66 protein-coding genes are annotated in these 50,468 nt (G+C 67.2%); 18 read left to right on the top strand and 48 right to left on the bottom strand.

Going from position 1 to position 50,468, the window contains the following annotated elements:
- The 20 genes from IBL26_RS18985 to IBL26_RS18890 all read right to left on the bottom strand — a co-directional run.
- Positions 1-1,866, bottom strand: a 1,866-nt coding sequence (locus IBL26_RS18985) for a phage tail tip lysozyme (RefSeq protein ID WP_187786088.1), incomplete at its 3' end; no start/stop codon positions are given.
- A 121-nt stretch (positions 1,867-1,987) separates the two neighbouring features.
- Entirely contained in the window at positions 1,988-2,305 is a 318-nt protein-coding gene (locus IBL26_RS18980; protein ID WP_187786087.1) for a phage tail assembly protein, read from the bottom strand.
- Entirely contained in the window at positions 2,302-2,670 is a 369-nt protein-coding gene (locus IBL26_RS18975) for a phage tail tube protein (RefSeq protein ID WP_187786086.1), read from the bottom strand. Before IBL26_RS18975 ends, IBL26_RS18980 begins: the two co-directional genes overlap by 4 nt.
- A 3-nt stretch (positions 2,671-2,673) precedes the next feature.
- Positions 2,674-4,149: a phage tail sheath subtilisin-like domain-containing protein gene (locus IBL26_RS18970; protein ID WP_187786085.1), complete on the bottom strand. Its 1,476-nt coding sequence runs from the start codon at positions 4,147-4,149 to the stop codon at positions 2,674-2,676.
- A complete protein-coding gene (locus IBL26_RS18965) occupies positions 4,149-4,379 on the bottom strand; it encodes a DUF2635 domain-containing protein (protein ID WP_241749549.1) in 231 nt (76 codons plus the stop codon). Before IBL26_RS18965 ends, IBL26_RS18970 begins: the two co-directional genes overlap by 1 nt.
- 30 nt (positions 4,380-4,409) lie before the next feature.
- On the bottom strand, positions 4,410-4,925 hold the full coding sequence (locus tag IBL26_RS18960; RefSeq protein WP_187786084.1) for a hypothetical protein: 516 nt from the start codon (positions 4,923-4,925) through the stop codon (positions 4,410-4,412).
- On the bottom strand, positions 4,922-5,260 hold the full coding sequence (locus tag IBL26_RS18955; RefSeq protein WP_187786083.1) for a head-tail joining protein: 339 nt from the start codon (positions 5,258-5,260) through the stop codon (positions 4,922-4,924). Before IBL26_RS18955 ends, IBL26_RS18960 begins: the two co-directional genes overlap by 4 nt.
- A gap of 10 nt (positions 5,261-5,270) precedes the next feature.
- On the bottom strand, positions 5,271-6,296 hold the full coding sequence (locus IBL26_RS18950) for a major capsid protein (RefSeq protein WP_187786089.1): 1,026 nt from the start codon (positions 6,294-6,296) through the stop codon (positions 5,271-5,273).
- A gap of 97 nt (positions 6,297-6,393) precedes the next feature.
- Positions 6,394-6,780, bottom strand: coding sequence for a head decoration protein (locus tag IBL26_RS18945; RefSeq protein WP_187786082.1), 387 nt, complete (start codon positions 6,778-6,780; stop codon positions 6,394-6,396).
- Positions 6,781-6,792: 12 nt separating this feature from the next.
- On the bottom strand, positions 6,793-7,527 hold the full coding sequence (locus IBL26_RS18940) for a hypothetical protein (protein ID WP_187786081.1): 735 nt from the start codon (positions 7,525-7,527) through the stop codon (positions 6,793-6,795).
- A gap of 46 nt (positions 7,528-7,573) precedes the next feature.
- A complete protein-coding gene (locus IBL26_RS18935) occupies positions 7,574-8,461 on the bottom strand; it encodes a S49 family peptidase (RefSeq protein WP_187786080.1) in 888 nt (295 codons plus the stop codon).
- The gene (locus IBL26_RS18930; protein WP_187786079.1) at positions 8,458-8,667 is read right to left on the bottom strand and encodes a hypothetical protein; all 210 of its coding nucleotides are present in this window, start codon (positions 8,665-8,667) and stop codon (positions 8,458-8,460) included. The genes IBL26_RS18935 and IBL26_RS18930 overlap by 4 nt, the downstream gene beginning before the upstream one ends.
- A gap of 11 nt (positions 8,668-8,678) precedes the next feature.
- The gene (locus tag IBL26_RS18925; RefSeq protein WP_187786078.1) at positions 8,679-10,358 is read right to left on the bottom strand and encodes a phage portal protein; all 1,680 of its coding nucleotides are present in this window, start codon (positions 10,356-10,358) and stop codon (positions 8,679-8,681) included.
- Complete coding sequence (gpW, locus tag IBL26_RS18920; protein WP_187786077.1) at positions 10,355-10,612, bottom strand: gpW family head-tail joining protein; 258 nt, start codon at positions 10,610-10,612, stop codon at positions 10,355-10,357. Before gpW ends, IBL26_RS18925 begins: the two co-directional genes overlap by 4 nt.
- Positions 10,613-10,619: 7 nt before the next feature.
- Entirely contained in the window at positions 10,620-12,752 is a 2,133-nt protein-coding gene (locus tag IBL26_RS18915; RefSeq protein WP_187786076.1) for a phage terminase large subunit family protein, read from the bottom strand.
- Positions 12,667-13,416 (bottom strand): hypothetical protein, encoded by a 750-nt coding sequence (locus IBL26_RS18910; RefSeq protein WP_187786075.1) that lies wholly within the window; start codon positions 13,414-13,416, stop codon positions 12,667-12,669. Before IBL26_RS18910 ends, IBL26_RS18915 begins: the two co-directional genes overlap by 86 nt.
- Before the next feature lie 119 nt (positions 13,417-13,535).
- The gene (locus IBL26_RS18905) at positions 13,536-13,766 is read right to left on the bottom strand and encodes a hypothetical protein (protein ID WP_187786074.1); all 231 of its coding nucleotides are present in this window, start codon (positions 13,764-13,766) and stop codon (positions 13,536-13,538) included.
- A gap of 2 nt (positions 13,767-13,768) precedes the next feature.
- Complete coding sequence (locus IBL26_RS18900) at positions 13,769-14,362, bottom strand: hypothetical protein (protein WP_187786073.1); 594 nt, start codon at positions 14,360-14,362, stop codon at positions 13,769-13,771.
- A gap of 6 nt (positions 14,363-14,368) precedes the next feature.
- Entirely contained in the window at positions 14,369-14,719 is a 351-nt protein-coding gene (locus IBL26_RS18895) for a hypothetical protein (RefSeq protein WP_187786072.1), read from the bottom strand.
- Complete coding sequence (locus tag IBL26_RS18890) at positions 14,719-15,435, bottom strand: recombinase family protein (protein ID WP_187786071.1); 717 nt, start codon at positions 15,433-15,435, stop codon at positions 14,719-14,721. The genes IBL26_RS18895 and IBL26_RS18890 overlap by 1 nt, the downstream gene beginning before the upstream one ends.
- A gap of 106 nt (positions 15,436-15,541) precedes the next feature.
- Here IBL26_RS18890 and IBL26_RS18885 point away from each other — a divergent pair, with 106 nt between their 5' ends.
- Complete coding sequence (locus tag IBL26_RS18885; RefSeq protein ID WP_187786070.1) at positions 15,542-15,754, top strand: hypothetical protein; 213 nt, start codon at positions 15,542-15,544, stop codon at positions 15,752-15,754.
- Positions 15,755-15,773: 19 nt separating this feature from the next.
- Here the strand turns inward: IBL26_RS18885 and IBL26_RS18880 are convergent, their stop codons facing one another.
- The 4 genes from IBL26_RS18880 to IBL26_RS18865 form a co-directional block, all read right to left on the bottom strand.
- Entirely contained in the window at positions 15,774-16,211 is a 438-nt protein-coding gene (locus IBL26_RS18880; protein ID WP_187786069.1) for a hypothetical protein, read from the bottom strand.
- 135 nt (positions 16,212-16,346) lie between these two features.
- Complete coding sequence (locus IBL26_RS18875) at positions 16,347-16,868, bottom strand: DUF6362 family protein (protein WP_187786068.1); 522 nt, start codon at positions 16,866-16,868, stop codon at positions 16,347-16,349.
- A 307-nt stretch (positions 16,869-17,175) separates the two neighbouring features.
- The gene (locus IBL26_RS18870; protein ID WP_187786067.1) at positions 17,176-18,195 is read right to left on the bottom strand and encodes a helix-turn-helix domain-containing protein; all 1,020 of its coding nucleotides are present in this window, start codon (positions 18,193-18,195) and stop codon (positions 17,176-17,178) included.
- A 320-nt stretch (positions 18,196-18,515) separates the two neighbouring features.
- Complete coding sequence (locus IBL26_RS18865; RefSeq protein ID WP_187786066.1) at positions 18,516-19,280, bottom strand: phage regulatory CII family protein; 765 nt, start codon at positions 19,278-19,280, stop codon at positions 18,516-18,518.
- Between the two features lie 168 nt (positions 19,281-19,448).
- On the opposite strand from IBL26_RS18865, the gene IBL26_RS18860 reads away from it, so the two are divergent.
- Entirely contained in the window at positions 19,449-19,973 is a 525-nt protein-coding gene (locus tag IBL26_RS18860) for a WYL domain-containing protein (RefSeq protein WP_187786065.1), read from the top strand.
- Between the two features lie 62 nt (positions 19,974-20,035).
- Here the strand turns inward: IBL26_RS18860 and IBL26_RS26145 are convergent, their stop codons facing one another.
- Complete coding sequence (locus tag IBL26_RS26145; RefSeq protein WP_187786064.1) at positions 20,036-20,242, bottom strand: helix-turn-helix domain-containing protein; 207 nt, start codon at positions 20,240-20,242, stop codon at positions 20,036-20,038.
- Between IBL26_RS26145 and IBL26_RS25975 the strand changes: the two genes are divergently transcribed.
- The 7 genes from IBL26_RS25975 (at position 20,241) to IBL26_RS18820 (ending at position 22,963) form a co-directional block, all read left to right on the top strand.
- Positions 20,241-20,696 (top strand): helix-turn-helix domain-containing protein, encoded by a 456-nt coding sequence (locus IBL26_RS25975; RefSeq protein WP_367615464.1) that lies wholly within the window; start codon positions 20,241-20,243, stop codon positions 20,694-20,696. The genes IBL26_RS26145 and IBL26_RS25975 overlap by 2 nt on opposite strands.
- An 86-nt stretch (positions 20,697-20,782) precedes the next feature.
- Positions 20,783-21,169 (top strand): hypothetical protein, encoded by a 387-nt coding sequence (locus tag IBL26_RS18845; RefSeq protein ID WP_187786062.1) that lies wholly within the window; start codon positions 20,783-20,785, stop codon positions 21,167-21,169.
- Positions 21,169-21,546, top strand: a complete 378-nt coding sequence (locus tag IBL26_RS18840) for a hypothetical protein (RefSeq protein WP_187786061.1) — start codon at positions 21,169-21,171, stop codon at positions 21,544-21,546. Before IBL26_RS18845 ends, IBL26_RS18840 begins: the two co-directional genes overlap by 1 nt.
- Positions 21,546-22,157 (top strand): hypothetical protein, encoded by a 612-nt coding sequence (locus IBL26_RS18835; RefSeq protein ID WP_187786060.1) that lies wholly within the window; start codon positions 21,546-21,548, stop codon positions 22,155-22,157. Before IBL26_RS18840 ends, IBL26_RS18835 begins: the two co-directional genes overlap by 1 nt.
- Positions 22,150-22,584, top strand: coding sequence for a hypothetical protein (locus tag IBL26_RS18830; RefSeq protein ID WP_187786059.1), 435 nt, complete (start codon positions 22,150-22,152; stop codon positions 22,582-22,584). Before IBL26_RS18835 ends, IBL26_RS18830 begins: the two co-directional genes overlap by 8 nt.
- A complete protein-coding gene (locus tag IBL26_RS18825; protein ID WP_187786058.1) occupies positions 22,581-22,760 on the top strand; it encodes a hypothetical protein in 180 nt (59 codons plus the stop codon). The genes IBL26_RS18830 and IBL26_RS18825 overlap by 4 nt, the downstream gene beginning before the upstream one ends.
- A gap of 2 nt (positions 22,761-22,762) precedes the next feature.
- On the top strand, positions 22,763-22,963 hold the full coding sequence (locus IBL26_RS18820) for a hypothetical protein (RefSeq protein ID WP_187786057.1): 201 nt from the start codon (positions 22,763-22,765) through the stop codon (positions 22,961-22,963).
- A gap of 159 nt (positions 22,964-23,122) precedes the next feature.
- Here IBL26_RS18820 and IBL26_RS18815 read toward each other — a convergent pair whose 3' ends face one another.
- The 4 genes from IBL26_RS18815 to IBL26_RS18800 all read right to left on the bottom strand — a co-directional run bounded on the left by IBL26_RS18815 (position 23,123) and on the right by IBL26_RS18800 (position 27,618).
- Positions 23,123-24,376 carry a three-Cys-motif partner protein TcmP gene (locus tag IBL26_RS18815; RefSeq protein ID WP_187786056.1) on the bottom strand — a complete coding sequence of 418 codons (1,254 nt, stop codon included), beginning with the start codon at positions 24,374-24,376 and terminating at the stop codon, positions 23,123-23,125.
- 29 nt (positions 24,377-24,405) lie between these two features.
- Positions 24,406-25,188 (bottom strand): DUF5131 family protein, encoded by a 783-nt coding sequence (locus IBL26_RS18810; protein WP_187786055.1) that lies wholly within the window; start codon positions 25,186-25,188, stop codon positions 24,406-24,408.
- 140 nt (positions 25,189-25,328) lie between these two features.
- Positions 25,329-26,384 carry a site-specific integrase gene (locus IBL26_RS18805; RefSeq protein ID WP_187786054.1) on the bottom strand — a complete coding sequence of 352 codons (1,056 nt, stop codon included), beginning with the start codon at positions 26,382-26,384 and terminating at the stop codon, positions 25,329-25,331.
- Positions 26,385-27,402: 1,018 nt separating this feature from the next.
- Positions 27,403-27,618 (bottom strand): hypothetical protein, encoded by a 216-nt coding sequence (locus tag IBL26_RS18800; RefSeq protein WP_187786053.1) that lies wholly within the window; start codon positions 27,616-27,618, stop codon positions 27,403-27,405.
- 143 nt (positions 27,619-27,761) lie between these two features.
- Between IBL26_RS18800 and IBL26_RS18795 the strand changes: the two genes are divergently transcribed.
- Entirely contained in the window at positions 27,762-28,130 is a 369-nt protein-coding gene (locus IBL26_RS18795; protein ID WP_187786052.1) for a response regulator, read from the top strand.
- A gap of 322 nt (positions 28,131-28,452) precedes the next feature.
- On the opposite strand, the gene IBL26_RS18790 is transcribed toward IBL26_RS18795, so the two are convergent.
- Positions 28,453-29,472 carry a PIN domain-containing protein gene (locus tag IBL26_RS18790; RefSeq protein ID WP_206684263.1) on the bottom strand — a complete coding sequence of 340 codons (1,020 nt, stop codon included), beginning with the start codon at positions 29,470-29,472 and terminating at the stop codon, positions 28,453-28,455.
- Positions 29,473-30,373: 901 nt separating this feature from the next.
- Positions 30,374-31,072, bottom strand: coding sequence for a ParA family protein (locus IBL26_RS18785; protein WP_187786050.1), 699 nt, complete (start codon positions 31,070-31,072; stop codon positions 30,374-30,376).
- Between the two features lie 437 nt (positions 31,073-31,509).
- Between IBL26_RS18785 and IBL26_RS18780 the strand changes: the two genes are divergently transcribed.
- A complete protein-coding gene (locus IBL26_RS18780) occupies positions 31,510-31,989 on the top strand; it encodes a helix-turn-helix domain-containing protein (RefSeq protein ID WP_187786049.1) in 480 nt (159 codons plus the stop codon).
- Between the two features lie 255 nt (positions 31,990-32,244).
- Positions 32,245-32,724 carry a hypothetical protein gene (locus IBL26_RS18775; protein WP_187786048.1) on the top strand — a complete coding sequence of 160 codons (480 nt, stop codon included), beginning with the start codon at positions 32,245-32,247 and terminating at the stop codon, positions 32,722-32,724.
- Positions 32,725-32,738: 14 nt separating this feature from the next.
- Here IBL26_RS18775 and IBL26_RS18770 read toward each other — a convergent pair whose 3' ends face one another.
- Both IBL26_RS18770 and IBL26_RS18765 read right to left on the bottom strand, forming a co-directional pair.
- Complete coding sequence (locus IBL26_RS18770) at positions 32,739-32,945, bottom strand: hypothetical protein (RefSeq protein WP_187786047.1); 207 nt, start codon at positions 32,943-32,945, stop codon at positions 32,739-32,741.
- Between the two features lie 738 nt (positions 32,946-33,683).
- Entirely contained in the window at positions 33,684-34,487 is an 804-nt protein-coding gene (locus IBL26_RS18765; protein ID WP_367615463.1) for a DNA adenine methylase, read from the bottom strand.
- Positions 34,488-34,740: 253 nt separating this feature from the next.
- Between IBL26_RS18765 and IBL26_RS18760 the strand changes: the two genes are divergently transcribed.
- From IBL26_RS18760 to IBL26_RS25970, 5 genes are all read left to right on the top strand, one after another.
- Positions 34,741-35,106 carry a hypothetical protein gene (locus tag IBL26_RS18760; RefSeq protein ID WP_187786045.1) on the top strand — a complete coding sequence of 122 codons (366 nt, stop codon included), beginning with the start codon at positions 34,741-34,743 and terminating at the stop codon, positions 35,104-35,106.
- The gene (locus IBL26_RS18755; protein WP_187786044.1) at positions 35,103-35,360 is read left to right on the top strand and encodes a hypothetical protein; all 258 of its coding nucleotides are present in this window, start codon (positions 35,103-35,105) and stop codon (positions 35,358-35,360) included. Before IBL26_RS18760 ends, IBL26_RS18755 begins: the two co-directional genes overlap by 4 nt.
- Before the next feature lie 2 nt (positions 35,361-35,362).
- On the top strand, positions 35,363-35,770 hold the full coding sequence (locus tag IBL26_RS18750) for a LexA family protein (RefSeq protein ID WP_187786043.1): 408 nt from the start codon (positions 35,363-35,365) through the stop codon (positions 35,768-35,770).
- Position 35,771: 1 nt separating this feature from the next.
- Positions 35,772-37,031: a Y-family DNA polymerase gene (locus IBL26_RS18745; RefSeq protein ID WP_187786042.1), complete on the top strand. Its 1,260-nt coding sequence runs from the start codon at positions 35,772-35,774 to the stop codon at positions 37,029-37,031.
- A 62-nt stretch (positions 37,032-37,093) separates the two neighbouring features.
- Entirely contained in the window at positions 37,094-37,225 is a 132-nt protein-coding gene (locus tag IBL26_RS25970; protein WP_277817338.1) for a hypothetical protein, read from the top strand.
- Positions 37,226-37,590: 365 nt separating this feature from the next.
- On the opposite strand, the gene IBL26_RS18740 is transcribed toward IBL26_RS25970, so the two are convergent.
- From IBL26_RS18740 to IBL26_RS18680, 13 genes are all read right to left on the bottom strand, one after another.
- Positions 37,591-37,824, bottom strand: coding sequence for a hypothetical protein (locus tag IBL26_RS18740; RefSeq protein WP_187786041.1), 234 nt, complete (start codon positions 37,822-37,824; stop codon positions 37,591-37,593).
- Positions 37,821-38,474 carry a structural protein gene (locus IBL26_RS18735; RefSeq protein WP_187786040.1) on the bottom strand — a complete coding sequence of 218 codons (654 nt, stop codon included), beginning with the start codon at positions 38,472-38,474 and terminating at the stop codon, positions 37,821-37,823. Before IBL26_RS18735 ends, IBL26_RS18740 begins: the two co-directional genes overlap by 4 nt.
- A gap of 544 nt (positions 38,475-39,018) precedes the next feature.
- Positions 39,019-39,330, bottom strand: coding sequence for a phage holin family protein (locus IBL26_RS18730; RefSeq protein ID WP_187786039.1), 312 nt, complete (start codon positions 39,328-39,330; stop codon positions 39,019-39,021).
- Between the two features lie 69 nt (positions 39,331-39,399).
- Positions 39,400-40,758 carry a fibronectin type III domain-containing protein gene (locus IBL26_RS18725; RefSeq protein ID WP_187786038.1) on the bottom strand — a complete coding sequence of 453 codons (1,359 nt, stop codon included), beginning with the start codon at positions 40,756-40,758 and terminating at the stop codon, positions 39,400-39,402.
- 11 nt (positions 40,759-40,769) lie between these two features.
- Positions 40,770-42,923 (bottom strand): SGNH/GDSL hydrolase family protein, encoded by a 2,154-nt coding sequence (locus IBL26_RS18720; RefSeq protein WP_187786037.1) that lies wholly within the window; start codon positions 42,921-42,923, stop codon positions 40,770-40,772.
- A gap of 12 nt (positions 42,924-42,935) precedes the next feature.
- Positions 42,936-43,280: a hypothetical protein gene (locus tag IBL26_RS18715; protein WP_187786036.1), complete on the bottom strand. Its 345-nt coding sequence runs from the start codon at positions 43,278-43,280 to the stop codon at positions 42,936-42,938.
- Between the two features lie 75 nt (positions 43,281-43,355).
- Complete coding sequence (locus tag IBL26_RS18710; RefSeq protein ID WP_187786035.1) at positions 43,356-43,799, bottom strand: hypothetical protein; 444 nt, start codon at positions 43,797-43,799, stop codon at positions 43,356-43,358.
- Between the two features lie 2 nt (positions 43,800-43,801).
- Complete coding sequence (locus IBL26_RS18705) at positions 43,802-44,461, bottom strand: gp53-like domain-containing protein (protein WP_187786034.1); 660 nt, start codon at positions 44,459-44,461, stop codon at positions 43,802-43,804.
- A 3-nt stretch (positions 44,462-44,464) separates the two neighbouring features.
- Positions 44,465-45,067: a YmfQ family protein gene (locus tag IBL26_RS18700; RefSeq protein WP_187786033.1), complete on the bottom strand. Its 603-nt coding sequence runs from the start codon at positions 45,065-45,067 to the stop codon at positions 44,465-44,467.
- Between the two features lie 3 nt (positions 45,068-45,070).
- Positions 45,071-46,183: a baseplate J/gp47 family protein gene (locus IBL26_RS18695; protein ID WP_187786032.1), complete on the bottom strand. Its 1,113-nt coding sequence runs from the start codon at positions 46,181-46,183 to the stop codon at positions 45,071-45,073.
- A gap of 3 nt (positions 46,184-46,186) precedes the next feature.
- Positions 46,187-46,636, bottom strand: a complete 450-nt coding sequence (locus IBL26_RS18690; protein WP_187786031.1) for a phage GP46 family protein — start codon at positions 46,634-46,636, stop codon at positions 46,187-46,189.
- Positions 46,633-47,142, bottom strand: coding sequence for a phage baseplate assembly protein domain-containing protein (locus IBL26_RS18685; protein WP_187786030.1), 510 nt, complete (start codon positions 47,140-47,142; stop codon positions 46,633-46,635). The genes IBL26_RS18690 and IBL26_RS18685 overlap by 4 nt, the downstream gene beginning before the upstream one ends.
- Positions 47,139-48,290, bottom strand: coding sequence for a phage baseplate assembly protein (locus IBL26_RS18680; RefSeq protein WP_187786029.1), 1,152 nt, complete (start codon positions 48,288-48,290; stop codon positions 47,139-47,141). Before IBL26_RS18680 ends, IBL26_RS18685 begins: the two co-directional genes overlap by 4 nt.
- A gap of 100 nt (positions 48,291-48,390) precedes the next feature.
- Here IBL26_RS18680 and IBL26_RS18675 point away from each other — a divergent pair, with 100 nt between their 5' ends.
- Entirely contained in the window at positions 48,391-48,876 is a 486-nt protein-coding gene (locus IBL26_RS18675; RefSeq protein WP_187786028.1) for a hypothetical protein, read from the top strand.
- 100 nt (positions 48,877-48,976) lie between these two features.
- Here the strand turns inward: IBL26_RS18675 and IBL26_RS18670 are convergent, their stop codons facing one another.
- Together IBL26_RS18670 and IBL26_RS18665 are read right to left on the bottom strand one after the other, a co-directional pair.
- Positions 48,977-49,537, bottom strand: coding sequence for a hypothetical protein (locus IBL26_RS18670; protein ID WP_187786027.1), 561 nt, complete (start codon positions 49,535-49,537; stop codon positions 48,977-48,979).
- Positions 49,534-50,295 (bottom strand): DNA circularization N-terminal domain-containing protein, encoded by a 762-nt coding sequence (locus IBL26_RS18665; RefSeq protein WP_187786026.1) that lies wholly within the window; start codon positions 50,293-50,295, stop codon positions 49,534-49,536. Before IBL26_RS18665 ends, IBL26_RS18670 begins: the two co-directional genes overlap by 4 nt.
- Positions 50,296-50,468: the final 173 nt, after the last annotated feature.

The raw sequence follows: 50,468 nt of genomic DNA, 5'->3' as shown, positions 1-50,468 counted from the left end.
GGCCGGCGTACCGGAGGCGACGGCCGTGCCGGCCGGCGCGGCCAGGCGCGGCAGCATCGATGTCGCGGTCTGCGCCCGGGCGGCGGCTTCGCCCTCCCGGTTCGCCGGCCGCTCGTACTGGCGCGACACCACGCCGGCGGCCTCGGCCGGGGTCCGCGCATTGCGCAGGGCGGCGCCGGCGGCGCGCTCCTGCCCCTGGGTCAGCTCGAACTGCACAAAGGCCAGCTGCTCTTCCAGAGTGCTCTCCTGGATCGGCTTGCCGGCCCAGAGGCGGAAATTGCGCTGCCGGTCAGGGTGCCACTGCGCGATGCCGTAGGCCTTGCCGCCGTCGCCGCGCGCCTGGTGGTCCAGGCCGGCGCCGCTCTCGTGCCGCAGGTTGGCCACCAGACCGCTGGCCTGCGCCGCGCTCCAACCCTGCGAGCGGAAGTAGTCGAAGGCCTGGCGCTGCCGTGCGGTGGCTTCCTCGCCCGTATAGGAGCGGGGCTGCCCCTGCCGGCCGCCGCCCGGGGTCATCTGACTGCGCAGATAGGCGCCCAGGCCGGCCCACTGGCGGCCAGGATCAACGCTGCGATCGGCCGCCGGGTCGTAGTAGCCCTCGGCCTGACCACGCTGGCCCATCCGCCGGCGGCGCTCCGCCTGACCCTCGGGGGTATTGGCGCCGCTCTCGGCCCGCATCTCGCCGAGGCGCTGGACGCCCAGGAATCCTGCGACGGCGGCCGCGCCCACGCCGGCACCGGTCACGCCCAGCAGCCGCAGCATCCAGGCTGCCGGCCGGAAGAGTGCGATGGTGGTCAAGGCGCCGACAATGCCGGTCAGCGGCGCCAGCAGTTGCAGGGCCAGCACGCCGCCCAGCGCGATCGCCGCATTCTCCCAGCCGCCCATCCAGCGGATCACGGCTTGGATGCCGCTCACCATGGCTTCGATCCGGCTGCCGATTTCCTGCAGGCCGCCATTCTGGATGAAGCGTTCCACGGCGCCGGCCAGGCGCGTGACGATCTCTTCCACCCGCTGGCCGATCAGCTCGCGGTTGGCGGCGATCCAGTTGGTCAGCCGGTTCAGCAGCGGCGTCATCACCGGGGCCAGGCGCTGGGCGATGGTGTTGACCAGCCCTTCGCCGGCCATCTGCAGCCGGGTCTGTGCCAGGTTGAATTTCTGCGCCGCCTCGGCGCCTTCCTCGGTGATCAGGCCAAAGCGGCGGGCATCGGCCTCCCACTCGCGCAGGCCGGCGGAGCCTTTCTTCAGGAAGGGCAGCATCGAGGCCGGCAGCCGCAGCGCCGACATGACCCGCGCCTGCAGGCGGGGATCGGCGATGCGGGCGATGCCATCGGCCACCTGCGGCAGCGCCTCGGCCGCCGTGCGGGCATTGCCCCTTGCATCGCGCATGGCGACGCCAAGCATGGTGAAGTACTGCAGGGCGGTGCTGTCGCGGCCGCCCACGGCGTCGGACAGGGCATCGCCCAGCCCCTCCATGCCGGCGGAGAGATCCTCGGCCGACACGCCGGCCAGCCGCGCCGCGCCCTGCAGGGTGAGCAGGCTGGCGACGCTGGTCTGCACCCGGTAGGCGGTGTGCCCCAGCTGCACGCCGAAACTGGCCCAGCGCGCGGCCAGATGCACGACGCCGGCGACCGAGCCGGCCGCCGTCAGCGCGCCCAGCGGCGGAATGATCTGCGCCATCGAGCGCGCCACATTGCGCGCGCCGGCGGCCAACGCATTCATGCCACTGACCCGGCCGACATTCTGCCCCAGCCGACCAAAACTGTTCTGCACGCGCAGGACGTTCTGATTGATCCGCTCCAAGGGCTTGGTGATGCCATCGACGGCGCTCAGCGTCAGGCTGAGCGCGCCGCCCTTCACCGATGCTGACATCAGGCGTCTCCTCGCGGCCGGGACAGTCGCCGCATTTCATCCGCCCACCACAGCAGCTTGCTGATCGGCAGGCTTTCCGCGTCGCGCGGCCCCCACCCAAAGAAGCGCGTGACCTCGGCGATCAGGCCGCGCCAGCGCTCTCCGGGGAGGGCGGCGTAAAAGGCGAGAAGTATTCCGCCGCGCGTTCCAGCACCCGCTGCGGCAGCTTGCGCACCACGATCACCGGCAGGCCGGTAACGTGCTGGATCAGCGTCACCGCCTGCTCCAGCGGCTGCTTCTTCTCGCCCGCCTTGATCAGATCCTCGGCGGTCGGTTCACGCAGCACCAGGGTGTCGTAGTCGGTGCCGTTGTAGGGGATCGCCTTAAAGCGCAGCCGCAGCGGCGCGATGTCGGAGATCACCTCCTCGGCGATCGAGGAGTCGTCGTTCAGATCGCTCATCGGTCGGTCACGTCCTCACCCTCGAAGCGCACCGAGAAGGTGCCTTCGGTGGAATCCACCTCGACCGTGTCGACGCAGACCATGTTGCTGCCGGACACCCGCTTGCCGTTGGCCAGCTGCAGGCTGACGGAAACGTCGGTCATGGCGTCGAACTCGGAGATCGAGATCCCGGCACTGTCGCGCAGGGTGGCGGCGACGAAGCCCGGGATGGGCTCCTCGCTGTATCCGTGGATGCCATCCATGCCCTTCAGCGTGGTCTTTTTCGTCGTCGCCACGCCCCAGGTCGGCTGCGAGACAAGATCGAACTGGATGCCGTCGATCCAGATCCAGGCGCGGCCGCCAACGCGGCCCATGCTGCCCGACATGGCTTACTCCTCACCCGCGTTGCGGGGCTGGACCACCGCGGCGAGCTGCCGCAGCTGGTCGATGGGGATGATGGGCAGATGCGCGTCGACGCGGCAGCGGTTGGTGCCATTGCGCTCGACCACCAGGCTGGCGGCGAACTGCTCGTATTCCTGGACGTAGCCATTGCGTTCCAGGAACCGGTAGCGGCCCAGGATGGCGTCGCGGATCACGCCCGGCGTCACCGTGCGGCTGCCGGCGCGCGGTGTGGTGCCGTCGCTGGCCAGCTTCACCCGGCCAAAGCGGCTGGTGATGAACTGCTTCAGATCGCGGATCACATAGGCGATCGTGTAGAGCCGCTCGACATACAGGTAGCTGTCGTCGGGCTGCCCCAGCGCGTTCTTCTGGTAGGTGGTGACGATGGTCTCGGTGGTGACCGTGCCATCATCGGCGACCGCGAAGGTGCTGAGCCCGTCCCAGAGCAGCACGTTGCGCTCGGCCGCCGCGAACCGGCTCTCGATCGGCGGCGCCAGCACATCGAGCGGCAGGCCGTGCAGCGGCAGGCCGGGATCGGCGCGCAGGCTCTGGGCGTAGGCGCCGGCGGTGTTCGCGGCCCAGAGCACGGCCGGCGTCGGGCTGCCGTTGAACGGCATGACGCTGACATGCGCATCGTTGCGGGCCAGGCCGAAAGTCGTGGCCGCGCCCAGCGTGCCGCGCAGCGCCGCGAAGGCGCCGCCATACAGCATGCGCTCCCAGCTCCAGCGCGCGGCCAGGAACGCCTTCATCGCGTCCAGGCTGGCCGTGTCGGTGTAGGGCAGCACGATGAAGTCGAACTCCTTGTCGCCCAGCGCCGCCAGGGCGGTGTCGAGCGTGGGGTTCGCCGTGCCGCCGGTCATCGCCGAGATCGCCAGCACCAGCCCGGAAGGGGTTGCCTCGCCGCCGGCGGCGCCGAGGAAATTCAGCTGCAGGTCGATATCGTTGCCGCAGGCGCCCTTGTTCTTGGCGGTCAGGGTGACCGTGCTGGTGGTGACGGTGGCCGTCACCGGCAGGCTGGCCATGGCGTTGATCGCCGCGGCGATCGCCGTTGCCGTCTGCGCCGTGGTCTGCGCGGCGGAGACCAGGACCTGCACCCGCTGCCCGCCGATATAGAGGTTCAGCGTGCCGGGCGCCGTGGCGGCCGTGGTGACGGCGATGGTGGCCGTGGCGGCGACGGCGGCGGCGGCATCGGCCAGCGGCAGCAGGTACACCTCGCCGAAGGAATCGCGCTTGCGGTACCACTCCGCCATCAGCGCCAGCTGCGAGCCGAGGCCGGCCTGGGCCTGCACCCAGGCGATGCCCTGCAGCAGCACGGCCTTGCCGGCCACCAGCGCGCCGCCGGCGGCCTGCTGGCCGATGATCAGCGTGCGCTGGTTCTGCTGGCCGCTATTGGCGCGGCTGTTGTCCAGCTCGGCGTAGAACAGCGGCAGGCGCAGGTTCTGGGGGATCTGGGCGAAATCGACCATCAGGCTTCGGCCTCCGGCTGCGGCGCGTCGGCCGGCGTGGCATCAGGCTCGGCCACGGCGCCGTCCTGCGGCGCTACGGCTGGCGGAGCGGACATCTCGACCACGTCGCCATCGGCGAGGCGGCGGAGCCAGTATTCGGAGCGCTCGACCGGCCGGCCCTCGGCCGGCAACAGGTCGCGCAGCACCGGGTCGCGCACGGACAGGCCCGGCGCGGGCTTTACGGACATCATGTGTGGGGGGCTCCTACGGGGCCCGGGCCGTCAGGCCGGCGGGATGACCCGGAAATGGAAGGTCGTTTCGGCGCAGGGGATCTCGTCTGGCAGCTGGTAGGTCTCGGACCAGCACAGATCGAAGGCCACCACGGCCTGGCCCAGGGCCTTCTCGCCGCTCTTGGCATCGATGTTCAGCGTGGTTTTCACGCTGTCGATGCGCTCGATGGCGCCAGCCTTGCCGAGCAGCTCGGGCGCGGTGATGACGGCCAGACAGATGGCCTGGCACAGTTGCTCCAGCTCGCGCTCGACGGCTTCGGTGTGGCGCGCCGCTCGCTGGGTCACGGCCTGCACGGACATGATGCAGGAGACGGCGTAGACCACGTCGCCGCCATGCACCTCGGGGCCGGTCTTGGTCTCCTGGTAGCCGTAGACCAGCAGCGCGGGCACCTGATGCTCATGCAGCGGCCACTCGCGCGCCCGGTAGACCCGACCTTGCAATTCCGGCAGGCGCTGCTCCAGCACGCGGGCGACGATGTCGCGCACGCCGAGGCGGAACTCGGTCATGGTCCGGCGCTCCCCACCAGGCCCAGCGGCAGCGACACCCAGCCCAGCCCGTCCGGCTGCACATCGGTGATGTCGAAGGTCTTGTTGAGGATCTGCACCCGGTCGCCGGACTTCAGGACGAAGCCCGGCGGCAGGTCGGCCTCGCGCACGCCGAGCACCGTTCGCTTGATCGAGAACGGTGCCCCGTCCTCTCCCATCGCCTCGATCTGGAAGCGGTCGAACACGCCGTCGATCTCGGCGATCGGCTCGCCATTGCGCTTGAACCGCACCCGGCCTGGAACGGCGAACGCCGCCAGAACGGCGGCGCTCGTCATCGCGTCGAAATCGACGGCCATGCTCGTCGGCTCAGCTGCCGGCGCGGCCGCTCTGGAGCATCTCCGGCCGCGTGCAGATGTGCAGCGGGTAGGAGTACAGCTCCTGCTTCCAGAAGGCGTTGCGGTCGCGATCGATGATCGGCACCACGTAGGCATCCTTGCCGGGGGTGTTCACCCACTCGAAGGACTCGCCCGGCGCCTGCGCCCGCTCGAACACACCCGGCGCGCCCACCGGGAAGAACTTCACCTTGGAGGTCGGCACCGCGATCTCGGTGTTGTCGTTGCTGCCCTGGTAGTTGCTCCAGTCGATGCCGCCGAAGGTCATCGAGGAGAACGCGCCATCCTGGCGCAGCTCCTTGGCCGCCTCCCAGTTGAAGTAGGTCTTCAGCACGTCCGGGTGGCTGATCAGCGCATCCCAGAACTCGTCGCCGCAGATCGCCTGGATGCGCGTATTGGGGGTCCAGGCGCCCTGGGCGGCGCGCTTCATCTTGCGCACGACCTCCATGCACTTCTTACGCAGGTCGCCATCCTTCGGCGAGACCGCGTTCAGGTTGAAGGCGATCTCGGTCGGCTGGGCGATACCAAAGGCGTCGAACCAGTTGTACAGCACCGAGCCATCGGCATCGAGCAGGACGCCCTGCACGGCGCCGAGCCGGTGCAGCTCCAGCGTGTATTCGAGGTTGCTCATCAGCCCCGTGGGGCCGGCCAGGCGGCGGGCCACCTCGGTCTGCAGCTGCATCAGCACGGTCTCCTGACCGAACTCGCGCACGCCCTGCAGCTCGGACGCCATGATGGTGTCCTCATGCGCCAGGCGCGGCACCTCGAAGTAGCGCATCGTGCGCTTCTCGGTGGTGCGCTGCTTCAGCGGCGCGCCGCGATCGCTGGTCGGGATGATGACCAGCTTGCCGGCCCGCTCCTCGACGGCCAGCGCCGTGGTGCGGATCGGCTTGGGGTTGAAGATGTTCAGCTCGCCCAGGCCGGTCGGCAGGAAGGGCGTGCGTTCCACGAAGGACGTCAGCTCGATCGCCGAGAAGGCGTCCTGACGGAAGATGTTCATGATGGACAAGGAGGCGGATCTCCATCGACCGGTCGGGCGCCAGCTGGCGCGACACAGGCGGGTGGGAAGGGGAGCGCCCGCGCCGGCGGGCGCGGGATCAGCGGGCGACGATGCCCTTGGTCAGCAGGTCGGCCAGTCCGGCGGCCTTGCCGGCGGCGTCGACGCCTGCGGCCCAGATCAGCTCGGAGGCATTCACCTCGGCGTCGCGGCTGACGATGGTGACGCGCTTCTGCCCGCCGGCCGGCACGATCACCTGCCCGTAGAGGATGCAGGAGGCGACCTCGCTGCCATCGGTGCCCGCGTTGTCGTAGGGCACCACGCTGCCATCGGCGGTCAGCGTGGCGAGCACCAGGCCGCCATCCAGCACCAGGTCGGTGCCGCCGGCGTTCTTCATCACCACGGTGTCGCGGGAGCGAGTGCCGTTGGCCTCGGAGACCAGGAAGGCGCCGTTGTAGAAGCGTTCGTTGAGAACGGGAGTGGCCATCAGGGCGGTCCTTTAGCGCTTACGGATGCCGGCGCGCGCGGCGGCCGCATCCCAGGAATTGGTGACCGCCTGGCGGCCACTCGGCTGCGGCGGAGCGGAGGCGGCGGGGCGGTGCCCGCCATAGCCCTGCATCCGGGCGCCCAGATCCCCGCCCTCGGCGCTCTCGCCGCCCGGCAGGGTCTTCAGCAGGCCGATGGCGGCGCCGGCCGACATGCTGGTGCCGAAGGCGAGGTGCGCAGCGGCGGCCGCGCGGCCCTTGGCGTGCTTGGAGCCGACGATGGCCTGGCAGCGCTCACGCTCGCGGCGACGCGCGGCCCGGGTTTTCGGGTTGGCGTCGTCCTCGTCGTCCTTCCGCTCGTCGTCCTCGCTGCGCTCCTCGTCGTCGTCGTCATCCTCCTCGGCGGCGGTGCGGCCGCCCTTCGGATCACGCTCGTCGTCGTCGTCATCCTCCTCCTGGCGCGCGCGCCGGCTGGAAGGCTTGTCGTCGCGCTCGTCATCATCGGCGGCGCGGGACTTGGCGCGGCGGGACTTGGTGCGGCCCTGCGGCTTCTCCTCGTCCTTGTCCTTGTCGTCGTCGGCGCGGCGGGCGCGGCGGCTGCCGGGCTTGTCGTCGCGGTCGTCGTTGTTGTCGTCTTCGTTCTCGGCGCGGCCCTTGGCCTTGTCGTCCTGCTCATCCTCTTCCGAGGCGCGGATGGCGGGGCCGACCAGGTGGGCGAGCTTCAGCGCCCGCGTGCTGTTTCGACGCATGGTGGGTTAACCTCGTGGATCTGGGGGGTGGCGCCGGCAGGGCGCCTCAGAGCGAGCGGTACAGCTCGCCCATGGCGGCATCGGGTGCGCGCACGGCGTCCGCGAAGCCGATGGTGACGCCGGCGGCGCCGAGGAAGGTCTCGGCCTTCGTGCCGCGCACGACCGACGCTTTCAGGTTGCGGTTGCGCGCCACGGTCTCGATGAACAGCTCGCCCATCGTGTCGATGTCGGCCTGCATGCGTGCATGCGCGCCTTCGGTCAGGGGCTCGAACTCGTTGCCCTCGGCCTTGTGCTCGCCGTAGCGGATCATCGTCACCGTGATGCCGCCTTTGCCGAGGGCCGCCGACATGTCGACATGCATGCCGATGACGCCGACGCTGCCGGTACCGCCGGTGCGCGGCACCGTGATGCGGTCGCAGGCGCTGGCGATCGCGTAGGCGGCCGAATAGGCGCTCTCGTCCAGGATGGCGTGCAGCGGCTTCTCGCCGCGCATACGGTAGATCATGTCGACCAGGTCGAAGCAGCCGGCGACCTCGCCGCCCGGGCTGTCGATATCCAGGGCGATGGCCTTCACGCCGGGATCTTCCAGCGCCGCCAGCAGCGCCGTGCGGATGCCGTCATAGCCGGTCATGCCGCTATACGGGCGCAGGGTGCCCAGCTTCTGCACCAGCGTGCCGGTGACCGGGATGACGGCCATCCCTTCCACCAGGTCGAAGCCGGGATCTCGCTCCGAGCGGCCGGGCCGGCTGAAGACACCGCCGATCTCGTCATCCTCCATCGCCATCGGCGACAGGGCCAGCAGCTCGCCACCCCGGAACATGTGGCTGATGCCGAGGCGATCGGCCAGCGCGGCCATCACCACCTCGGCCTTGTGCGGGTGGATGGCGACCGGGGTGTTGAACAGCCGCTGGGCGAGGTGGGGGAAGTTGGTCATCGCTTCAGCCCCTCCACCACCAGGACCGTGCCGCCGATGGTGATGCTGAGGGCGATCAGGAAGCCGATCAGCGCGGCGACGCCGGCGCCCACCAGCAGGCCCAGCACCAGGAAGAAGGCGATGGCCACCACCAGGAGGGGAATCACCACCAGGGCGCGCAGCAGCTTGCAGAGGCCCGTCAGCAGGGCGACCAGAGCAGTCTTCATGTGTCGGTCTTTCAGATGCCGTCGCGATCGGGCTTCGGCTGGTTCTGCGGGGCCTGCTGGTTCTGGTAGAGTGGCGAGCCCATGGCCCAGGTCGGCAGGGGAAGGCCGCGATCCAGCATCATCCTCACCTCCAGCTGACGCTGGTCGAGGACCTCCTCGTAGTCGCGGCCCTGCTCGGCGCACTCGTCTTCCAGCGTGCCAAAGCCAGCCTCCATGCCCAGCACCGCGCCCTGCCGCTCGGCCACCGGGTCGACCCAGCCGCGCGCCGGCCCGATCCACCGGCAGGTCATGTAGGCTGTTCGCATGGATGCGAACGGGGGCGCCTTGCGGGGCAGCGGGACGCGCTTCAGCGCGATCGCCTCTTCCAGCCAGGCGCCATAGATGGGGTTGGCGAAGCCCACCGCGAAGTTGTCGCGCCGCCGCTTCAGCGTCTTCCAGGCTTCCAGCATCGCCGCGCGGGCGCTGCTGTAGTTGGTCTTGCTGTAGTCCCAGGAGAGCTGCTCGGCCGACTGGCCGGTCGCCGCGGCAAAACGCCGTAGCACCGCGCCCTGGAAGGCCTCAAAGCCGCTGTTCGGCCGGGTGGCCGTCACCGACTTGACCTCATCGCCAGGCGCTAGCACCGGAATCCGCGCCCCGTTCAGGCTCAGCGGATTGCCCTCGTGGAACTCGCTGCGCAGCTTCTGGTACTCGCTCAATCCGCCGTCTTCGTTCAGCACGCTCTGCACGTCAGAGGGATCGAAGGGCGACTGGATGAAGGTCGCAAAGATCGTCTGCAGCAGCGCCTGCTGCAGCTCCGCCTGGTCGTAGCGCGACAGCATGCGCATGGCGCCCAGCACCGGCGTCACCACGCTGGTGCCGCGATGCTGGCCGCGCCGATCCGGCTCGTAGTCATGCACCACCACCGGGCGGCCCCAGGGGGTCTCCCGCTCGAAATAGTCCCAGCGCATGCTTTCCTGGGCGAGATAGAGATCGCCCTGGTGCGCCTCGCGGATATGGTAGCCCACCGTGACGCCGAGACTGTCCAGCTGGCAGCCACCGCGCAGATCCTTGGTGTCCTGCTGCTGATACGGGTTTGACAGCCGGTCGGGGTCGATCAGCTGCACCGTGGTGGCATAGCGGGCGCTGCCTTCGCCGATCCGCTCCGGCAGCCACAGCAGCGGTGCCAGCGCGTCGCCGTCCACCACCTTGTGGCGCAGGGCCAGCCAGAACATCTGCGTCATGTTCAACTGCCGGGCGGCGTCGCAGTGCTTGCCGGCGTCATTCGCCCACATGCGCCACTCGGCCTCGGCGGCCCGGCCGAACTCGTCGGCCCAGCTGCTGTCAAAGGCGCCGCCGCTGGCCAGGGCCAGGGCCCGGTAGTCGGGCTTGGCCACCAGCCGGAACTGGCTGCCGACCGCGCTGTCGACGATGCGGGTGATGCCGCCAGCGGCCCAGCCATCGTTGCGCACCACATCGCGCGAGCGCGCGACCATGCGGTCACGGTCGTTGTTGATCTCGCCATCGGCTGAGCGGAGCCAGGGGTTCCACTCCCCCATCTCCGACCCGAACATATTGGCGGCATCGTAGGCGAAGGCGCCGGCCATGCCGCCCGGCCCGGCCCGTGTCGCCGGGATCATCGCCTTGCCGCCCGCCGGCGCCGCACTGACGCTGGCCGCGGCCTTCCGCTCTGCGCGGCGCTCCTTCTTGCTCACCGAAAGGAGACGCCGATGGCGGTCTGGCGCTGGCCGAGCAGGTTGTTCAGCTGGCGGATCAGGCCACGCAGGCGGTTTTCATCCGCCGGCGTGTAGGTGACCGACCGCGAGCCGGTGCCCTGGGCATAGGCCACATTCACCACCTTCTCACCGGCCGCCAGCCCCAGCAGTGCTTCCTGCAGGCGACCGCGCCAAGCCGTCAGCTGGTCGCGCGACATGCCGGCGAAGGTGCCGCTCTGTATGGTTCCCGACATGGCATCCTCATGAGGCCCAGCGCGACGTGCGCGGCGGGCGAGCGGCCGGCGGAGGCGGTGCCGCCGGCGGCGGCCCGCTCTCGGCGACCTGGTCTTCAGGGAGGCGGCGCGCATCCGGCGCCGCCTGATAGGGTTGCGCGGCATCGTCGGCCCTGCGGTTCAGGCCGAGGCCGAAATGCAGCAGGCCGCACAGCGCGGCATAGGCGTAGACCCGGCAGTCGAGCGCCTCGTTGCGCCGGCCCGGCAACTGCACCCAGACCCGGTACTTGCGGCCGCTGGCCTCGCGCAGGTCGAGGCGCTCCGCCAGCAGCTGGGCGTACCAGTTGATGTCGCGATCATGCGGCACATGCATGTAGCCGGCGCCGGGGCCCTCGATCGCCAGCCGCGCCCGCACCACGTCCTTCGCCGCATTCACGCCGATCACCACCGGCCGGTAGCTGGCCTTGGTGCGCGACATCGGCCGCTTGGTCGGCCATACCGGGTTACGCACGCCGTTCTGCGCGCTCTCGCCCTTGATGCCCCAGATCTTGCGCGACAGCCGCGCCTTGCAGAACTCGTAGACCTTCTGCGTGTTCTGGCCGCCGGTATCGATGCAGGTGGCCGAGATCACGAAAGGCCGGCCATCGTCGCGGTAGAAGGTCCGCTTCAGATAGGCGTCGACCTTGTCCCACACCGCGCCGGTGTTGGCGTCGCCCTCGATCACCTCGTAGTCGATCGACCAGCTTTCCTCGTTGCGGCCCCAGCCGACCGCCTCCAGCTCGACGCGGTCGGGCTGGACGTCGATGCCCACCGTGATGATGGCGACGCCGTGCGGCACCTGCCCGGCCCAGATCTCGCCGCGCTCCGCCAGCTTCTCCAACACCAGCGCCTTGCCGCCATTGGCGCGGTAAGGCAGGCCCGCCTGGGTATTCCACCAGGACATGAGCAGATCTTCGTTGCCCTGCGCCGCCAGCCACTTGGCCGCGATGTCGGCGGGCTTGTCCTTCTGCCAGGGTGAGAACAGCTTGCCGGCCTGGAAGCCGGCATGCTTGTTCGATACCGCCCAGGCACCGCAGTGTCGGCATCGGGCGCGATAGACCGCGTGGCGAGGCCCGAACCACCAGTCCCACACCGCGGCGACCGGGTCAGGCTGCTCGGCGCCAGGCTCGACGGCCTCGCAGCTGCGCCAGGTGCGGTCATACGCCTCCAGCGGCATCTGTAGCTCGCCGCAGCATTTGAACGGCCGCGTCTGATGATGCCGGGTGGTGGCCAGCGCCCGCAGGCGCTCGCCCTCCGACCAGCCACAGCCGCAGGCCTCGCAGTAAATCTTCGCCGTCTCCGGCTTATGGGCGCCGTCCGCTTTGTCCCACTCGACGTGCTTGAAGAAATCCAGGAACTGCCGGTGCTGGCAGTGCGGGCATTCCACCGAGGCGCGCCGCTGGTCGCTGTCGGCATAGCTGGCCGCGATGCGGCTTTCGTCCTCGACGGTCGGCGAGCACACCCGCAGCGATAGCCAGTTGACGCCGAAGGTCGCCGTGCGCTCCTCGGCCAGCGTGATCGGGTCGCCCTCGCGGGTGACCGGGTACTTGTCGACCTCGTCGCAGAGCAGCACCCGGATCGGCCGGCGCGCCAGGTTGTCCGGGCTGCCGGCGCCGGCCAGTGCCAGGAAGCCGCCCGGGAAGCTCTTGAACAGCAGCGTCTCGTCGGCTTTGCGGGTCTTCGCCGTGCCGATCAGGCCCTTCAGTTTGGGCGTGGCCCGCACCATCGGCGTGATGCGCTCCTTCGAGAACTGCTCGGCCGCGGCCTCCTTCGGCTGCAGCAGCAGCATCGGGCAGGGATCGAGATGGGCGAAGTAGCCGAACACGTTCTCCAGCAGCGCCGTCTTCAGCAGCTGCGTGGAGACCATCGCGGTGATGATGTGCACGCCGGGCTCGGTCACGGCCATCATCGGCCCGCGCGCCACCTCGACGGTGCCGGTGCGCCATTTGCCAGAGGTGCTGCCGGCTTCCTTGGCCAGATAGCGGTTGTCGTCGGCCCATTGCGGGACGCTGATGCGCGGCGGCGGCGTCCAGCCTTTACGCGCTGACGTCCTGAGCCGGTTTATCTTCCTCGAAAGCGCCGGGCTGGGGCTCTCCGAGATCTTCGAGCTGCTGCTGGACATACTTTGTCAGGGCCTCGACGACTGTGGCCGCCTCCAGGCCCAGGTCGGCCGCCAAGAGCGGGCCGATCTTCGCCGGCCAGTTGATCCAGGCATCGCGCGCCTGGCGCGCCACCTCGAACAGCACGCCTTCCGCCAGGGCCAGCTCGATCAGGGCGCCGGCTTTCTTCTGCGCATCGAGCGCCTGCTTCAGCGCCAGGGCGGCCGCCTTCACGCGCTCGGAGGTGGCGAGCGCCGGGAAGTCACCGCCCAGCACCCGGCGGGCAAACTCATCGAAGTCGATGCTCTCGCCGTCCTCGCCCTCGTCGCTGGCGGCGGCCCGCCGGCGCTTCAGGGCGCCGCCCCGCGGCTGCGGCTCCAGGTCCTCGGCGACCGCCGCGGCGGGTGCGGACACCGGCGCCGCCGCGCTGCGGACAGTGCGGACACCAGGTGCGGACATGTCCGCACTGTCCGCAGGGGTGTCCGCACCCGTGTCCGCATGCCGGTTGGCCTTGCGCCAGCCGCTGCCGACCCAGGCCGGCGACAACTTCCCGTCGGGCAAAGGTGTGAGATATCCGGCGCTTATGGCGCGGCGGATGATCTTATCACTGATCCCTTCGCGCCGCGCGAACTCGCGGATCGAGATCCCTTCCGCAGCCGGTGCGGACACTGCGGACACTGCGGACACGATTTCATATCCCTTAGCTGGGGCTGACCCGCGGGGCGAATTGTCCCGTGCCCCTACCCCCCCTGGGGAAGGACCCAAGAAGGGGGGTGGGGGTGGGTGGGCTCCCCTCCCCCTCGGGCCTAGGCCTCGGGCTCGGGCTCGGGGACGGGCTCAGGGCCCCGGTAGGCGGGCGCTGGGGCGGCCTTCTCGCGTGGCAGGTCCCATGTGAGGGTCACGCCGTAGGAGCCGCCCAGCAGCCCCACCTTCGCGGGCTCTGGCATGGTGCGGAGCGCGGAGGCGTAGTGCGTCCGCAGCGCCTCCACCACCTCAGCCGGCGTGAAGGCCGCCCGCACCGACTTGTCGATTTCCATGGTCACTTCCTGGCTGTGGAGAGCGCCTTCGCCAGTCTCTGGCGGAAGGCAGAGGGCCAGACGGCCTTCGCCGTCTTCAGGGTCCGCTGCTTGAAGCCGAAGCGCGGCTTGTATGTCGCCTTGTCCGCATAGAAGGCCAGCAGCTTCGCGGCGCCGCGCTTCATGCGCTGGTACAGGCCCGGCACACCGTCGATCTTGCCGCTGAAGGTGCTGGGCTTCGCCCGCGCCGCGGCGACGGCACCCTTCGGCATGTTGCCGTACTGGTTCCGCCGGATGCCGCGCGGCAGCAGGAAAGCCCGCTTCTTCGGCGTCTTCGTGCCGCCGGTCTCCTGCACCTCGAGGTATTCCGCCTGCCGGTCCTTCACGAACACCCGGGCTTCGAGCTTGCCCTTGCTGGCGCGCTCGACGCCGATGGCATTCAGGGTGAAGGGCGTCGGCCGGTCGAAGATGCTGGGCAGCTCGCGCTTCACGCGGATCTGCGCCGCCTGCGCCGTATCGTTCAGGGCGCCGGCGGCTGCGAACGGGATCTGCTTCTTGGCCAGGTCATCCAGCGCCCGCGTCATCGGCCTGAAGTCGGCCCGGAAGTCTGGGCGCATGCTGGATCAGCGCACCTCGAGCGTGGTGTAGCCCGGCCGGCCCTTCTTGCCCGGCATGTGCTGCCCGACCATCGAGCGGGTGATCTTCTCCCCCACCGTATCGGGCGTGCCGATCACCTCGGCCCGGGTCAGCACATGCTTGCCGGCGTAGGCCATCGGAGCGTCGCCCATCGCTTGCAGCAGCACCGGCTTCAGCTCCTTCAGCCGCTTCTCCAGCCGGTTCTTCTCCGGCGCGCCCTTGGCGTACTCACCGGCCATCGCGATCAGCGCCGGGTCGGTGATGACGGGATGGTTGGTGCTGGGCGGGGCGGCAGTTGCCTCGGCCTTCTGGGTACGGGTCTTCGGGGCTGTAGCCATCAGGCTGGTGTCCTTTTGAGGATGCGGGCGACCTGTTCGCGGTGCCAAACGTCACCGCCGGCAGGCGTGCGGATGCCGCGCGCGGTCAGCGCTTCGGCGATCTGCGTGTTGTTGGTGCAGCCGGCTCTCTGTGCCGCCAGGATGGCGGGCATCACATCGCGGGCGTGCTGCGCCGCCTTGGCGATGCGGATCTCGGTGGCCTGTCCGACCGCGCCTATGTCGCCCGCCTTGATGCGCGGGTTGCCGAGCCGGACGCCGCGCGCTTTCGCCGCCTGCAGGGCGGCCTTGGTGCGCGCGGAGATCATCTCGCGCTCATGCTCGGCCACGGCGGCCAGGATGTGGATGGTCAGGCGACTAGCATGCGGGTTGTCGCAGGCGACAAACTCGATGCCGGCTTCCATCAGGTTGGAGACGAAGGCGACGTTGCGCGCCAGGCGGTCCAGCTTGGCGATGACCAGCGTGGCGCGGCGTGATCGGCAGGCGGCGATGGCCGCAAGGATCTGCGGGCGATCGTTCTTCTTCCCACTTTCGACCTCCCGGAACACATCCAGGATGCGGCCGCCGGCGGCGCGCACATGGCGCTCAACCGCCTCTTGCTGGGCCTCTAATCCGAGGCCGCTGGCGCCCTGCTTGTCGGTCGACACGCGGTAGTAAGCGACGAACCCTGGAACGCCGTCCCCGCCCCCCAGCCTCTTCAGCGGGGTTTTGCGGGCCATTCTGGTTCCCGGTTATGGGTCGAAGAGGGCGCACATTTCGAAACGGACGTTTGACGAAATGTGCGGTCTGCTGCTTGCCTTCCTTCGGATCAGAAAGGCGTCGAACATGGCTCTCTCGGATGAGGAAAAGCGCGACATCAACGACCAGATCCGGGCGATTATCCGCCGGTCCAGCGTGCGCGGACCGAATGATAGCCCCGAGACTGTGGCCACCCTCATGGTTCTGGCGGTGTGCCGGGAACTCGGATTGGCGCATGAGGATGTGCCGGCCGCTCTGCTCCGCGGGCTTACCCAGTGGGGCGACACCGAGCCGCAGTAAGCGTGCCTTTCAGCCGATGCTACGGCGCCGGCGCCCAGCTGTATGTGACCGGACCGATCACATGGCCGGCGAATTTCCCGTCGATGAACAGGCCGAATGTCGGCGTGGCGACGATGCCGATCTGCTGCAATGGCCAGGCCAGGCGCTCCATGGCTTCGCGCCACAAGCGGCGGTCACCATGCTCGCGCTCCGGCGGCACCATCTGTCGCTCCCCCCAGGTCCGCAGCACGCGGGCATGGGCGAGATCGATGCGCCGCTGGCGGTACAGGCGATCGAGACAGCGAACCACATCGTCCGGCTCGCAGGGGCGCGCGACCGCATCGAGGCTGGTGACGGGACCGGCGCCATCGCGGCGTGCCATCAGCACGCCCATGGTCCAGATCCACGCATCATCAGCGGAGGCGAAGGGTCGCGCGCCCTCGGACGCACCAGCCGGTGCGTCTGTGGAAAGGGTCATGCGGATTGTCCGATGGGGGGCCGCCCGAGGGCCCAGAAACGGAAAACGCCCGGGGCCTGGAAGGGCCTCGGGCGCTGATCGGGTCAGAATAGTGGTTTCTATGCCCAAAACTGGGGCGAATGGGCAAGCGGTATTTTACAGCTCGCCCGGAAGGTCCCGATCGAACCGCCAGTTGACCGCCCAGTCGGCGCCGGCGAGCTGCTGGCCGTAAAGCGCCTGGCAGATCCAATCGATGCCCTGGTCATGCCAGCGCTGCACCGCCTTGTGGTCGCACCCCAGGGCCTTGCCGATCTTGCGCAGGCTCCAGATGTGCCGCTCGTTGCGCGGATTCACCAGCGCCCGCATCAGCACAATGCGGCGGATGACGCGCTTGTCCGGGCTGATCAAAGCGACCCAGCGCATAGCCTCATCCATGCGGCCGATGGCGCGCGAGGAGGGAGCCGGCGGCCGGATCATCTCATCGGAGCCATAGCCCCAGACCTCCGCGGCGACTTCGGCACCCTGCGGCCAAAAGGCGCGGTAGCCGGACGGCAGACAGCCCGCGTTCGGCAAGGAGAGCAGCGTGCGGCCGGCCTCCTCCATCCGATAGACCACGGTCTCGTGGTCATAGATCGGCTTCGCCCACTGCTGCCCAGCGGGCGGGAGCGGCTTCGACATCATGTTCATAGAGTAGCCCCTCGCCCGAGCGACATAGTGAGAGCGGCAGCGTCCGGCTGGGCGCAACGGTGCTGGCTCGATGCCCCGCAGGACGGGGCGGCAAATTGGGAATGGCGCCGCTGAACGGCAAAGCGCCCGGCGGCCTGATGCCGTCCGAGCGCACTACGCCTTAGCGTAGAAAATTCAGTGCCATATTCTGGGGCATTTGGGCCAGCAGAATGGTGACGATGCGACAAAAACAGCCATGCCGACACGAAATCCTCGAACGCCGGAGCCCCCTTCGGCGTCGGAAAACATTACAGATTGCTCACGGGCGTGTGAAGATAATTCCGCGCTGCGGTTGAGACGGGCGGAAGAATTCTGCGCCTTTCGCCGGGGTTTGAGACAGGGCGGCCTTCAAGCGAACCAACTCAGCCTTCCCCTCCTGGCTCAGCATCCGCCCCAGCATGTCCTCCAGCTGGCCGGGATGCTCCTCGGCGTCGATCTTCGCCTGCCACTTCGCCAGCCACCCCCGGTCGGAACTCGTCAGTCCCCGTTCATCCCGCTCGATGCTGGGCCCAGCCGAAGTCGGCGCAGCAGTTGGCGCGGCGGAACCCTTCTCGGCCGCGTCCTCGTCGCACCACAGCTCCCAGCGCTGGGACCAGTCGGCCAGGCGCTTGCCGCTGGCGAGGAACGTCTTGCGGAAGCGCACCGTCAGCGGCGCAGGGTCCAGGCCGAGGCGGCGGGCGTAAGCCTCCCCTGCCTCCCCTGGTTGCCAATCCGGCGGGAGGGGGGTCGGGCGCGCGCTCGCGCCCCTCCCCCTGGTGGTTCCTTGGTGGTTCTTTGGTGGTTGGGGTGCAGCTGCTGCACCCAAGAATGACGAAATTTGCACCGCATGGGCGACAGAATCTGCACCGCACGACGCCAGATCCTGGGCGTCGGCCTTGGGTGCGCCATTTGCACCCAAGCCAGAATTCGGGGCAGAGGAATCCGAAAGATCGTTATCCTGACTAGACTCTTTTGAAGGCTTCTGGGCCTTTGGCTTCTTGGGTGCAGATGGCGCACCCAAAGCCGGTTGCGTCAGGTCCAGGTGTCGGTTCAGCCGGTAGCGAGACGAGGTGCGATGGCGCCGTTGCACCGTGATCAGGCCCATCTCCTCCAGCACCGCCAGAGCGTCCAGGACGGCCCGCTTCGACAAGCTTGTGCAGTCACAGATGAGCTGGACCGAAGGCCAGCACCCATCACGCTCGTCGGCAAAATCCGCCAGCTCGCGCAGGACCGTGCGCGGAGAGGGCTTGATCCGGGTGCGGTGCATGCCCTTCACCCAGTTCATGCAGGGAATGCTCATGTGCGGTATCCCAGCCTAGGAAGGCGTTCGCGTTGATGCGAACGGGTAGAATTGGTCAGGCATCCGGCACCGGCCGGCGCTGATCCCCGGATTGGCATGGCGGTGAGCTGCGCGCTGGTCACCGCGCAGGCCACAGGGGGGGCGTTCGCATTGATGCGAACGCCCCTGGAGGTTTAGGCGCCCGCCGCCGCCCAGCTCCTGAGCGGGCATTGTCGTGGCGGCGGGTCGCCCCTCGCCCGCACGGAGGGGGTCCGGGGGCGAGAACTGAAAGAGAGCGCGGCGGCCGCGCGTCATCGGCGCCTTGGATTCCGACATGCCCGTCATGGCTGCGGTGCCGTGTGCCGGGTCCAGACCGAGCGCATGGCGGCCAAGATGCCGGCCATGCCACGGCGGGTGCCGCCCTCGACGATGACGGTCATGTTCGGCTTTGCACGGCGGACCTGGATCGTCGCCAGCAGGTTGCCGATGGCCCGGTGCAATTCGATGGCCTCGCGCTCGATCCGCGCCAGGTCCTCCTCACACAGGTAGCCATCGGCCAGGCTTTCAGCCGCGGCGCGTTGCAGATCCGCATTCTCGGCGGCCAAGTTGGCCAGCTTCCGCAGCACGCACTCGCCGGCCACGCCATCTACGCGGACCAGCATGTATCCTAAGCTGCGTGCAAGCTCTGCCGTGATCAGCGGTTCTTCTGCAATCTTGTCCAACCGTGCGACCAGATCCGCCGGTATCCAGCGGTCTGAATTCAGCGATTGGTAAGCTGAGACGATCGACCGGCGAACCCGGCGGCCGTCTGTGCTCAATGCAGCCACGGTAGCGTCCAGCCCGCCAAGGCGCTCAACCTGCAGACGGGTCATCGTCTTCAGGGCGTTATCCGCCAGGGATCGTGAATTGCCGGCCATACGGACTAGCTCCAGTTTACCGCGCCGCAGCGCGCCGGCAGTGAATCCCCATGACGATGGGTGGAAGATCTTGGTCCGGCGGCAGGCATAAGCTGTCCCCTGGCCGCCTGGCTCGAACCGGCGGCGCTGCTGCGATTTGGGCAAGCCCCACGGTTCGCTATTCACGCCGCAGCGGAACAACGAGTCCATCAGGCACAACAAAAGGGTTCGGCAATCCGCGCGCGAAGCGGCTGGCCGGCCTGGTCAGGCTCGGGGTGAGCGGAGCGCGCGGCCGTTTACCTGCGGCGAAACAGGTAATTGCGCTCCGCGTGAATCAGCGGCCGTGCATCGTCCAGAGGGGAAAGATGGGCGGGCGGCATGGTTTCAGCCCGCCGCCCGAGCGAAGCGGTGGCCGGCTCGTTGCCGAACCGGACCACCACCGTCACCATGGGAGCTGCAACACACCCCATGGAGAACCTGGTGCTCGATTTCCTGCTCGGATGTCTGATCTTGACCGCCGTAGTTGGCGGCCTCCGTCTCATGATCCGGGCGGAAAGAAAGAAAGCGGATGTCGGACCTGCCGAAGCCCCAGCCGGCGCGCTGGGCGCCTCGACGGAGGAAGCGGCCGATCTGCCCGTTCTGGGAACCTCGGCCCTGCTCATCCGCTACCGGGACAGCTCCAACCAAGAGTCCGAACGCCGGATCACGCCCAAAAAGGTGCGGGGTATGGTGAGCAGCGGCCAGCTGCAGATCAGCCACATCGAAGCCTACTGCCATTCCAGGAAGCGGGCGCGGACCTTCAAGCCGGAGCGGATTCTGCAGGCGGCCGATGCCGAAACGGGCGAGGTACTGGTGCTGCCGAACGGTCTTGCCGACTGGCTTCAGCCGCGTATCAGCGCCTGAGCGCGCCGCTGCTGGGCCCACGGGCTCCAGCGCATCTTCGGTGTCAGTACGAGATCCGCGCATTAGGCCAACTCCGGCTTCTTCCGTGGAACAAACTCGCTGGCTGTGACAGCGCCCCCCGTGACTTCTTCGATCCTCGCGACGGAACTCCAGTCGGGACGGCGGGCGCCAGTTACCCACGAGTGCACCGTGCTGACGGGCTTCCCCAGCAGCGCAGCTAGCTCTGTCACGGTTAGGCCGCGTTCGGCCCGGAATTCGGCGAGGGTCATGCGGCCAAATTACACACAGAGTGGATTTACACACAAGGTGGAATTCTACCCCTCGGGTCTTCGGCGCGAAGCCCGTTCCCCGGATGATAAGGGTATGAAATCCCAGCCAAATGGTCTCTCAGACCAGGCCAAATCCATGCAGAACAACCTCAAGCTTTGGCGGAAAGCGAAGGGACATACGTTACGCGCTCTTGCAGAACATACAGGGAACAAGATATCTACACTGTCAAGTTGGGAGAACGGAGTCCGTGCCATGGATTTGGACGACCTCAGAAAGTTGGCTGACTTCTACGAAGTCCACCCAGCCGCCCTGCTGATGACGCCGAGCGAGGCGGCATCTAAGATTCCGGTCATGCAGCAGGCTGCGTCTATCGCGCAGAGCATGCCCGAAGATGTGGCGGCCTCCTGGTTGACGATGGGCCGATTCGCGACACCCGGGACGAAGGAAGAATAATTTCCACACAGAGTGTAATTTCTCCTTGCGAGATTTTCCACTCTGCGCGTAAATCCTCCCCACACCCAGTGTGAGGAGGCCCCCAAGTGGCAATCTCTACCGCCTTCGTTTCCACCGATCCCGCGCCGCCATCTGCGCTGTCGATCGATGTCCCTGCGCCGCTCGCCGGCCTGATCCTGATCGCCGCCGGCATGAGTCAGCGCTGGCGCCAGCAGACCCGGCAGACCGTCCAACTGGTGCGCTCGAAGCGCGCCCAGAAGCTGGCCGAGGCCAAGCGCGCAAAGCGCAATCAGCTGCCGCCCGCGAGCCGCAGCCGTAGCCAAGCCCATTACGAAATGCTGTCGCTGGAGAACCGCGCTCTTGCGCTGGCGGCCGAGGCCGAAGGCGATGCCGTCATGGCCGAAGCACACGCCGCCGAGGCCGACTGGTTTGCCGCGAAGGCGAAGGCGCAGGTCCTGTGGGAGCAGCTGTGATGCACATGCCGCCGCCCCTCTCCGCCATGGAAGCTTGCCGCACCGTTCTCGCCCTGCAGGCGCCTCCGCTCGACGTCATGCCGGACGAGAACCTGCGGCTGCGCCAAGCGCTTCGCTGGTGCCTGCTCAACGAGCCGAACAGCGCTGCTGTGCAGATCCTGATCCGCGCTGCCGTCGACGAGCTGCCGCCCGGCAGCCGCATCGACCCGCCAGACCTCGACGAGCATCTGCAGCTGGTGCGGCTGCTCGGCGCCCTGCCGTGGGTTCGCCGCGGCTTCATCCGCCTCGGCCGTGACAGCGACGCATGGCAGGTCGCCGCCGAGCTGCTGTGCGGCCAGGCCTGCCTGCCGATGCCGGAGCCGGGGGAGGTACTGTAATGGACCTCTTCGGCTTCGAGGCCCCTTCCCGCCCCGCCCGCCAGGCGCCTCCGCCGGTCCAGGAAGCACCGCCGCCCGTGCGCGCTGTGCCGGCGCCGCCCCCTCCGCCGCCGCCCGTGGTGGCCCTGCCCGTTTCGGTCGGCCCGTTGGGTGAGGATCTGCCGCCGTGGAAGCAGCCGCGCCGGCCGATGGCTGAGCGCTCCCTGCAGGGCTGCGCCGACATCGAGAACGTCACGGACGGCGCCACGCTGTCGCTGGCCTACGCCTTCCAGGGCTGGCAGCTGACGCCGCCGGGCAAGGCGTACAGCGGCATGACCTTCGCGCGCGCCCTGCTGTGGGCCATCGCTTCGCTGGAAGCGGATGGCTGGCTGCGCCCGGCGGCCGAACCCGGGCCGGCCTCCCGCTTCGTGCTGGACGTCCACCCGCCGGTGAATTGTGGGTTGGAGGTCTACCAGCTGCTGACGCAGATGCTGGCGGCGGTGCAGGCCGGCCAGGTGGTGGTCAGCGATCCGCAGGACGCCGCCGCCCTGAAGCGCTGGGCCGGGCATGCGGAGCGCACGCTGTTCAACCATCGGCAGGCGGCGATCGCGCGGAAAGAGCCTCATGTCTAGGCCGGTCACCCGCGTCGGAGATCTGCTGGAGCGCCTGCTCGCCGGCGAAGCGCTGGTGAAATGCCACGGCATCGGCTGGACCATCGGCGCCGAAGCCGTCGCGGTGCCTGATGTGCTGGTGCGCAGCCTGCAGGGCAGCACCTTCCGGCTGGAAGTCGGCGGCGACGGCCTGCCGGGCATCGGCAGCTCGCAGACGATGCGGCTGGTGCGCGTGCCCACCTCGGACGATCTGCTGCACAACCTTCGTCAACGGATACGCACCATCGGTGGCCTGCGCAGCTGGGCCCGGGAGAACGACCTGTCCTGCGGTCAGGTCGGCGACGTCGAGAGCTGCACCCGCCCCATGTCGCCAGCGGTCGCCGCTGCCATGGGCTTCGAGCGGATCACGTACCTCTGGCGGTCCGCCCGCGAGCGGGGGGCAGCATGACGAAGGTGCATCCCTTCGACGTCTGGCTAAGCCAGGCGCTACGGCTGGCGCGCCGATCGCGCAGCGAAGCCGTTCGCACGATTGCGGACATGCAAACCGACTTCTGGCGGAACCGCTGGCACGAAGGGCTGTCGCCCAGGGCCGCAGTTAACCGCCTGCGCATTCTTTGGAGTTGACGATGTCGAGCAGTCGAGTCGAGTTTCATCTGCTGCACATCTACCGGGAGGGCATCCTGTCGGCAGCCTACTCGGCGGGGATGATGGTGCGTCAAGGCCGCTCCGCGCCCGAGATCGCGCGCGCCCTGCACCGCCAGGCCTTCCATGATGATTTCGGGCCGGAGCAGCCGCCCGAGAATGACAACCGGGTGCGGCAGCCTTGAGCGCGGGGAATGGCAATCTTCGGGGTTTCGCCTCCGAAAATCTGGACGCTCCACAAGCGACCGTCACGCGGGGCGAGAGCACGACCAGTGACCAGGCGGACTGCAGCTGCAGCATGGTTCAGCGCGATGGTTAAAGCTGTCAGAGCGCTGCTGCGCGGTTCAACCTTTCTTCGAAGCGTCGAAAAACATCGGAAAAAAGCTCCGTTGCCTTTTGAGCTTGATCACGTCGCTGATGCCGATGGTATTAGCCTTTCGTCGCTCTCCTCCTGAAGGAGTAATGACTTCAAGGTCTGGGTTTTCAATGATGGCGGTGTGAATATCGTCGGTGTGCGCAGGGGTTACGTTGTAAATATCCCCGTAGAAGTCGCTTACCAAAACGGCGTCTCCAGACTCGCTTATAAGCCGAGGAATATCATCTGAAAGCTGGCTTCTAGCGGAGTTACGGCCACTTTGGTCGAAGAGGTAAAGCGCTCCCTCATCGTGGCGGGGGTCATAGGAAAGCATGTTGAGGCCTGACCGGCCAAAGTGTGCCTGCAGATGCGCATTATCATGCAACACGTTGTTGTAGACTTGACGCGCCCGGTAAGCATTAGCGAAGTGAATGAACCAATACCGCCAGCCGTTCGGATTATTAATGGAGAATGGGCTTACGTAGGGTGCGCAAACATGAAAGGCATCGAAGACAATTCTTTCTGCTGCGCCAAGCCACTGTTGGTGTCCCATCAATGAGTCGAGACGCTGAACATCCTGAATGGAAAGCCCAAGGTATCCAAGTTGTGCACTCAAACGCTCGGGTTGGTTCTTACGCAAAAAGGCTATGAGCGAACCAATCATGAAGGTGTAGAAAATTTCTGCGGACGGATACGAACGCATAATATCTAGTATGGTGCTTCTTTTGACGTGGCTATGGCCGCACTGATCGAGGTTGAAAAGAACATTTCGATACCGTCCTGCCTCAAGGAGAAGCTTGATCTTTGGATAGGCCTTTTCAAAAAACTCCGTCATGTACTCAAACCGCAGGTGAAGCCTTGGGCAGGTCTCCATCACCTCAGCTCTTAGCGGCGCTACATGAGATTTCAGAAGCTCAATAACACCGGGGCCGGCGTCGTTGAAGATCAGCAAGCATTCCACCTCGACTGTACCGAGGCCCTGCGCCACGCGATGCGAGTTCACCGCTTCGACGGCGCTCTTTAGCTCCTCAATGAAGATCAGCGGTGATCCAGGCGCTCCATGTTTATAACGGCCTCCGCCTGCAAACCCATCGACAATAGCAAGGCGAAATTTCTCCTGCTGAGGTAGCTTGCATCGAACAGTGAGGTAGTCGCTCACATACTTTCGCAGGATACTGTGCTTGCTTTTCGAGTGATCTTCAAGCGGTGCACCGACAGCCCATGGGTACGGCTTCTCGACCATCTGCCCTCTTCGCTCTCTTTCTTTGACCGTTAAGCCGTCATGCCAGGAGCAACAGGCATCTCGTCCCAGGTTTGTCCACGATACTCACGCCCATTAGCCTTTTTCGACCGCTTTTTGTTATCCTTCCCCCAGGTTCCCCATTGCTTGAAGAAGAAAGCCGTATTGGCCGAGATGCATTGAGCATAGATCTCGTCTATCCACTCTTCGCGGATAGGACGAGCGGATTTGCCGCTTTCACCACCTACGATCGCCCAATGGATGCCGCGCAAATCGACAGCACCAACCGAGCTGATAAGAGGCTCGAATGAGATGAAGCGGATCGCCGCAGGCGCTTTGCGCAGATGAGAAAGCCGGTCGACCACATCTGCACCTTCTATGCTTGTGCCAAGCCAGACATTCGGCAGGATGTCGCCAATTTTTTGCGTAACGAGATGCGCCATACGTTCCGGACGCTTGGTCAGAATCTGATAGTTATGGTGTGGCGTCCTGAGCATCACCTTCCAAACATCGAGGATGAAGGCGTCACTGACCCGCTCGTGGAACAGGTCGCTCATCGAGTTCACGAATATCTTGCGGGGCTTCCGCCAGCGTAGGGGTATGGACAGCGCATCACGGTCCTCGCGCACTACGCCGTTCCAAACCGTTCTCCGGCCGGTCTTCCGCGTGAGGCCGGCATACTTCGGAACGCCCATGGCTTCTAGCCGCTTGGCCATCTCCATCGCGTAGCAGTGCGTGCAGCCGGCAGAAACGATCGAGCACCCTGCGACGGGATTCCACGTGGAATCAGTCCACTCAATCTGGGTCTCGGCCATCTTCCACTCCTAGCGTTTGCAGTGTTCACGGCGGTCGCCTGCCAGCGCCCTTCTACCACAACGTTGCGTTACGGAAGAGGTAATCGTCTATGTTTCTCCGTTCTATAATTCAATCAATTCAATCATTTACATATAAGCCTTCATGTTCCGTTGCCCCAGATTTTTGCCGTAGGGTTCTGCCGCCAGATCTCCGCTGGCCGCAGGTAGCCCATGGCCACCTCAGCCGAGCGGTGCCGGGTCTGCCGCATCACCTGCGCCAGATCCGCCCCCGCCTCCCCAGCGGCCGTCGCCAGCCCTGCCCGCAGGGAATGCCCGGAGAAGCGCTCCCAGCCGTCCAGGCCGGCGTCCTGGGCCGCCACGCGCACCAGACGCCAGACCGCCTTGTCGGAGAGCTGGGCGGCGCTGGGGCGGCCTGCCTTGCTTAGCCCGACGAACAACGGCAGCTCCGCATCCGAGGCGCCGCCGCAGAGATCTGCGGCGTCCCGCCGGAAGCCCATCCAGGCCTGCCACGCCGCCAGCGGGCAGCAGGCGGGCTCAGCCGGGTTGGCCCAGATGGCGACCAGGGCGCCGGCGCCGTGCGGGTCGGTCTTGGAGCGGCGAATGCTCACCTGCAGCCCCTTCCCCGCCACGGCCACCACGTCGCCCAGCGCGAGGCCGACCAGCTCGGCACGGCGCAGCGCCGCCCCGAAGCCGATCAGCAGCAGGGCGCGGTCGCGGGCGCCGAGTGGCGTGTCGGCCGCCGGCCGCGTCGTCAGCATCTGGCGCAGCAGATCCGGGGTGGCGGCGGCGGCCTGGCGACGCGGTCTTGTGCCGGTGCTGCGGATGATGCCTTCCAGCACCATGCGCAGGCGGGCATCGCCGAGATCCAGCGCCAGGCCGGCTAAGCGGTGGGCGGCCTGGATGGCGGCCAGGTGCACGCGCAGGGTGGCGACCGAGCGGCCGTCATCGGCCAGGCGCACAGCGTACATGGCAACCGTGTCGGGATTGGCGCCAAGCGGTTCGCGGCCCAGGCCAGCGCACCAGGCGGCATAGGCACCCCAGGCGCTCCGGTAGGCGCGGCGGGTGCCCTCCCCCCTCGCCCGGGTGGCATAGACAGCCGCCCGGCCGGACAGGGCGTGCAGCGCCGCCGCTGGGCCCGTATCCGCCGGCAGGTTCAGATCGCCCAGTAGGGAAGTGGAGAGGATGCGGCTGGTCATGCCATCAGCCTAGACCAGCACGACGCCGCTCCCGCAAGCGAAGGCTTTAACGCGTAGACATCACGTCTGGCGCAGCCAAAGGCGATCATTGGTCGGGAGCGGTTGCCTGAGCCAGCGCTCCAGTTCTCCCACCAGCCACACCCGAATCTCCGGGCCAATATCCGTCTGCAGAGCAGTGATAGAGGCGGGCAAGGCCATGCCCTGCTGATGCCTGTTCCAAAGCCTGTCGAGTTGGAGATCCGTAGCATGCTGGGGCATGAGGGAGCGCATCGCGGTTAGAGGTGACGGGAGCAGGAAGCTCAACCAAAGGTTGAGTGCCTGAAGCGATTAAGGCGCAGTTCCACAACCTGGCAAGCATTAAAATGCTGCTACGCACAATATTACCTAATGAAAATAATTGCCGTTTTGTGCAAGTTGCGCGGATGGACGTTGTACCGCCGCTCGAATCCAGCCTCGACAGTGTAGGCCCCGAAGGGTCCATCACGCGTGGGTTGGCTGACCTCAGCTCTCCCGGACTCTCCACGGGTCACTGGCCCCTCGCCGGCCGGGGTCTGTCCAGCCAGCCGCCTGCGCCTGCCAACTGGAACAGTTCGGCTCGGACAGAGCAAACGCGTACTCCTCCGATCAAGACAGGTGCCCTTCACTCCGTCCGAAAATAGGAATGGACGAACGGGCGCAGGCGTTGCCTACAGCAGGCGAATGCGGCCTTTAGCGTCAGGCATGCCGAATTCCCCTGGAGCTACCGCGACGATGCGGCCATCGGGACCTTCCTGCGCCAGATGACCTAGCGGGACTGCCACCATGCGGCCGTCCCGCCCCTGCCACGCAAGGTGCCCTGGCGGAATGGCTACCAGTCGGCCATCGGTGCCTTCAACCGATTGATGGTCATCCGGGATGTCTACGGGGTGTCCATCACTTCCAATAAACAGCATGCCAGTCTGTCGTGCTGTGGGCCATCAGAAGAGAACCGGCCGGTCAAGATGCGGTTGCGAATAGGGCCACCGCACCGGCGGCTGGGTCAACCCAATACGATGATCTTGCCCCAGGCGCGTCTGCCAAGCGGCGGCGTGCGCCGGGTCCAAATGGCGCGAGCCGGCGGGTCGCTGATCACCAGTTGATTGCCATCGCTGGAGGTCTGGGCCGTCATGCGCGGCGGCAGCGGCCGACCCTCGAGATGGGCCGCCCAGAACGCATCCAGTTCGGCGTCGGACCACTCGGTGTTCATCGGCGCCATTTTAGCCTGCGAGCCTGAGCCGAGCAACGTGCAGACCTTCCTGCCGGCCGCCACATCGCTTAGCCTCGCGCACGACGCCAATGCTCGACGACAACCCTTATGGCGCCCTCGCCCCTGGCCAGGCCGCATGAAAGCCGAACATCGTGCCCTGCTTGCTGCTGGTTGAGGACGAGTTCCTGGTGCGGCTCGTGGCCAAGGAGGCGCTGGAGGGAGACGGCTTCGAGGTTCTCGAGGCCAAGAGCGCGAGTGAAGCTATCCAGGTCTTGGACAGCCAGGCTCACATCGATATCGTCGTCACCGATGTGCGGATGCCTGGGCAGGGCGATGGCGTAGATGTGGCTGTTCGTGCCCGAGCCAAGTTTCCCGAGATCCCGGTGATCATGACTTCCGGGTACGCGGAGGGCGTCGAGGATCGGCTAGACCAGCTTTGCCTGATCGTCTTCATGCTGGGTAAACCCTACAAGCTCGACCAGCTGTCTGCTCTCGCGAAGTCCCTGATCAAGCGCAGCTGAGAAGCGGGACTTCGGAGAGAACCTGCTGCCACGCGCCAGAGCCAAGCTCTCATTCCCTCCGAAAATGGTCGGCATCGGACGGAATGACAGGATGGACGGTTGGCCGCTTTGCGCTCATTTCGGACGCCGACGTTAAGCGCGCCGCCGCCCGAAACCGGCCGTCCTGGCCGCGGATGGCGATGCCCAGGTTGAGTGGTGAGCGGCTGGGTAGCTTTGAGGATCATAGGGTCGAAAGCCCCCGTTCGCTGCATGTCAAAGCCGCTCAGTTCTGACATCAGCTAGCCCGCGTCCCGGGAGGGTCGGAATTCTCGGTAACCGATAGCTAAGTGTCCAGCATGTCCCACTCGTCGCCGAACATCCAGCGAATAGCGGACAGCTTGCCGCTGAGCATTCCCCACTCGAAATCGGTCCACGGGCCTAGTTCGTCGGGGTACTGCTCTTCGGTGGACTTCATGGCGGCGATCATGCCCTCCCATATCTTATCCACAATCATTCCCCGCCGATCTTCGAGCGTGGCAGCCTCCCAGACCTCCCTTGGAACCCGCTTTTGTTTTCCGCTCTCGACTGCGTCAATGATGCCCCACTTGCGGCCGTACCAAATTTGCGTCGTCAGCTTGTCCTCGGCTTCGAGCAATTCAGATAGCGCCCGAGGCTCTTGGCTGTATTCCCGGTCGAAGGTGATCTCCTCGATTAGGTCGCTGGCGTACTCGTTCAGGAGCGCGCCAAGGTTGGTTGAGTAGCGCGAGTGCACCCCATCGAAGATGGCCGCGAGGTCAGGGTGCGGTAAGCGCGTGTCGGCGCCCTTCTGACTGAAATCGTGGATGTTGTGCGTGACGAACGCGAGCATGTCTTCGCCCTCCCGCTCCGCGAGTGCGTCTATGTATGTTTCAATAATTATCGCGTCTCCGATACCGTTTATCTGCCGGTGGAACGGGGCAACCTTGGCGATAGCGCGGTCCGCTGCACGGGCCTTTACGCTTTCGCTGACGGGGATCGGTTCGGTTGTGGTGAACAGCTTCTCAATAAGGCCAACCGCCTCATTCACAGCCTCGCCGCCAGTGGCGATGCGATGGTCAATCTCGTTCAGCTGCTTAAGGAGCTCGAGCCGGCCGACCTCCGGTGCGAACTGCACGATTGCGTCCTTCACCCGCTTGAAGTGGCTCGACAGGCTGGCGCGGCTAGACGCCATTACTCGGTCCCGGTTGCGGGCGAATTCATCGAGGATGATCTGCGGCAGGATCAGTTCAACTTCGCCCGCCTCCGTCATGGCGAATAGGGCATCTAGCAGCGGCAGATGGCGCGGGTCTTTCGTGAGATCTAGCCACACCGACGTGTCGATCACTAGTTTGAGCTTCATCCTGGCCCCGCTGAAGAGTGAGCGCGGAGGCTAGCGGCGTCCAAGCGCATGGTCACCACCCGCAGGCTGTCGATCCCTCGGTGCGTGCGGCAGCCACCCCCTGCAGGATATCAGAAGGCCGTTTGGCGCTGGCCGCCAATACTAACAGAATCGACAAGTATGTCGCGGCACGACCCGCTCCAGCTGTATTCGGGCTGTCCGCTCTCGGCCAGTTCCCGGCGTTTCTCCATGTTCCGTCCGAAAAGTCTGATTATCGGACGGAATGAGAGGGTTGAAATTGCCCGGACGGAATGCTCCGGCCGGGCATGATTTAGATATTGAACTAGATCAGAAAGACAGGCGCGGCGTAGCTTTCAGATTATCCCTCAACTGCTTGCGCTTGCTGCCGCAAGGACCACGCAACGCCTTGCGCATGTCAAGATGCCTACCCCCGCGTAGGCGCCTTAGGCGGCAGTGCCACTCAGCTAAAGCCAACACTAAGATATCCGACTTGTCGGCATATCGGATACTCGGAAATCCGGATATCCGACTTGTCGGGGGACCGACAAGTCGGCTGCCCGGTTGGTCGGCATACCGGTAAACCGACTATCCGGATTTCCGGGGTGCTTTCCTCATGTCGACAAAATCCATGGGCACGACAGGGAAGCCGGCATCTCGTAAGACCTCAAGCATGAGGCTCGTCGCGGAAATGCCGCGGCGAGCTGCCCTCATCTTGATCTCCAAGATGACCGCCTCTGGCAACATGAACTCGATGCCTTTGCGTCGCGACTTCTGCGGCGCGGCCTGGGGTGGCGCCGGGGTCTTATGAGGCAGGACCTTGTCAGCGAGAGGTTGAAGGCGCTCTCGCAGATCCTCGTCGCTCAGGCTTGGAATCTCGGCGGGGCGTTTAGCCATTGTCAGGCCATCCGAGCAGAGCAGCGACCTCATCGCCAAGGGCGGTAACATTAGCAGCTGCTCCACCTTCTGGATCGTCCTCCCAGGGCGGTGTTCCAGTGTAGGTCATAAGACGGAAGGCCGTCCGTTCCATCAGCTCGGCCGAGAGCATGGGTAGTCCCCGCTCAGCAAACTGTTTCCGGCTGTGCTCCACCACCCGCTGCTTCAGTACGGGCGTGCGGGATAGCACTACCCTGGCGGTGATCTCCCGCTGCGTTAGATCCGCCGCTTGCTCGACCACATTGTGCGTCTTTAGCGCCTCTACCACGTCGAACAGCGAGGGCTGCGCCGGGATAAGCACGAGGTTGGCTTTGCCACAGGCGTACAGCATCGCTTGGTTGGCACTACCCTCCAGGTCGATCACCACCAACTTGGCGCGACGGCTAGCTTCGCTGACGGCCGTCAGCAATGTCTCTCCGTTCGCCACCTCAGCTCGAACACCAGGCGGCCTGCCCCGCCGAATCGCTTGGTAGAGCGTCTGGTTGGGGTCAGCGTCAATACATTCGACAACCCGGTTATCCGGACTGTCGGTATCCCGACTATCCGACATATCGGACAGTCGGCGCGCTAGTTCAGTTGCGAGGCAAAAGGCCAAGGTGGTCTTGCCGACCCCGCCTTTTGTGCTGGCCAAGGCCAAGATGGGTGGTTGCATATCCCGACTATTCGACTAATCGGTATTCCGGTCAACCGGTATGTCGGATATTCGGAACTCCGATATTCCGGTCCGGGCGTTTATCGTGATTTTGTAAAGACTTAGTTGCGCCCTAGCAGGGGTAACACTACGGTCGAACCGTCGATGAGGACAGAATCCGTGACCTAGAACTGAAAAGCCCCCGCCGCAGAAGCGACAGGGGCCCAAACAGCCCGAAGGCTGGATGATCAGGTGTGAGAACCACATCATCTGGCGCCGCGCTTCCGAACGCAAGCCTGTTTTGCGAACGGTGGGCTATGTCTTGATGACAACTGCGAGGGGGCTTTCCGCTGAAGGAGAGCCCTATGCCTACCTCAACACGCCCGGCCCGTGCCGGGTCTGTGCGCGTTGCCCCATGGCAGCGCCAACGCCTCGGTGACGCTGACCGCAGGCGCATCATGGAAGCCGCCCGCCGCCTGGAGCGGCAGACCCATCAGCCGGGAATGCATGGCGGCGCCCTGCGCCGTAGCGGCATCCTGGTGCTGTGGACGCTGCTCTATCGCGGCCCGTCGAAGCATGGCGTCTGCGACCCGTCGCTGGGCCAGCTGGCGGCGTGGTCCGGCTGCGCCCGCTCGACGGTGCAGCTCGCCATCTGCCGCCTGGAAGCCGCCGGCATCATGGGCCACGTCCGGCGCGGCCTGGTCGTCGCAGTACGTGGCGTGGCCCGCTGGTGCCAGTGGACCTCGGCCTACCTGTTCGCCACGCCGAGCCTTTGGACAAGCGATACCGATAGTCGGTCAGCCGAAGTCTCTGATGAAAAGAACAAGCTTGTGGATAAGGGAAGGGGAGGGGGAAGCCGCCCTATCGAGGAAGCCAAGATGGCTGCATTGGCGCAGAAATGGGGGTTGGTGGCCCCGGCGCCGGAGGGAGCGGCATAGAAAGCCGCAACTTTCCACGGAACCCCCGTCATTTTGACCTGTTCGGATAGGTCAGAATGACCTATAAAAATCCTGCCGGCGGGCGATGGTGCAAGCCGGTATCTGGAGTGAACCACGATGAAGATCGTGATCCACATCCGGATTTGGAAGTGGAAATTCCGGTTCGAATTGATCCGGTCCTAAGCTTCCAAACTCGGGCCGGGGGGGTCGCAATGCCCCCCCGTGCCAGGGTCGGAAGCAGCAGAGGAGGTCCTGATGAGTGGAGTTGGGAACGAACTGCGGAACGACAGCAGCGCGGAGTGGATGCGCGCGCAGCTTGCCGAGTTGGGCGAGACCCAGGCCGGGCTGGCGCGGTTCCTGAAGCGCAACGGGGATGATCGCGAGATCACTAACATCGAGCGCAGCATCCGCCGCATGACGGCGGGCGACGCGCGGGTGTCGGGTGAGATGCGCGCCATCCTCGGCATTCTGCGGAAGCGCCGGCAGCGAGCGGTCCAGGCAGCCGAGAAGCTGGGTTGGCAGGAGAGGGAGGATGGTTCCTTCGCCGCGACCACGCATGACGGCTTCAGCGTGCTAGTGAAGCCGCACAGCGGTGGCCGTTGGAGTTCGCGCGTGATGCATTCCTCGGGTGGCGAGGTGGTCCACAGGCCGTCGACGGATACGCTGGACAAGGCCAAGGCCGTCGCGGTCTCGATGCTGGATGAAGCGCGGCGCGAGCCGTCAGAAGAGCACTGAGATAGCCGCCGGCGTCACGGCGCCGGCGGCCCTTTCTGACGGGCCAGCAGCTGCGCCTTCCGCCTGGGATTGAGCGAAAGGGTCGTGTCGATGTCCACTTCCATGAATCCAAGGTCCAGCTTGCGGCCGCGCGTCACCTGGCCGCTATCCGACAGCAGCCACGGGTTGCGTCGGACCAGTCTGCGCAGCAGCCAAAGCGGCAACGGAAAGCGCATTTCCATTTCGGACGGATACCATATTCTCTTCTGAAAACACCACCTCGCCTATTCGTTCGGCCCTGAGCACATGGGAGAAATCACGTGCACCCAGGCAAAGATAAGCTCCAGGCGGAGACGCAATGGCTGGCGGCAATCTCCGCTGTCGGAGGCTCAGCGCAAGCAACGCGCCTCAGATGGCACGGAACCTGCGAGATCCTTGACGCCCTTCAGCCTTTCATGGGGCGCGATCTGAATTGCGCTCACCACCTGGACGGTCGCGGCCATGAATTATGGAGCGTGGCCCTCGCAGACGAAGATGACTGTCTCCAATTCGCGATGGATCAAGGGTCAGCTCTTCGGTTGAGGGCCGCATCGCTGACGCTAGAGTTTCTGCCGCGCTCTCCAAAGGATTCCTTCTTCATTCTGGATACTGCGCCTCTCAAGCCTATGGGACATGGGGCTGCCGCTCCACACGTCCGCGAAGAGGTCGTGCTGCTACCATCTGGCGAATACAGAAACGCTAGTTCTATCAGCCGTGGATACCATTGGGAGGGTGATGGGCCACAGAAGAATGGAGCCAGTAAGATTCAGCGCATCACCAGGATTCTCGGCGGCAAAGTCCTCATCGTCTCGCAGTCGAGTTGGTGGAATGGCAACAGGAGTACGTTCGAGGACATCGGTCGCTCAATGTCTGCCGCTCAAATTAGGACGCTGATCGAGGGCGCATCATAGCTGGCCTAAGCCCGGTCGAGTCAGCCATGCCTACCCATTGCTGATCAGCACCTCGCCCGCCTTCTGCGCGCTGGCGCCGGCCCCGACCGTGTAGGTGGTCTCGACGGCTTCGATGGTGAAGCGGCCGAACACTTCGCGCACGCCCGGCGTATCGTTCAGGCTGAGCAGGAAGCGGCCCTTGATGCCGGCCAGCTGCTCGGCCAGGCGCTCGAAATCGCCGCGGTCAAACACGCCCGGGCCGTAATCCTTCTCGCAGCCCCAATAGGGCGGATCGAGATAGAACAGCGTCTCCGGCCGGTCGTAGCGGGCGATCAGCTGCGCATAGGGCAGGCGCTCGATGACGACGCCCGCCAGTCGCTCATGGATCTCCTCCAGCGTGGCGCCGAGCTTGGTCACGTCGAAGCGGGCAGGGCCTCCGACCGACACGCCGAAATTGCGGCCGGAGACCTTGCCGCCAAAGGCGGTGCGCTGGAGGTAGAGGAAGCGCGCCGCGCGCTCCAGATCGGTCAGCGTCTCCGCATTGGTCGCCAGCAGGCGCTCGAAATCAGCGCGGCTGGTCAGCTGCCAGCGCAGCATGTCCATCAAGGGCACATAGTGGCGCTGCAAGATTCGGAACAGCGTCGTCACGTCGCCAGAAATGTCGTTGATGACTTCCGCGCGCGCCTTGAACGACCGGCGCAGGAAAATGCCACCCATGCCAACGAAGGGCTCGACGTAAGTGATGTGCGGAATGGCGCCCAGGCGGGCGACGACGCGACGCGCGAGATTGCGCTTGCCGCCCAGGTAAGGGGCCGGCGTCGCGGCCGGCGACGCCGGCAGGAGGGTAGTGGACATCATGTGTGGGGGACTTCACAGTGACCCCGCTTCTGGCCGGAAGCGAGCGGGGCGGTTTATCCGTGTGCAGCTCGACACTGCACGGCTGGGGTGTTGGTAGCACCCTGGCCCCCGCGCTCCCCTGGTGAGGGAACTGCGGCGGATCGTGCCCGAAGGCGCGAATGGTTCCAAGGCCCGATATGCGGCATATCGGGCCTTGTTCTTGTTCCGTTCACGGTGGTAGGGAGGAAAACCCCTCACGGAGTGCCCCCCCATGGCCCGCAAACCCAAGGCGACCTCAGAACCCAAGCCCAAGCCAGCCACGACCAAGCCGGGGCATGACCCGCTGCTGATGCGGCTGGCCGAGCAGATCGGCCGCGGCTTTGGCGCTGAGCGGATGCGACGGGAAGCCGCATCGCTCATTCAGGAGCTGAAGACGTCGATGGACCCGGACGCGGTGCGCGACCGGCTGGAAGAGATCAGCGAGCACCTGGCCGCCGGCGTCGAAGCCACCGAAGAGCAAGCCTGCGAAATTGATTCCAGCAGCAAGAGCGCCAAGTCGGTCTATGACGGCACGCTGGCGGCGCTGAAGGCCACGCATGAGGCCTTTGCGCGTGCGGCCCAGAGTGTTGCGGCATGACCGGCGGGCAATTCCGCGAGGTGCTGGAGCGCATCCGCTGGAGCCAGGCGCTGATTGCCGCCGAGCTGGGCGAAGATCCTGCGCGGATCAGGAGGATGGTCGCAGGCCGCCTGCCGATCCCCGAGAAGCTGGCGAAGTGGAGCCGCGCCCTGGCGGATGATCTGGAAGCCGCGCGGCTGCGCAATCCGCCGCCGGCGCTGCCCAGCGCGTCTGTCGAGCGGCGCAACCAGACGGCCTTGTCTGAGGCGGCCTAACCATGACCCCGCCCCGCCATCCCGATCTTACGGGGGACGGAGCCTATCGCGGTGCCGAGACCACCGGATTTGTCTCGCCCGCCAGCGACCACATCGAGGGTCCGATCGATCTGACCGATGTGTTGGATCTGCGCCGGCCCGGCCGCTACCCGGTGAAGGTGCTGGGGGAGGGGCTGACGCATCGCGGCATCCTGCCGGGGGATGTGCTGGTGGTGGATGCCGCCGCTGAGCCGCATGCCGGCGTGGTGGCCATCGTCATGATCGGCGGCGACGTGCTGCTGGGCCAGCTGATCTGGCGGGGCGGGCGGTGGTTCCTCCGCTCCGGCCGGCCGGACCGCCTGCCGTTGGCGCTGACCGAGGATGCCGAGGTCTGGGCCGTGGTGATGAGCCTGGTGCGCGAGCGGGTATGAGATGCCCGCCGTCTATGGCCTGATCGACGGCAATTCCTTCTACTGCTCGGCCGAGCGGGCCTTCGCCCCGGCGCTGCGCAGCCAGCCGGTGGTGGTGCTGAGCAACAACGATGGTTGCGCCATTGCCCGCACGCCCGAGGCCAAGGCCCTTGGCGTGAAGATGGGCGACCCCTTCCACCTGGTGCGCGGCCGGCGCGAGCTGCGCGGCGTGCAGTGGCTGAGCAGCAATTACAGCCTGTATGGTGACATGAGCCGGCGCGTGTATCAGGTGCTGGCCGACCGCGTGCCCCGGGTCGAGCCCTACAGCATCGACGAGATGTTCCTGGATCTCGATATCCCCGTGGATCTGGCCGTGTTCTGCGCCGAGCTGCGGCGCGAGGTGCGGCAGGTGGCCAAGATCCCGACCTGCGTCGGCTGGGGTCCGACCAAGACGCTCGCAAAACTGGCCAATGGCATTGCGAAAGACCACGCCGAGCTGGGCGGGCTGTGTGACCTGCGCGACCCAGAGGTGCGAGCGGATTGGTTCCGCCGGCTGCCGGTCGACGAAGTCTGGGGCATCGGCCGCCGCACCACCGAAAAGCTGAAGGCCGGCGGCGTCGAGACCATCGCCGATTTCGTCGCGCTGGATCTGCGCGCCGTGCGCGACAGCCTGACCGTGGTCGGCGCCCGGGTGCAGATGGAGCTGAAGGGCGTGTCCTGCCTGCCGTTGCAGCTGATGGCGGCGACCCGCCAGGGGCTGGCCTGCACCCGCGCCTTCTCCCGGCCGGTGACCACCTGGGAGGAGATGCGCGAGGCCGTGGCAGCCTATGCCGCCAGGGCAGGGGAGAAGCTGCGGGAAGAAGGCCTGGAAGCCTGCCAGCTCGCGGTGTTCGCCCATACCAATCCGCACAACGGTGACCCCTGGCACTCCGCCAACCGCAGCGCCCGCATCGAGCCGACCAGTGACACGCGGACGCTGATCGTCGAGGCGGTGCGGTTGCTGGAGCCGGCGTGGCGCCCAGGCTACCGCTACGCCAAGGCCGGCATTATGCTGAACGACCTGGTGCCGGCCGGCGAGCAGGCCCGGCTGTTCGCCACAAGGAACCCGCAGGCCTCGGCCAAGACCATGGCGGTGATGGATACCATCAACGCGCAGCACGGGCGCGGCGCGTTGCGGATTGCCAGCACCGGCATTGCCCGAAGCTGGGCGACGAAGGCGCAGCGCCTCTCACCGCGCTACACCACCCGGTGGGAGGATATCCTGCAGGTGGATACCTACTGATGTTCCGCAGCCGATAGGGAGGCTGCGGCGTTACGTCCCCGGGAGCATAAGGGGGGACGGCCATGGCAGAGGTTGACGGCTTCGAAGAAGCCGCGCGCATCGTCGAAGCCTACGTGGCCGGTCAATCGGACGAGGTGGCGGCGCTTCTGACCGAGATTGCGCAGGCGATCCGGGACAGGGCCGTAGACGACTAGCGAACAGGGCGGCGTCATCCATGCCGATCATAGATTCAACGTGGCGCGAGATCAGTGAGCAGATGCAGTTGATCGAAGAGCAGCTGCGCACTCGCCTGAGGCAATCCCGAGAGCTTCGCTTCATGGCCTCCGAAGCGGTTGCACGCTCACGCCACATCCGCTCAGAGGCACAGGCGGAGCGGATACGGGCGCAGGAGCTGCGGGCCAGCCTGCAAGCCAGTCGTCGCTAAAGGCCAAGCTGCCCAGCTACCTACCAGCCGCAGAGGCGGGCGCCGGTCCCATTATGCGCTAGGATCTGCCGCGCCGTGCCGTCCGTCAGGGTGTCGGCGCGGCTGATCAGGATCGGCCGCCAGGCGCCGCAGGCATCAATCCCGGCTCCACCGCTCGCGCAGCTGGCCAGCAGCGTCAGGCACGCGAGCCACATCACGCTCCACCGCATCGCGGGTCTCCCTGGTTCGAATCTCGGCTTCCAGCGCGCGGGTGCGGGCGCTGGTGGTGCCGGCGCGCCGCCCGGCCCACCAGGCGGCGGCCAGGGCCGCCAGCACAGCGCCTACGGCCGCCAGCCAGCCCGAGGCGCGCGCCCAGAGGGCGGCGATCACGCCGGCAGGTCCTGCCGGCGGGTCAGCACCACCGCCAGGACCACGGCGGCGACCGAGACCACCAGCGCCACACCGACCCACTGCGGCAGGCCGGAGACGGCCTCCACGGCCGGCACGGCGGCACCGGCGGCGGTGACCAGGCCGGCCCAGCTCAGCGCTGCCTTGCCTTCCGTGGTGCCGGCAGCGGCGGCCAGGGTGGCGGCGGGCTTTTTCACGCCGGCCAGGCGCAGGCCCTCATCAATGACGGCGGCGCTGTAGGGCTGGCCGCCCAGCTCGTGGGTGATGATGGCCTCGACCAGCGGGCGGAGATCCGCGTAGCGGTGCAGATCCAGATTCACATCCTGGTCACGCCCGGTCAGCGCGGCGACGTGGCTGACATAGGCGGAGGTGACGTTCTCGACCGGCGGCGCCCAGCGGTTGATCAGCTGCTTGATGCTGCGCAGGCCATATCGGTCCTGATAGGTGGTCAGCAGCAGCGCCAGGGCGCGGATGCCGTATTCGTGGCTGCTGAACACGGCGAAGCGGGCGCCTGGGCCGGATTCCTTGCCGAGCTGGCCCTGCCACTTGTTTGTGGCGCTCCAGTCGATGTTGCCGGGATTGCGGTTGCGGAACCCGCGCGAGCGCGTGGGATCGGTGCTGGCCTTGGCCATCCGGTGGATCTCCAGAATGTGGGGGGGGGGGGGAATCGTCATACGCGCCGCCGCCAGGCGAAGATCACGTGCTACTGGCGGGCTATCAGCCGCATGGCAGAACTATCTACAAAACGTTACGAATTCGAGATTAAGGCGACAGTATTCGAAACGTTGTGGTGATATGATAGGCAGATTCACTGATAAGACTTTCACAGTCATCTGCGTGGATCTAGACGGCTGGTTGGTACAGAGTTACCGGGGTGCCCTCATCAAATCTAAAAAGGGTCGTCACGCATTGTTCTTAAAAGGGCATCCGTTGGACGGCACTCTCGCCACCTCCGTCGGCTACTGGCTCGCCACGATTGACACCTGGAGAGATCTTGGAATTGGCTAGATGGGTGGCCGCCGCTAAGAGCGCCGCGTCGCGCCCTTGAAGAGTCCCAGGCGAGGGTGCGGCAGGGCCATCCAGGGCGGTGGGTTCACGCTTCCACGCCGTGGATGGCCCGCCTGCTGTTCGCATGAATGCGAACGGGTCAACTTGCGGAATTGCGCAAGCCGGGGCTCAGGGCTTGCGCACCAGCTGAGCCAGGAAGCTGTCAAAGAACGGCTCCAGCCGGTCGGGACCAAAGCGCCCCAGCATCGCCGCCAGCACGAAGGCAGCGCCGCCCTGCAGGCTGAGCCAGTCGGTCAGCGCCCAGGAGATCATTCCGAGCGAGACAGTGATGGGCAGCTCCCAGAGCAGGGTGCGCAGTGCGCTGCGCCAGGTGGTCGCCTCGCGCGCGGCGCGCAGCATCAGCGTCACCCGGCCGGCAGCCGTGGCCGCGAGGGACCACGCCAGATCGGAGAGGTTCGGCGGCGGATCAAAGATCGGCATGGCGTGTCCCTCGCGGCCGGAGCCACGTCAGAGGTTATGGCCGTGAGGTGGCGGGGTGATGGGAGCCGGTCAGGCCGCGGCGGCAGCTTCCGCCACGCTCCAGTAGGCCATCTCGGCGCGGATGGCGGCGACGATGGCCGCGTCTTCGGCGCTGGTCGGCACGCCGTTGACCACCACCACCGTGTAGAGGACGCAGCTGCCCGAATACGCAGAGACGCTGTTCGAGCCGTAGAACAGCGGCTGCACCGAGGAGAGCAGCCGCGTCTTGGTGGAGATGCTGACCGGGGCGCCGATCAGGTTGTGGCTGATGTCGCTGAAGGACACGTCCGTGCCGGAGCGGCACTGCGTGCGCAGGATGGTCGGCTGGCTCAGATCCACCGACACCCCGCCAGGGGGGCCAGCGGCAACGGAGGTGCCGTCGGTAAAGCCGGCATACAGCCGCAGCGGCACCGAGGATGGGCCGGGGGAGGTGCCTGCGGTGTAGATCGTCAGGCCGATCTCCGCATTGGACACGCGGGAGCCGATCACCACCGGGCGATCGCCACTGCCGGTGATGGGCGCGAGGAACCTGGTGACCACGTAGAAGGTCTGCGTCGCCTGCTCCGGCACGCCCTTGTAGTAGGCCGACCAGCTGGTGACCTTGGTGCCGCCGGCCTCCATCACCGGGCTGCCCACCATCTCGCCGGCGACACCCGTGACCCAATTCTTCCGGCCGGCCTCGGGGGTCTCCATCATGTTGCGCCAGTCGGCGAGGTTGGCGACGGCCGGCACGGCGAACTCGGCCGTGGTGGTGGTCGCGGCCAGCGCAGACCAGGCGCCCGGGCCGGCGTCGTTCGCCAGCTGCACCTGCCACTCGTAGGCCGTGCCGGCGGTCAGGGCGGTCAGCGTGGCGCCCTTGGCAAAGCCCGGCATCGTGGTCCACGCGGTCGCGCCCTGCGGCCGGTAGCGCAGGGCGGCCGAGGTCGGCGCGCTGCCGCCCACGGGGTCGCTCCAGCTGGCGACGAAGGCGGTGCGGCGGATGGCGCTGGCCACCAGCGTGGTGGCTGCGCCCGGCGGCTGCGGCGCCTGCGCCGTGGTGGCGCTGACCGGCGCCGACCAGGGGCCCTGGCCGGTGACGTTGATCGCCGCGATTTCGATCAGATAAGTCGTCTCCGGCGCCGTCAGCGGCACCACGGCCGGGGAGGCGGTGATGATGATGGCGTCCGACCACGGGCCGGACAGGCTGGTGGCCACCCGGGCGCGCCAGCCGGTGGGCGCACCGCCGGTCGCCGGCGCATCGAACAGCACCGTGGCACCGTTATGCGTGATGCTGGTGACCGCCAGGTTGCGCACCGCGCCCGGCGCCGAGGGCGGCGCCAGCGGGATGGTGCCGTATTGCGGCTTGGCGACGATGCCCGGCAGACGGGTGACGCGCGTGAGAGTGGCCATCAACGCGGCTCCTAAATGGGGGTGACGGGGCGCAGGGCCGGGAGGCCGCGCTTGACGATGCCGCTGGCGCCGCCGGGGGTGGTGAGGGCCATGCCGACGCGGAGCATGACGCGGATGCTGGGCGCGCCGGTCGCCGCCCGTGGCAGCACCAGCAGCTCCGAGGTGGCGTCCAGGCCCTCGATGGGTTCAGCCAGCGTGGGCAGCAGATAGTCCGCGTCGCGGTTGCTCAGCGCGTAGACGTTGTTGCTCAGCTCGCCCGTGGTCTGGATCACGCGCGCGCCGAAATGCTGCAGGCCCCTGGCGCCGGGCCCGACCCAGATATGCTCGGTCAGCCACAGCGTCTCGCCTGGAGCGTAGACCCCGGTGGGATAGGGCAGCTGGGCCGGGTCGATGATGGCCAGGTCCTGGTACAGGTAGTAGATCGCGGCGTTCGAGATCCCGGACACGTTCTCGGCCGTGAACACCACCCGGTTGCCCGGCCGGCCATCGGTATAGGGCTCGATGCTCCAGCGGACGGTGCCGCTGGTCGGGGTTCCGTTGGTGTGGGCGGCGGTCCACCCGGGCGGGATCTGCGATCCGGCGAAGATGCCGCTGGTGATAGTGGTTGGCACGCCCTCGAAGGTCGCGTTCGCCAGCTTGTTGCCCAGCGGGTTCAGCACCGTGGTCTTGCCAGCGGTGGGCGGGTCGTAGACGTCGAAGCGGTCGCGCCATTCCTGCTGCGACGGCCGGATGATGTGCTTCAGGCCGGCGTACATAACCTTGGCGCGGGCATAGGCTGCGGCCGGGTATTCGTGCGTGCCGTCCAGCGAATAGCCGGCGCGGTAGAAGCCGGTGCTGGGGTCGGTCGCCTCGGCGCAGGCGTCGAGCACGATCAGGCGGTCATCGTGCCGCGCCGCCTCGATCATCGCCTTGTTGATGGCCTGGATGCGGAGGCGGCGGGAGATCTGCGCGGGCCCGCCCGACCAGGCGCTTTCGCCCTGCGGGCCGATGAGCAGATAGGCGACGCGCTTGCCCGACTGCAGGCAGGCCTCGGTCATGGCGGCGATGTTGGCGGCCGACTGTTCCGGCGGCACGCCGCCGGCGTCGTTCATGCCCGGGCGGAGGATAGCCAGGTCGCCCTTGCTGGCCCGGACCTGCGGAATGCGCGCCAGCATCTGCTCGGTGGTGTCGCCCGGCACGCCGAAATTGTCGCGCGGATGAAAGCGAAGCTGCTGGAAGCTGAGGAAGGCCAGCCACGCAATCGGCCCATCCGTGCGGTAGAAGGCGGTGCTGCTGCCCTCGGCGCCGAACGAATTGAAGGCGGTCATGCTGTCGCCGTAGCCGACAACGCGGCTGACCAGATCCGGCGCCGTGACGACGGTGGAGCCGCCGCCGCCGCCGACCTCGGTGCCGTCCGTCCGCAGGCCGGCGATGATGTTGCCGGTGACCTGATCGGTCTCGACCCAGACCCAGCCGTCGCCGATATCGATCCACTCGTCGTAGCTGCCATCGGGATAGGTCAGGCGACCATCCAGCAGGCGCAGACGCGGGCCGGTCTCGTTGCCGGAGAAGTAGGGGCCCTGTTCATCCACGCCGACGACCAGGCCGTCATTGATGCGCGCCAGGCCTTCGGACAGATCGAGATAGGCGGTCTGCTGCGGGTCGCGCAGGCGGCCGCCATTGAGCAGCTGCTCGAACAGGAACTGCAGCGTCAGGTGCTGGCGGTAGCCATCGCGATCGCCGCGCACCAGGGTGCGCTGGCCATCCGGCGCCTCGGCGAACTCGGCGTTATCCAGGTCGCCCAGATCCTCGAAGGTCGCGCCGGCCGTCGCCTCGGTGACGGCGTTGGCCGCGTTGAGGGCGAGATCGGCGGCGTTTCGGGCGGCCACCTCCGCACTGGCGGCGGCGCCGGCATTGCCTTCGACCTGCTGGCGGGCGGTCTCGACGGCCTGCACGTCGCCGGCGATGGCCTCGATGGCCAGCTCCGGCACGGCCTCCAGATTGGCCGCCTTCAGGGCGCCCCAGGTGGTGTTGTAGGCGACGCCGCCCACCACCACGGTCAGCTTGGCGTCGTCGGTCGGGTCGGTCTGCGCCAGCTTGTCGATGTACTGCGCGCGCGCGACGGCGCCCTGCGGCAGATAGAGGATCGCTCCATCTTCCGCCGCCAGCGGCAAGGTCTCGGACATGGGGGGTCTCCGTCAGCCGATGACGTCGATGGCGAGGCGATCGGCGGAAAAGCGGGGGGCGACGGACTCAGCGGCGAGGCGCCAGGCGCCGGGCTGGTCGAGATAGAGATCCCAGGCGAAGACGCCGGGGCGGATCTCGGCCGCCGCCAGGGGGATGAAGCTGTCGTCCGCGTCGGTGGGCCGGTCGACCAGCAGGGTCACGCCGGCGGCGCCGGTGACCGGCGCGCCCGTGGCGGCGTCGGTCAGGGTCAGCACCACGCGGATGCCATGGCGCAGCCAGAAGCGCGGATAGACGATGTCCTCGCGCCCCTGGATGGCCAGCGACGCCCGCACGGCGGGCGGCAGGGTCACGCTCATGCGGGATCTCCAGCAGGGATCGCCGGGCGCCTGGCGGCGTCCGGTGGTCCTGGGCTCAGCGGTGAGGGAAGGCTGTTAGGCCGCCAGGATCTCGTCGGCGCGGGCGCGGCTGATCAGATTGGCGGCCACGATGGCGTCCATGCCGGCGAGGATCTCGGGATGGGCGAGATCCACGGTCTGGGCGGCGCTGAGATCGTCGAGGAAGACCTGCAGGCTGGGATCGCCCTGCAGGAGCGTCTGCGAGGCCGCCAGGGTCAGCGCGGCGCGCTCGGCCAGGGTGAAGCGCAGGCGGAACTCGCGCGGCGTGATCATCTGCGGCACCGGCGTGGCCGGCTCCTCCACCTCGATGACCAGCAGCTGGCCGTCGACCCAGCGGCGCGTGGCGGTGTGGTCGATCCACTCGGCCCAGATCTCGTCGGAGATCGGCACAGCCTCGGCCGGGATCTCGTCATGCAGGTCATCGGAGAGGAAGCCGCGCGCGCTGCCGTCCGCGTGCAGCAGGGCGAATTTCTGCGTCATGCTCAGTATCCCACCGCGATCCAGCTGAAGCCCAATCCCGCCGCGTAGCCGGGAATGCCGTTGGTCTGGATGCGGGCCGCATAGGCGTTGAAACCAAGAACCGTGGAATCGCTGACGCCATAGATCGTCGGTGCCGGCGGGAAGCCCCAGCCCTGCGCATTCTGCTCGGTGATGATCACGGAGAGCGGCGCCGTGGGGAAGGCGATCGGAAACACCACCGGCGTGGTACCGGAGGTGCTGATTGAAGCGCCCCACTGAAAGATGGCGCCGGGGGTGCGCATGTAGCCGTTGTTGCCCAGCACGTTGGTGAATTCGTGGCGGCGGATGAACAGGGTGTTCAGCGCGTTCAGCACCAGATGCTGGTTGTTGATGTCCGGCGTGACGCCGACCTCGTCCAGAAGCCGCCGCAGCCACTCGTTGGGGCCGCCATAGAGGGCGCGCAGGGCCTGACGCAGCTGCGTCGGGCTGGCGTCCGGCGCCAGGCCGGCGGCCTGCACCACGTTGAGGATCTCTTCCTGGATCATGTTGAGCCACCAGGCGCGCACGCGGGTGGCCGGGATGCCGCCGGTGGGATTGCCGCCGGAGAAGTAGCCGGCCGGGCCCGAGAGGGTCGGCACGGCGGGAAGGGCGGTGACCGCGGTGGGGTCCTGGATGCGCTGCATGGTTCAGCTCCCGTAGGCGAACTGGATGACGGTATGGGCGGGGCGGATGCGGGACAGCGCGCATTGCAGCGCGGCATTGCCCCAGGTCGCGAGCGGTTCGTCGGCACAGGAGATGTCAGCGCCGAACTCGAACAGCGTGGTTTCGGGCGCATGCACGCGCCAGGTGTGGGCCCAGGCCTCGTCGTAGACCGGGTCGTCGGCGCAGAGCGCGTCGGCTCGCGCCGGGGCGAACTCCTCCACCGTGATCGCGTAGCCAAGGTCGGCCGCGAAGGCGATGAAGTAGGGCACCGACTGGCCGCCGGTGGCCGCCAGCCGGGCGGTGACGCGGGCTTGGCGCTGCTGCAGGGTGGGCTCGTCGCCGATGCAGCCATCCGGCAGGCCGAGCGTGTCCTCCCATTCCGGCAGCAACTCGCCGGCCGTGGCGGGAAAGGCGTCGGTCAGCAGGTAGTCGGCGCGGCCGCGCAGCCGGGCCACGGTGGTGGCCACGCCCTTGAGGACCCGCACCTGCGTGCTGCCGGTATCGCGGCGCCAGACGATGCCGGAGGGCATCAGCGCCTTCAGCGCCGCCAGGTAGTCGGCGGCGGTGCGGGACAGCGGAGACGGCATGGATCAGTCCCAGTCGTTGATGCTGCCGAGCACCGGCAGGGCGCCCATCGGCAGGACCACTGGCGCGGCGGGTGCGGTCAGCGTGAAGCGGGTGACGCCGGCGACGGTGCCGATCGCCGTGGTGATGTCGCTCGGGTAGATCGTGCCGCCGGGCTGGCCCAGCCGCACCAGCATGCCGCGCAGGGCGGCCTTGATGGCGGCGCGGTTGGCGACGCTGTCCTCGTCGAGATCCGAGAGCAGCAGGTTGATCGGCGCGGGGTTCGGGCCGGCCACGTAGACCAGCGCCGTGGCCGGCCGCAGCGGATAGAGCGCGTCGGCCACCCGCAGCTGGTCGCCCGTGGCGGGGAAGTCGCGCGTCTCGGCCGTGGCGACGCCGTTGCTGCCCTGCGGAAAGCCGTCATGCTCCGCCTGCGCCGCGTCGAGCATGACGTAGACCACCACCGTGCCGGCGCCGCCGGCATTGGGCGCCGACCAGGCGCGGGTGACGCCGGCGACGGCACGGGCCCAGGTGATGTAGTCCGCCGCGGCGCCGCCCTGCGGCTGGTTGCGGTAGCGATCGAGCATGCGGTCGCGCAGCGCGTCCTCGCCCTCGGCATCGGCGCCGCCGGCGATCGCAGTGGCGACGCTGCCGGCGGCGTTGATGCCGGCGGCGGCCGAGGCGATGACCACGGCGGCGCCCAGCACGGTGTTGCCAGCAGCGCCGGCCTCGACCGCCCGCACCGGCACCACCAGGTTGCCATCGGCCGCCACGGTGGCCAGGGCGGTGGTGACCAGGCGCAGGCCATCGGCGGCGCGCACCAGCTGCGTGCCTTCAGGCAGGATGGCGCCGGGCGTGCCGGAGAAGGCGACCCAGCCGCTGGCTGCCGTCGCATCCTTCTCGAACAGGCCGACCAGCGCCGCCCAGGCGCGCAGGAACTCGCCGCGGGCGGTGACCGGCACCGCCATGCGGGCGATCCAGTCGAGATAGCCGTAGACGCCGTCGACCAGCCCGGCGAGGACCTTGGCGACGATGCGCAGCGGCGAGGTGCGCAGCAGGACGAAATTTCCGGTGGCTTCCGCCATGTCGGCCGAGGCCTGCGCGAACAGGGTCCGCAGTGTCGGGCGCTGATAGGCCATGCGCTATGCTCCCTGCCACGCCCAGCTGGCGGTGACGGTGTCCCGCCCGCCCTGGACGCGGTGGATGACGATGGTGGCGGCGATGCGCGAGGCGGTCTGCCAGACGGCGGCGATGTCGAGGCGGGCGGCGATGCCGTCCGTCTCCAGCCAGTGCAGCGCCTCGCGGATGTAGTCCTGCGCCAGCCGCAGCGTCTCGCGCTGGTGCTTAGAGCGGCGCAGCAGCCAGAGGCGGGAGCCGATCGGCTGGTCATCCAGCAGGTCGCCCCACCAGCCGCGGCGGTCACTCTGGTCGGCCGGCAGCTTGTCGTCGTCGCGGGCCCGGGCGTCGGTGAACAGGGAGACGTAGACGGCGGTCACCAGCGGCGGTGCGGTCTGCAGGTCGCCGCCGGGCAGCAGGGTCCAGTCAGCGCCGGAGAGGTCGCTGTTCCAGACAAGCCCAATATCGCCGGTCACGGCTGCGGCTGGCCCGAGATCTCGCTGCCCGAGCGCACCTGGCCGTGCTTGTGGCCCTGCAGGCTGATGCTGCCGGCCTTGACGTCGCCGGCGGCCTCGATGCGGCCGGTGGTGGTCACCAGCGGCGTGTCGATCGCCAGCCGGGTGGCCGCCTTCACGGCGATGATGCCGCCGCGCCGGAAGTGGATCATGTCGCCCTCATCCGTGTGCACGGCCAGCTCGCCGGGCGCGAGGTCGATCTGGTACCGGGCGTCATTCGTCGCGATGACGATGCCCTTGGCGCGGTTGCCGCTGACGAAGACGGTGATGGCGTCGGCGCCCGGCAGCGGCCGGGACGAAAAGCCGTACTGGCCCACCATCGGGGTCTCGTCGCGTGTCTCGGCGTCGTCGAAGCGGATCTGCGCCCGGCGCAGCCCCTTGCCGGTCAGCGCCGTGGTCGCGGTGATGCGGCCAAAGCCGATCAGCGACAGCAGGCGGCCTGCCAGCCGGTCGATCGTGCCGCTCATGGCGGGGCTCCTGTCGGGTTGGCCGGCGCCGCCGGCGTCAGGCTGTTCAGCACCTGCGCGTCGAACGGCTGCAGGACGATGGGCTCGGGGTCGAAGGCCTCGGCCGGCATCAGCAGCAGCTCTGCCCGGGTGCCGTTCTCGCCGCGCAGATAGGTCACATCGGCGATGACCCACTCGACGTCGCTGACCTTGAGCGCCGGGAGATCCACCGGCGCCCGGGCGTTCGGCTCCCAGAGGCGGCCGGCGGCGTCACGCCAGCTGTCCACCACCACAAAGACCTGGCGACCGCGGCCGTTGCGGCGGTTGCGCTCCCAGAGCGCGCGGCGCTCGGCGATATCCTGGCCGAACTGATCCTGGTCGGACACCAGCACCTTGGGCCGGAAGCGCCGGCCGGTGCCGGGCTTGTCGGCGCCGACCGTGATATCGGCCACCTGGGCGCGGATATTGGCGGCGTCGCCAGCGCCGGCGGCGCGGCTGACATCGCCCAGCACCTCCAGCGGCTGCCAGACCACCTCGTACAGGCTGAAGCGCTGGTCGACGCTGAAGGTGGCCTGGGCGCGCTCGACATTGCCACCCTGCTGGAAGCCGGAGGCCATGCGATCGGTACCGGCGCGCGACAGGATCAGGTTCCCGTCCGCGCCCTCATAGGCCAGCATGGCCGAGTGGCGGGCAGCGCGCTCGATGATGTCCCAGCTGGTCTCGGTCAGGATGACGTTGAACTGTGGCACCACGGCGCCATCCCCATCGCGGGCAGTGACGCTGATGCCGAACAGCGCCGCCAGCTTTTCGGCCAGCTCGCGCGTGGTGGCCTGCATGACCTGGTTGTTGACGCCGCGCAGATAGGCGGAACAGTCGACCAGGTCCTGGCACTTGCCGCGGCCGACGACGCGGATGCTGTGCGCGGTGGGGCTGATCTCGGGCGCGTAGCGGTCGATATAGCCGGTGACCACCAGGTCGCCGCCGATCATCACCTGACACGGCGTGCCGGCGCGGATGATCGCGGCCTCCATCTCACCCGGGAAGCGCTCGGTCAGGCTGATGTCGAAATCCGAGGGGATGCGTTCGATGCCGCGGCTGACACGGATCTCCTGCCAGCCGGACAGGCGCTGTCCATCGACCAGCAGCACCAGCTCGCCGTCATCGTGCATGGAATACATGTCCTAAGCGCGGCTGAAACAAAGGTGTTTCATAGCTATTTGCTTCGCATTCAGCGTATTTCTGCGGAAGCAGCGTTTTGGGTGCAGCAATATGGATTTACTGCAATTTATCGGCCAATACAGACACGGGGGCGGGAAAGATAATTCTCATCTGATCTGGATTCAGCATCAGAAGGTCCTGGACAAATACAGCGAAGCTTTAGCGACTTATCCTGCAAATCCGACTGCGATCTATGATTGCAGCCTGCTTCCATACTCCAAGCAGGCAATCCTGGATGCAATTCTGTTCATGATCGAGCGGAAACCACCTTCCGACATCGTCATAGCTCTGAATTTTGCTGCAAAATCATTGGCATATTTCCAGATCGATGTGGGAGAGCAACCCATGCAGATGTCTGGATACGATGTTGCGCTGATAGAGACATTGTTTGCCGATAAGCGAGATACGTCCAACGATCTTGCGAAATCTTATAGTGTTTCTCAGCATCTCTACCGGGAGAAATTTGAGGCTCTGCAGAGCCTCGCCTTAGAAGAATGGGCGTCGATCGAGAAAAAGATGGCTGCCGCAATCCGCTAGGAACGGATCTCCTGCCAGCCGGACAGGCGCTGCCCATCGACCAGCGGCACCAACTCGCCGTCATCGTGCATAAGGTCGCTCCAAGGCGATGCCGAAAGGATCAGCGCCCCAGGGCGCGGAAGGTGGGCGGCAGGAAGATCGGATCATCCGTCCCGGCGTAGGCGGCCAGCTCGTCGCCACGTCCGAGATCCCGGTACAGCCGATAGACGTGCACCAGGGCCGGCAGCGGCGCGCCGGTGACCACGTCCCGCAGCGCCGCCAGATCCGCCGCCCGGGCGGTCAGGTCGGCCGCCACGGCCGTCTTCAGCGCCCGCAACGCCATCACCGCCGCATCGTCGCGGCCGCCGGCGTCGAGGATCTCCGCATCGAGCAGCCCGCAGACCAGATCCCGCAGTGCCACGGCCTCGTCATAGGAGGGCGGCGTGCTGGCGGCGACGGCGCGGGCCATTTCTACGAGTGCCGCGCGCCGGCACAGCGCCGCCACGGCGTGCTGCATCGTCGCCATGGCATCGCCGATCGTGCCCTCGCCGGTGGTCTCGTCCGGGCGGTACCGGGCCAGCGCGGCCAGCAGGCGGATGCGATCCGCCGGATCATCGGCCGTGGCCGCCACGGCGGCCGCCAGGGCCTGCACGGCGGCGACGAAGTCGCTTCCGGCACTCACAGCCGTTCCGCCAGATCTTGCACGTCCTGTGCTCCCTGTGTGACCGACGCCCGGGCCCGGCTGAGCCGGGACAGCTGGCTGGCGACCGTGGCGTTGGCCGAGCCCAGCCGCGCCAGCGGCGAGCGCGCGCCGGTCAGGTACCGGCTCCAGCGATTGCCGACCCCAGGCACCAGCGCGCCCACCGCGTTGAGGGTATTGGTGGCGTCGCCGACCAGGCGGCTGGCGGTCGAGGTCCAGCCGCGCAGCGTGCTCTGTGCCTGCCGCACCGCGTTCAGCCCGCCCGAGGCGGTGTCGGCCAGCGAGGTCAGGAAGCTGTCGCCCGAGGCGCCGCCGGCGGCGTCGGCCGCCTGCCGCAGCAGGTCGCCCGTCGCCAGCCCAGCCGCCGGGAACAGCCGCTCGCCGGCCTCGATGAACAGCATGTGCAGCTCGACCACGCGGCCGAGATCGTGCCGCGCCGAGGTGCCGAACTCTATCAGGGTCACCCGGAGCAGACCGAGCTGCGGATGCACCAGCTCGCCGGCGCCGTCCTGCTCGGCCGCCTCGATCATGGCTTCCTGCTGCGCGGCGACGTCATCGCCGACCAGAAAGCCGAGCAGCTGCAGGCGGCGCGGGCCGCGCCCGAGATCCTCGACCCAGACGGCGTCGCGATAGGCGTATTCGTGCACCACGGTGCGGCGGCCAAAGCGGCCATCGGCCGTCAGCACGCCGAAGTCGATGCCGCGCCAGGAGGCGGGCCGCAGATCGTCACGCCACGCCATCAGAACGCTCCTGCCATCGGCCGCTCGACCCGCACGCCCTCGGCCGTCCGGGTGGTGACCACGGTGCCGGGCGGTGCGCCCGGCAGCTGCACCCGCACGTCGACCCGCTGCGCCGGCGGCGCGGCCGGCGTACCGGAGGCGACGGCCGTGCCGGCCGGCGCGGCCAGGCGCGG

Origin of the sequence: Teichococcus aerophilus (assembly GCF_014490485.1) — a bacterium.
In the GTDB taxonomy this organism is placed as follows: domain Bacteria; phylum Pseudomonadota; class Alphaproteobacteria; order Acetobacterales; family Acetobacteraceae; genus Pseudoroseomonas; species Pseudoroseomonas aerophila.
This window is presented reverse-complemented; position numbering and strand designations above follow the sequence as displayed.

Coding starts and splice junctions, on each gene's coding strand:
- IBL26_RS18970 (WP_187786085.1), bottom strand. CDS start 4,149: ATGGTCGATTTCGCCCAGATCCCCCAGAACCTGCGCCTGCCGCTGTTC.
- IBL26_RS18785 (WP_187786050.1), bottom strand. CDS start 31,072: ATGCAACCACCCATCTTGGCCTTGGCCAGCACAAAAGGCGGGGTCGGC.
- IBL26_RS18710 (WP_187786035.1), bottom strand. CDS start 43,799: ATGACGCAGAAATTCGCCCTGCTGCACGCGGACGGCAGCGCGCGCGGC.
- IBL26_RS18820 (WP_187786057.1), top strand. CDS start 22,763: ATGTCGAGCAGTCGAGTCGAGTTTCATCTGCTGCACATCTACCGGGAG.
- IBL26_RS18760 (WP_187786045.1), top strand. CDS start 34,741: ATGGCCCGCAAACCCAAGGCGACCTCAGAACCCAAGCCCAAGCCAGCC.
- IBL26_RS18825 (WP_187786058.1), top strand. CDS start 22,581: ATGACGAAGGTGCATCCCTTCGACGTCTGGCTAAGCCAGGCGCTACGG.
- IBL26_RS18720 (WP_187786037.1), bottom strand. CDS start 42,923: ATGTCCGAGACCTTGCCGCTGGCGGCGGAAGATGGAGCGATCCTCTAT.
- gpW (WP_187786077.1), bottom strand. CDS start 10,612: ATGTCGGGAACCATACAGAGCGGCACCTTCGCCGGCATGTCGCGCGAC.
- IBL26_RS18960 (WP_187786084.1), bottom strand. CDS start 4,925: ATGACCGAGTTCCGCCTCGGCGTGCGCGACATCGTCGCCCGCGTGCTG.
- IBL26_RS18895 (WP_187786072.1), bottom strand. CDS start 14,719: ATGGCTACAGCCCCGAAGACCCGTACCCAGAAGGCCGAGGCAACTGCC.
- IBL26_RS18725 (WP_187786038.1), bottom strand. CDS start 40,758: ATGGCCACTCTCACGCGCGTCACCCGTCTGCCGGGCATCGTCGCCAAG.
- IBL26_RS18730 (WP_187786039.1), bottom strand. CDS start 39,330: ATGCCGATCTTTGATCCGCCGCCGAACCTCTCCGATCTGGCGTGGTCC.
- IBL26_RS18745 (WP_187786042.1), top strand. CDS start 35,772: ATGCCCGCCGTCTATGGCCTGATCGACGGCAATTCCTTCTACTGCTCG.
- IBL26_RS25970 (WP_277817338.1), top strand. CDS start 37,094: ATGGCAGAGGTTGACGGCTTCGAAGAAGCCGCGCGCATCGTCGAAGCC.
- IBL26_RS18700 (WP_187786033.1), bottom strand. CDS start 45,067: ATGCCGTCTCCGCTGTCCCGCACCGCCGCCGACTACCTGGCGGCGCTG.
- IBL26_RS18805 (WP_187786054.1), bottom strand. CDS start 26,384: ATGACCAGCCGCATCCTCTCCACTTCCCTACTGGGCGATCTGAACCTG.
- IBL26_RS18865 (WP_187786066.1), bottom strand. CDS start 19,280: ATGGACTCGTTGTTCCGCTGCGGCGTGAATAGCGAACCGTGGGGCTTG.
- IBL26_RS18940 (WP_187786081.1), bottom strand. CDS start 7,527: ATGCGTCGAAACAGCACGCGGGCGCTGAAGCTCGCCCACCTGGTCGGC.
- IBL26_RS18830 (WP_187786059.1), top strand. CDS start 22,150: ATGTCTAGGCCGGTCACCCGCGTCGGAGATCTGCTGGAGCGCCTGCTC.
- IBL26_RS18930 (WP_187786079.1), bottom strand. CDS start 8,667: ATGAAGACTGCTCTGGTCGCCCTGCTGACGGGCCTCTGCAAGCTGCTG.
- IBL26_RS18705 (WP_187786034.1), bottom strand. CDS start 44,461: ATGCAGCGCATCCAGGACCCCACCGCGGTCACCGCCCTTCCCGCCGTG.
- IBL26_RS18945 (WP_187786082.1), bottom strand. CDS start 6,780: ATGGCCACTCCCGTTCTCAACGAACGCTTCTACAACGGCGCCTTCCTG.
- IBL26_RS18835 (WP_187786060.1), top strand. CDS start 21,546: ATGGACCTCTTCGGCTTCGAGGCCCCTTCCCGCCCCGCCCGCCAGGCG.
- IBL26_RS18875 (WP_187786068.1), bottom strand. CDS start 16,868: ATGTCGAAGCCGCTCCCGCCCGCTGGGCAGCAGTGGGCGAAGCCGATC.
- IBL26_RS18840 (WP_187786061.1), top strand. CDS start 21,169: ATGCACATGCCGCCGCCCCTCTCCGCCATGGAAGCTTGCCGCACCGTT.
- IBL26_RS18810 (WP_187786055.1), bottom strand. CDS start 25,188: ATGGCCGAGACCCAGATTGAGTGGACTGATTCCACGTGGAATCCCGTC.
- IBL26_RS18675 (WP_187786028.1), top strand. CDS start 48,391: ATGGATTTACTGCAATTTATCGGCCAATACAGACACGGGGGCGGGAAA.
- IBL26_RS18955 (WP_187786083.1), bottom strand. CDS start 5,260: ATGGCCGTCGATTTCGACGCGATGACGAGCGCCGCCGTTCTGGCGGCG.
- IBL26_RS18780 (WP_187786049.1), top strand. CDS start 31,510: ATGGAAGCCGCCCGCCGCCTGGAGCGGCAGACCCATCAGCCGGGAATG.
- IBL26_RS18915 (WP_187786076.1), bottom strand. CDS start 12,752: ATGTCCAGCAGCAGCTCGAAGATCTCGGAGAGCCCCAGCCCGGCGCTT.
- IBL26_RS18695 (WP_187786032.1), bottom strand. CDS start 46,183: ATGGCCTATCAGCGCCCGACACTGCGGACCCTGTTCGCGCAGGCCTCG.
- IBL26_RS18715 (WP_187786036.1), bottom strand. CDS start 43,280: ATGAGCGTGACCCTGCCGCCCGCCGTGCGGGCGTCGCTGGCCATCCAG.
- IBL26_RS18770 (WP_187786047.1), bottom strand. CDS start 32,945: ATGGAAATGCGCTTTCCGTTGCCGCTTTGGCTGCTGCGCAGACTGGTC.
- IBL26_RS18890 (WP_187786071.1), bottom strand. CDS start 15,435: ATGGCCCGCAAAACCCCGCTGAAGAGGCTGGGGGGCGGGGACGGCGTT.
- IBL26_RS18935 (WP_187786080.1), bottom strand. CDS start 8,461: ATGACCAACTTCCCCCACCTCGCCCAGCGGCTGTTCAACACCCCGGTC.
- IBL26_RS18735 (WP_187786040.1), bottom strand. CDS start 38,474: ATGGCCAAGGCCAGCACCGATCCCACGCGCTCGCGCGGGTTCCGCAAC.
- IBL26_RS18755 (WP_187786044.1), top strand. CDS start 35,103: ATGACCGGCGGGCAATTCCGCGAGGTGCTGGAGCGCATCCGCTGGAGC.
- IBL26_RS18685 (WP_187786030.1), bottom strand. CDS start 47,142: ATGAGCGGCACGATCGACCGGCTGGCAGGCCGCCTGCTGTCGCTGATC.
- IBL26_RS18680 (WP_187786029.1), bottom strand. CDS start 48,290: ATGCACGATGACGGCGAGCTGGTGCTGCTGGTCGATGGACAGCGCCTG.
- IBL26_RS18775 (WP_187786048.1), top strand. CDS start 32,245: ATGAGTGGAGTTGGGAACGAACTGCGGAACGACAGCAGCGCGGAGTGG.
- IBL26_RS18885 (WP_187786070.1), top strand. CDS start 15,542: ATGGCTCTCTCGGATGAGGAAAAGCGCGACATCAACGACCAGATCCGG.
- IBL26_RS18860 (WP_187786065.1), top strand. CDS start 19,449: ATGGTTTCAGCCCGCCGCCCGAGCGAAGCGGTGGCCGGCTCGTTGCCG.
- IBL26_RS18980 (WP_187786087.1), bottom strand. CDS start 2,305: ATGAGCGATCTGAACGACGACTCCTCGATCGCCGAGGAGGTGATCTCC.
- IBL26_RS25975 (WP_367615464.1), top strand. CDS start 20,241: ATGCGGCCAAATTACACACAGAGTGGATTTACACACAAGGTGGAATTC.
- IBL26_RS18900 (WP_187786073.1), bottom strand. CDS start 14,362: ATGCGCCCAGACTTCCGGGCCGACTTCAGGCCGATGACGCGGGCGCTG.
- IBL26_RS18665 (WP_187786026.1), bottom strand. CDS start 50,295: ATGGCGTGGCGTGACGATCTGCGGCCCGCCTCCTGGCGCGGCATCGAC.
- IBL26_RS18880 (WP_187786069.1), bottom strand. CDS start 16,211: ATGACCCTTTCCACAGACGCACCGGCTGGTGCGTCCGAGGGCGCGCGA.
- IBL26_RS18870 (WP_187786067.1), bottom strand. CDS start 18,195: ATGAGCATTCCCTGCATGAACTGGGTGAAGGGCATGCACCGCACCCGG.
- IBL26_RS18965 (WP_241749549.1), bottom strand. CDS start 4,379: ATGATGTCCGTAAAGCCCGCGCCGGGCCTGTCCGTGCGCGACCCGGTG.
- IBL26_RS18800 (WP_187786053.1), bottom strand. CDS start 27,618: ATGGCGCCGATGAACACCGAGTGGTCCGACGCCGAACTGGATGCGTTC.
- IBL26_RS26145 (WP_187786064.1), bottom strand. CDS start 20,242: ATGACCCTCGCCGAATTCCGGGCCGAACGCGGCCTAACCGTGACAGAG.
- IBL26_RS18975 (WP_187786086.1), bottom strand. CDS start 2,670: ATGTCGGGCAGCATGGGCCGCGTTGGCGGCCGCGCCTGGATCTGGATC.
- IBL26_RS18765 (WP_367615463.1), bottom strand. CDS start 34,487: ATGTCCACTACCCTCCTGCCGGCGTCGCCGGCCGCGACGCCGGCCCCT.
- IBL26_RS18905 (WP_187786074.1), bottom strand. CDS start 13,766: ATGGAAATCGACAAGTCGGTGCGGGCGGCCTTCACGCCGGCTGAGGTG.
- IBL26_RS18950 (WP_187786089.1), bottom strand. CDS start 6,296: ATGAACATCTTCCGTCAGGACGCCTTCTCGGCGATCGAGCTGACGTCC.
- IBL26_RS18750 (WP_187786043.1), top strand. CDS start 35,363: ATGACCCCGCCCCGCCATCCCGATCTTACGGGGGACGGAGCCTATCGC.
- IBL26_RS18815 (WP_187786056.1), bottom strand. CDS start 24,376: ATGGTCGAGAAGCCGTACCCATGGGCTGTCGGTGCACCGCTTGAAGAT.